Annotated in this window: 50 protein-coding genes and 1 other RNA gene (1 of these 51 only partly in view); 15 read left to right on the top strand and 36 right to left on the bottom strand. The window is 65.8% G+C overall.

What is annotated here, in order from left to right:
- On the top strand, positions 1-629 hold the 3' portion of the coding sequence (rsgA, locus tag KYC_RS15855; protein ID WP_008164091.1) for a ribosome small subunit-dependent GTPase A. The gene continues 274 nt to the left of window position 1, outside the view; the window shows 629 of its 903 coding nt (coding positions 275-903); its start codon lies off the left edge, out of view; the stop codon is at positions 627-629.
- Between the two features lie 97 nt (positions 630-726).
- Here the strand turns inward: rsgA and KYC_RS15850 are convergent, their stop codons facing one another.
- Together KYC_RS15850 and rplS are read right to left on the bottom strand one after the other, a co-directional pair.
- Entirely contained in the window at positions 727-1,458 is a 732-nt protein-coding gene (locus KYC_RS15850) for a CoA pyrophosphatase (RefSeq protein WP_050814891.1), read from the bottom strand.
- Positions 1,459-1,581: 123 nt separating this feature from the next.
- Positions 1,582-1,962: a 50S ribosomal protein L19 gene (rplS, locus tag KYC_RS15845; RefSeq protein WP_008164086.1), complete on the bottom strand. Its 381-nt coding sequence runs from the start codon at positions 1,960-1,962 to the stop codon at positions 1,582-1,584.
- A 309-nt stretch (positions 1,963-2,271) separates the two neighbouring features.
- Between rplS and KYC_RS15840 the strand changes: the two genes are divergently transcribed.
- Positions 2,272-3,144 carry a DMT family transporter gene (locus KYC_RS15840; RefSeq protein WP_008164084.1) on the top strand — a complete coding sequence of 291 codons (873 nt, stop codon included), beginning with the start codon at positions 2,272-2,274 and terminating at the stop codon, positions 3,142-3,144.
- A gap of 39 nt (positions 3,145-3,183) precedes the next feature.
- Here KYC_RS15840 and KYC_RS15835 read toward each other — a convergent pair whose 3' ends face one another.
- The 16 genes from KYC_RS15835 to KYC_RS15760 form a co-directional block, all read right to left on the bottom strand.
- Entirely contained in the window at positions 3,184-3,645 is a 462-nt protein-coding gene (locus tag KYC_RS15835) for a hypothetical protein (protein ID WP_008164082.1), read from the bottom strand.
- A gap of 72 nt (positions 3,646-3,717) precedes the next feature.
- On the bottom strand, positions 3,718-5,124 hold the full coding sequence (locus tag KYC_RS15830; RefSeq protein WP_043518638.1) for a PA0069 family radical SAM protein: 1,407 nt from the start codon (positions 5,122-5,124) through the stop codon (positions 3,718-3,720).
- A gap of 211 nt (positions 5,125-5,335) precedes the next feature.
- Entirely contained in the window at positions 5,336-6,634 is a 1,299-nt protein-coding gene (locus tag KYC_RS15825) for a sulfate adenylyltransferase subunit 1 (protein ID WP_008164078.1), read from the bottom strand.
- A 41-nt stretch (positions 6,635-6,675) separates the two neighbouring features.
- Entirely contained in the window at positions 6,676-7,584 is a 909-nt protein-coding gene (cysD, locus tag KYC_RS15820) for a sulfate adenylyltransferase subunit CysD (protein WP_008164076.1), read from the bottom strand.
- A 41-nt stretch (positions 7,585-7,625) separates the two neighbouring features.
- Positions 7,626-8,369, bottom strand: a complete 744-nt coding sequence (locus tag KYC_RS15815) for a phosphoadenylyl-sulfate reductase (protein WP_008164074.1) — start codon at positions 8,367-8,369, stop codon at positions 7,626-7,628.
- Positions 8,366-9,430 carry a sulfate/molybdate ABC transporter ATP-binding protein gene (locus KYC_RS15810; RefSeq protein WP_008164072.1) on the bottom strand — a complete coding sequence of 355 codons (1,065 nt, stop codon included), beginning with the start codon at positions 9,428-9,430 and terminating at the stop codon, positions 8,366-8,368. The genes KYC_RS15815 and KYC_RS15810 overlap by 4 nt, the downstream gene beginning before the upstream one ends.
- A 27-nt stretch (positions 9,431-9,457) precedes the next feature.
- On the bottom strand, positions 9,458-10,357 hold the full coding sequence (gene cysW, locus KYC_RS15805) for a sulfate ABC transporter permease subunit CysW (protein ID WP_008164070.1): 900 nt from the start codon (positions 10,355-10,357) through the stop codon (positions 9,458-9,460).
- The gene (gene cysT / locus KYC_RS15800) at positions 10,354-11,244 is read right to left on the bottom strand and encodes a sulfate ABC transporter permease subunit CysT (RefSeq protein ID WP_008164069.1); all 891 of its coding nucleotides are present in this window, start codon (positions 11,242-11,244) and stop codon (positions 10,354-10,356) included. Before cysT ends, cysW begins: the two co-directional genes overlap by 4 nt.
- A 24-nt stretch (positions 11,245-11,268) precedes the next feature.
- Positions 11,269-12,297 (bottom strand): sulfate ABC transporter substrate-binding protein, encoded by a 1,029-nt coding sequence (locus KYC_RS15795; protein ID WP_043518635.1) that lies wholly within the window; start codon positions 12,295-12,297, stop codon positions 11,269-11,271.
- A 213-nt stretch (positions 12,298-12,510) separates the two neighbouring features.
- Positions 12,511-13,152, bottom strand: coding sequence for a peroxiredoxin (locus tag KYC_RS15790; protein WP_008164064.1), 642 nt, complete (start codon positions 13,150-13,152; stop codon positions 12,511-12,513).
- A 202-nt stretch (positions 13,153-13,354) separates the two neighbouring features.
- A complete protein-coding gene (aspT, locus tag KYC_RS15785) occupies positions 13,355-15,055 on the bottom strand; it encodes an aspartate-alanine antiporter (RefSeq protein WP_008164062.1) in 1,701 nt (566 codons plus the stop codon).
- A 24-nt stretch (positions 15,056-15,079) separates the two neighbouring features.
- Positions 15,080-16,900, bottom strand: coding sequence for a bifunctional aspartate transaminase/aspartate 4-decarboxylase (locus tag KYC_RS15780; RefSeq protein ID WP_008164059.1), 1,821 nt, complete (start codon positions 16,898-16,900; stop codon positions 15,080-15,082).
- A gap of 109 nt (positions 16,901-17,009) precedes the next feature.
- The gene (aspT, locus tag KYC_RS15775; protein WP_008164057.1) at positions 17,010-18,701 is read right to left on the bottom strand and encodes an aspartate-alanine antiporter; all 1,692 of its coding nucleotides are present in this window, start codon (positions 18,699-18,701) and stop codon (positions 17,010-17,012) included.
- Between the two features lie 178 nt (positions 18,702-18,879).
- Positions 18,880-19,809 carry an electron transfer flavoprotein subunit alpha/FixB family protein gene (locus KYC_RS15770; RefSeq protein WP_008164054.1) on the bottom strand — a complete coding sequence of 310 codons (930 nt, stop codon included), beginning with the start codon at positions 19,807-19,809 and terminating at the stop codon, positions 18,880-18,882.
- Between the two features lie 2 nt (positions 19,810-19,811).
- Positions 19,812-20,561 carry an electron transfer flavoprotein subunit beta/FixA family protein gene (locus tag KYC_RS15765; RefSeq protein ID WP_008164052.1) on the bottom strand — a complete coding sequence of 250 codons (750 nt, stop codon included), beginning with the start codon at positions 20,559-20,561 and terminating at the stop codon, positions 19,812-19,814.
- 71 nt (positions 20,562-20,632) lie between these two features.
- Positions 20,633-21,556: a histone deacetylase family protein gene (locus KYC_RS15760; RefSeq protein WP_081478051.1), complete on the bottom strand. Its 924-nt coding sequence runs from the start codon at positions 21,554-21,556 to the stop codon at positions 20,633-20,635.
- A 10-nt stretch (positions 21,557-21,566) separates the two neighbouring features.
- On the opposite strand from KYC_RS15760, the gene mltB reads away from it, so the two are divergent.
- Positions 21,567-22,724: a lytic murein transglycosylase B gene (gene mltB / locus KYC_RS15755; protein WP_043518633.1), complete on the top strand. Its 1,158-nt coding sequence runs from the start codon at positions 21,567-21,569 to the stop codon at positions 22,722-22,724.
- 135 nt (positions 22,725-22,859) lie between these two features.
- Here mltB and cysM read toward each other — a convergent pair whose 3' ends face one another.
- From cysM to gyrA, 15 genes are all read right to left on the bottom strand, one after another.
- Positions 22,860-23,771: a cysteine synthase CysM gene (gene cysM, locus KYC_RS15750; protein WP_008164046.1), complete on the bottom strand. Its 912-nt coding sequence runs from the start codon at positions 23,769-23,771 to the stop codon at positions 22,860-22,862.
- 82 nt (positions 23,772-23,853) lie between these two features.
- Positions 23,854-24,351: a ComEA family DNA-binding protein gene (locus KYC_RS15745; protein ID WP_008164044.1), complete on the bottom strand. Its 498-nt coding sequence runs from the start codon at positions 24,349-24,351 to the stop codon at positions 23,854-23,856.
- A 166-nt stretch (positions 24,352-24,517) separates the two neighbouring features.
- On the bottom strand, positions 24,518-25,507 hold the full coding sequence (gene rfaD / locus KYC_RS15740) for an ADP-glyceromanno-heptose 6-epimerase (protein WP_008164042.1): 990 nt from the start codon (positions 25,505-25,507) through the stop codon (positions 24,518-24,520).
- On the bottom strand, positions 25,504-26,445 hold the full coding sequence (gene rfaE1 / locus KYC_RS15735) for a D-glycero-beta-D-manno-heptose-7-phosphate kinase (protein WP_008164039.1): 942 nt from the start codon (positions 26,443-26,445) through the stop codon (positions 25,504-25,506). The genes rfaD and rfaE1 overlap by 4 nt, the downstream gene beginning before the upstream one ends.
- Positions 26,442-27,656 carry a lipopolysaccharide assembly protein LapB gene (gene lapB / locus KYC_RS15730; RefSeq protein ID WP_008164037.1) on the bottom strand — a complete coding sequence of 405 codons (1,215 nt, stop codon included), beginning with the start codon at positions 27,654-27,656 and terminating at the stop codon, positions 26,442-26,444. Before lapB ends, rfaE1 begins: the two co-directional genes overlap by 4 nt.
- 49 nt (positions 27,657-27,705) lie before the next feature.
- Positions 27,706-28,020 (bottom strand): LapA family protein, encoded by a 315-nt coding sequence (locus KYC_RS15725; RefSeq protein ID WP_008164034.1) that lies wholly within the window; start codon positions 28,018-28,020, stop codon positions 27,706-27,708.
- Positions 28,021-28,228: 208 nt separating this feature from the next.
- Positions 28,229-28,591: an integration host factor subunit beta gene (locus tag KYC_RS15720; protein WP_008164033.1), complete on the bottom strand. Its 363-nt coding sequence runs from the start codon at positions 28,589-28,591 to the stop codon at positions 28,229-28,231.
- 3 nt (positions 28,592-28,594) lie between these two features.
- On the bottom strand, positions 28,595-30,307 hold the full coding sequence (gene rpsA / locus KYC_RS15715) for a 30S ribosomal protein S1 (RefSeq protein ID WP_008164031.1): 1,713 nt from the start codon (positions 30,305-30,307) through the stop codon (positions 28,595-28,597).
- A gap of 206 nt (positions 30,308-30,513) precedes the next feature.
- The gene (gene cmk / locus KYC_RS15710; RefSeq protein WP_008164028.1) at positions 30,514-31,203 is read right to left on the bottom strand and encodes a (d)CMP kinase; all 690 of its coding nucleotides are present in this window, start codon (positions 31,201-31,203) and stop codon (positions 30,514-30,516) included.
- 15 nt (positions 31,204-31,218) lie between these two features.
- Entirely contained in the window at positions 31,219-32,541 is a 1,323-nt protein-coding gene (gene aroA, locus KYC_RS15705) for a 3-phosphoshikimate 1-carboxyvinyltransferase (protein WP_008164026.1), read from the bottom strand.
- A 5-nt stretch (positions 32,542-32,546) separates the two neighbouring features.
- Complete coding sequence (locus KYC_RS15700) at positions 32,547-33,449, bottom strand: prephenate dehydrogenase (protein WP_043518632.1); 903 nt, start codon at positions 33,447-33,449, stop codon at positions 32,547-32,549.
- Positions 33,446-34,567, bottom strand: a complete 1,122-nt coding sequence (gene hisC, locus KYC_RS15695; protein ID WP_008164022.1) for a histidinol-phosphate transaminase — start codon at positions 34,565-34,567, stop codon at positions 33,446-33,448. The genes KYC_RS15700 and hisC overlap by 4 nt, the downstream gene beginning before the upstream one ends.
- 13 nt (positions 34,568-34,580) lie before the next feature.
- On the bottom strand, positions 34,581-35,666 hold the full coding sequence (gene pheA, locus KYC_RS15690; RefSeq protein WP_008164019.1) for a prephenate dehydratase: 1,086 nt from the start codon (positions 35,664-35,666) through the stop codon (positions 34,581-34,583).
- Complete coding sequence (gene serC, locus KYC_RS15685; RefSeq protein WP_008164017.1) at positions 35,659-36,789, bottom strand: 3-phosphoserine/phosphohydroxythreonine transaminase; 1,131 nt, start codon at positions 36,787-36,789, stop codon at positions 35,659-35,661. The genes pheA and serC overlap by 8 nt, the downstream gene beginning before the upstream one ends.
- Positions 36,789-39,449: a DNA gyrase subunit A gene (gyrA, locus tag KYC_RS15680; RefSeq protein WP_008164016.1), complete on the bottom strand. Its 2,661-nt coding sequence runs from the start codon at positions 39,447-39,449 to the stop codon at positions 36,789-36,791. Before gyrA ends, serC begins: the two co-directional genes overlap by 1 nt.
- 412 nt (positions 39,450-39,861) lie before the next feature.
- Here gyrA and ompA point away from each other — a divergent pair, with 412 nt between their 5' ends.
- From ompA to ssrA, 5 genes are all read left to right on the top strand, one after another.
- The gene (gene ompA / locus KYC_RS15675) at positions 39,862-40,443 is read left to right on the top strand and encodes an outer membrane protein OmpA (RefSeq protein WP_008164014.1); all 582 of its coding nucleotides are present in this window, start codon (positions 39,862-39,864) and stop codon (positions 40,441-40,443) included.
- Positions 40,444-40,590: 147 nt separating this feature from the next.
- On the top strand, positions 40,591-41,319 hold the full coding sequence (gene ubiG / locus KYC_RS15670; protein ID WP_008164012.1) for a bifunctional 2-polyprenyl-6-hydroxyphenol methylase/3-demethylubiquinol 3-O-methyltransferase UbiG: 729 nt from the start codon (positions 40,591-40,593) through the stop codon (positions 41,317-41,319).
- The gene (locus KYC_RS15665; protein WP_008164009.1) at positions 41,316-41,990 is read left to right on the top strand and encodes an HAD-IA family hydrolase; all 675 of its coding nucleotides are present in this window, start codon (positions 41,316-41,318) and stop codon (positions 41,988-41,990) included. Before ubiG ends, KYC_RS15665 begins: the two co-directional genes overlap by 4 nt.
- A 347-nt stretch (positions 41,991-42,337) precedes the next feature.
- Entirely contained in the window at positions 42,338-43,516 is a 1,179-nt protein-coding gene (locus tag KYC_RS15660; protein WP_008164006.1) for an MFS transporter, read from the top strand.
- 90 nt (positions 43,517-43,606) lie between these two features.
- Positions 43,607-43,995: a transfer-messenger RNA gene (gene ssrA, locus KYC_RS28845) on the top strand.
- Positions 43,996-44,116: 121 nt separating this feature from the next.
- On the opposite strand, the gene KYC_RS15655 is transcribed toward ssrA, so the two are convergent.
- Positions 44,117-44,530, bottom strand: a complete 414-nt coding sequence (locus KYC_RS15655; protein WP_202946590.1) for a g-type lysozyme inhibitor — start codon at positions 44,528-44,530, stop codon at positions 44,117-44,119.
- A 68-nt stretch (positions 44,531-44,598) separates the two neighbouring features.
- Complete coding sequence (locus KYC_RS15650; RefSeq protein WP_008164002.1) at positions 44,599-45,510, bottom strand: LysR family transcriptional regulator; 912 nt, start codon at positions 45,508-45,510, stop codon at positions 44,599-44,601.
- A gap of 146 nt (positions 45,511-45,656) precedes the next feature.
- Here KYC_RS15650 and KYC_RS15645 point away from each other — a divergent pair, with 146 nt between their 5' ends.
- Positions 45,657-46,856, top strand: a complete 1,200-nt coding sequence (locus KYC_RS15645; RefSeq protein ID WP_008164000.1) for an MFS transporter — start codon at positions 45,657-45,659, stop codon at positions 46,854-46,856.
- 54 nt (positions 46,857-46,910) lie between these two features.
- On the opposite strand, the gene KYC_RS15640 is transcribed toward KYC_RS15645, so the two are convergent.
- Positions 46,911-47,162: a hypothetical protein gene (locus KYC_RS15640; protein WP_043518725.1), complete on the bottom strand. Its 252-nt coding sequence runs from the start codon at positions 47,160-47,162 to the stop codon at positions 46,911-46,913.
- A gap of 375 nt (positions 47,163-47,537) precedes the next feature.
- On the opposite strand from KYC_RS15640, the gene wecB reads away from it, so the two are divergent.
- From wecB to KYC_RS15610, 6 genes are all read left to right on the top strand, one after another.
- Positions 47,538-48,695, top strand: a complete 1,158-nt coding sequence (wecB, locus tag KYC_RS15635; RefSeq protein ID WP_008163996.1) for a non-hydrolyzing UDP-N-acetylglucosamine 2-epimerase — start codon at positions 47,538-47,540, stop codon at positions 48,693-48,695.
- 35 nt (positions 48,696-48,730) lie between these two features.
- Positions 48,731-50,944, top strand: a complete 2,214-nt coding sequence (locus KYC_RS15630; RefSeq protein ID WP_050814890.1) for a cellulose biosynthesis cyclic di-GMP-binding regulatory protein BcsB — start codon at positions 48,731-48,733, stop codon at positions 50,942-50,944.
- 18 nt (positions 50,945-50,962) lie between these two features.
- Positions 50,963-52,660, top strand: coding sequence for a glycosyl transferase family protein (locus tag KYC_RS15625; protein WP_008163994.1), 1,698 nt, complete (start codon positions 50,963-50,965; stop codon positions 52,658-52,660).
- The gene (locus KYC_RS15620; protein ID WP_008163993.1) at positions 52,657-55,389 is read left to right on the top strand and encodes an NfrA family protein; all 2,733 of its coding nucleotides are present in this window, start codon (positions 52,657-52,659) and stop codon (positions 55,387-55,389) included. The genes KYC_RS15625 and KYC_RS15620 overlap by 4 nt, the downstream gene beginning before the upstream one ends.
- A gap of 35 nt (positions 55,390-55,424) precedes the next feature.
- Entirely contained in the window at positions 55,425-56,429 is a 1,005-nt protein-coding gene (locus KYC_RS15615) for an alginate O-acetyltransferase AlgX-related protein (protein WP_008163992.1), read from the top strand.
- 4 nt (positions 56,430-56,433) lie between these two features.
- On the top strand, positions 56,434-57,324 hold an 891-nt coding region (locus KYC_RS15610; RefSeq protein WP_043518722.1), incomplete at its 3' end, for an alginate O-acetyltransferase AlgX-related protein.

Here is a 57,324-nt window from a genome sequence, read left to right as displayed (position 1 = left end):
CGACGTTTTCCGACGACCTGACGGGCCGCGCGCTCGCGGGCGCCTGGAGCGCGGGCATTTCGCCACTGATCATCCTGAACAAGACCGACCTGACCGACGAATTGCCCGCCGCGCGGGCGCGGCTTGCTCCCATCGCCGCGCTGGGCGTGGACGTGATCGAACTGAGCGCGCTTGAACCTGAAAGAGTCCATACGCTGCTCGCGCCCCGCCTCGCCGGCCGCACCAGCCTGCTGCTGGGGCAAAGCGGCATGGGCAAGTCCACGCTGCTCAATGCCCTGGTGCCCGACGCCGCGGCCGCCACGCGCGAACACTCCACCGCGCTCGACATGGGCAAGCACACCACGACCAGCACGCGGCTCTACCACCTGCCGGCGCCCGGCGGCGACCTGATTGATTCTCCTGGATTCCAGGCCTTCGGCCTGCAGCACCTGACCCGCGAAGACATCATCCGCGGGTTTCCGGAGTTCACGCAGCCCATCGAGGAATGCCGCTTCTACAACTGCTCGCATCGGCACGAGCCGGGCTGCGGCGTGGTGGCGGCGCTGCAGGCCGGCAAGATCGACCCGGCGCGCTACGCCCTGTACGAACGCATCCTGGAAGAAAACCTGGCGGGCCAGCAGCGGTATTGATTCTGCCGGCGCGCCGTTGTGCGGCTTGCTGGCGCAATAGAAATCGGCCCCTCGCGGGGCCGTCTTCTATTGGGGCGACATGTGCGCGCCGCGAAGATCAGCGCGGCGTGAAGCCGTGGCGCAGCAGATGATACAGATTGCGCAGCATGCCCGCCGTGGCGCCCCAGATGAAGTGTTTGCCATAGGGCATACCGTAATACTGGCGCACTCGGCCGTCGTCGAGCCTGGCTTCATAGAGGCGATGGTTGGCCGGATCCATCAGGAACGACAGCGGCACCTCGAAGACCTCGGCAACCTCGAACGCGTCGGGCGCCAACTGAAAGCCCGGGCGCACCAGCGACACGACCGGAATGATGGAAAACCCCGTGGCCGTCAGATAGGGCGGCATGCTGCCCAGCACTTCCACGTGGTTCGAGGGCAAGCCCGTTTCTTCCTGCGCTTCGCGCAGCGCCGCCGCCACGGGCGTGGAATCGCTGGTCTCGATGCGCCCGCCGGGAAAACTGATCTGGCCCGCGTGGTCATGCAGGTGCGCGGCGCGCTGCGTCAGCATGATGTGCACGCCGTTGTCCCGCGTCACCAGCGGAATCAGCACGGCGGCGGGCACCGGCGCGCCTTCGCGGCCGGGGTAGCGCAGATCGTTGTCGCGCGACAACTCCAGCGTCCAGGTGGACGGCTGGCTGAGCGTACCCCGCAGGGAGTCCGGAGTGAGCAGGCTGGTGGGCACGGGCGGCAAGGAATCGTTAGCCACCACCCACGGTTGCGTCGCCGGGTCAAAACCCGGACGCGCCAGCGGCCGACGGGGCCGCGCGGAAGACGAGGAATCAGACATTCGGCTCAGAAAATAGAAAAAGGCACCCTCGCAGGTGCCTTTTTAACCCGGAAACCCGTGCCGGACGGAAACGCGGATTGGCGTGAACGTCCGACACTGGCGGGGCCGTGTACCGATAAGCGATCAAGCCGCGGAGGCTTGCTTGCTGACCAGCTTTTCCTTGATGCGAGCCGACTTGCCCGAGCGCGAGCGCAGGTAGTACAGCTTGGCGCGGCGCACGTCGCCGCGGCGCTTGACTTCGATGCCGGCGATTTGCGGCGAGTACAGCTGGAACGTACGTTCCACGGCTTCACCCGACGAAATCTTGCGCACGGTGAACGCGGAGTTCAGGCCGCGGTTGCGCTTGGCGATGACGACGCCTTCGAAAGCCTGCACGCGCTTGCGGGTGCCTTCAACGACGTTCACGCTCACGATGACGGTGTCACCAGGAGCAAATTCAGGCTTGGCTTGACCGCCGGTCAGGCGGGCAATTTCTTCCTGTTCCAGGATAGCGATGAGGTTCATTAGAACTCCTAGATCATCATGCGTTTGCGGGCTAAGACTTTTGCCGTTCGATGTTGTTCACGCCTGGCGTTCATGTGGCTGCAAAAAACCAGCCACATCCGGCCAGTTGCGTGTGCATTGCATTCGGCTCGCCGGATATTCCGGTGGGCTGATCGCGATGCTCGTGCCGCAACGAGAGGATGAGATTTGGCAAACCAATGATTCTACACCAAAAAATGCCCGAGGCCTCGGGTAACATGTGCGCCTTGCACTCGCTTTGCGGTACCCTTCACCCTTCTGTAACAAACACGTCATCTGGCGCTGTTTCCCATGTCGTACACGTCCCTGTTATTGGTTGTCCTGGCGGCAATGGCCCACGCGACGTGGAATCTGCTCGCCAAGCGTGCGGCCATGGTGGGCGCGCCTTTTGTCTTCGCTTACGGCCTGTGCGCCTCGGTGCTCTACGCCCCGTGGGTGATCTGGGTGCTGATGCATGACGGCATGACCTGGACCTGGCCCGTAGTGGGAGCCATCCTCACGTCCAGCCTGTTGCATCTGGGCTACAGCCTGTGCCTGCAGCGCGGCTATCAAGTGGCTGACCTGTCGGTGGTGTATCCGATTGCCCGCGGCACGGGCCCCCTGCTTTCCACCACCGGCGCCTTCCTGCTGCTTGGCGAACCCGCCACCAGCACCGGCATCGCCGGCATGCTGTGCGTGGTGATCGGCGTCCTGCTGATCGCCACCCAGGGACGGCTGGCGATCTTCAAGCATGCGCAGGCCTGGGTGGGCGTGCGCTGGGGCGTGGTGATCGGCCTGTTCATTGCCGCCTATACGGTGGTGGACGCCTATGGCGTGAAGGTGCTGCTGATCAGTCCGGTGCTATTCGACTGGTTCACCTGCGTCACACGCACCGCCATGATGACGCCGCACATGCTGCGCCGTCCCGCCCAGGCCTGGGAATCCATGCGCGGCTACTGGCATCTGGCGCTGGCGGTGGGCTTTCTGTCGCCTTTGGGCTACATCCTGGTGCTGTACGCGCTGCGCAACGGCGCTCCACTGAGCCTGGTGGCGCCCGCCCGGGAAATGTCGATGATGCTGGGCACGCTGGCTGGCATGTTCCTGCTGCGCGAAAAGGTCGGGCCTGGCCGTCTGGCCGGCTGCCTGTCCATCCTGGCTGGCGTGATCCTGCTGGGCTCAAGCTGAGCCTCCCAGGGATACCGGAATGGCCTGGCGGCCTGCCGGTCAGAAACCGCCCGCCACGCCCAGCCACATCAGGCCGGGGATCATGGCGCCCCAGGCAAGCACCAGCACCACGTCGATAATCATGGCCTTCAGGGTGACCTGATTCGCTGCCGCGCCGGCCTTGGCGTCGCCAAGGCATTGATCGCGGACTGCCGGCGCGGCGGCCGGGGCAACAGGCGCCGCGGGCGCGGCAGTGGGAACGCCCGCCGCGGGAATGCCCGCCACCGGAACGCCCGCCAAATCATCCGCCGGAGCGGGCGATGGCGGGAACGGCCAGCGGGCCGGCATGTTGCGGGACCGCACGCGCTGGCCGGAAGCGCCGCCTGCGGCGGATGCGCTCCAGGGCATGGCCAGGCCTGTCAGCCTGACGCACAGGTCGCGAGCCCGGTTGGCGCCGCGGCGCAACGGATTCAGGGAGACAACAAGCTCATCCGGCAGGACAGACAAATCAGCGGTGTTCATGGGAACTCCTTGGATAAACGTTCCAGAGCCGGGGCTAAGCGCCCTGGCGTCCGCGGCAACAGCAGCCGGCGGTCAATCGAACAAAGACAACTGCCCGGCCGCCATTGCGCGCAACTGCCGCGCGCCGCGCCCGTAAGCGCCGCCGACCGCGGGCAAGCCGCCGGGAAAAGGGACCCCTGAAGACGCTTGCGCGCCAACCGGGGATAGGAAATCGGTGGAAGCGGACGCCGGGCCGCAGGCCGACGCCTGCTGCACACCCGCCGCGACAGGGTCGAACAGCGGCGACGAGGCTCCGGGCAGGGCCGGCGGCTGGAAACGGCTGCAATCGAGCGCCAACCGGGTGCGGTTCAGGCCCAGCTTGCGCGTGGCCACCGAAAACCGCTGGCGCAGCAGGTCGGCCCAAATGCCGGTGCCGCGCATGCGGGAACCGAAATTGGGGTCATTGCGGCGGCCGTTGCGCAGGTCTTCGATGCGATGCAGCACGCGCTGGGCACGGTCCGGGTAATGGGCGTTGAGCCAATCCTGAAAGAGCGTCTTGACCTCCCAGGGCAACCGCAAGACGGTGTAGCTGGCGTAATGCGCGCCGGCCCCCTTGGCTTCCTGCAGGATGTGCTCCATGGAGTCGTCGTTGATGAACGGAATGACGGGCGCCACCAGCACGCCCACCGGCACGCCGGCGTCAGTCAGGCTGCGTACGGCTTCGAGGCGGCGCCAGGGCGCGGCCGCGCGCGGTTCCAGCGTGCGCGCCACGCCCGCATCCAGCGTCGTGATGCTGATGTAGACGACCGCCAGGTTCTGTTCGGCCAGCGCCGCCAGCAGGTCCAGGTCGCGGGCGACCAGCGCGTTCTTCGTGACGATGGTGACGGGATGCCGGGTTTCCAGCATGAGTTCGAGCATGCCCCGGGTAAGGCGCCAGTCGCGCTCGATGGGCTGATAGGCGTCCGTGGCAGAACCGATGTTGATGGGCGACGGCTTGTAGCCGGGCCGGGAGAGTTCGGCACGCAGGGCCTCTACGGCGTTGGCCTTGGCGACCAGGCGGGTTTCGAAGTCCAGGCCGGGCGAATAGCCCAGATAGGAGTGCGTGGGCCGGGCATAGCAGTACACGCAGCCGTGTTCGCACCCGCGGTAGGGATTGACGGCGACGTCAAAGGGAATATCCGGGGAATCGTTGCGCGACAGCATCTTGCGCGCCTCTTCCGCCGTGACCGTGGTTTTGGGAGCGGGCGGGACCGAGCGCGTGTCGGGCAGGATGGGGATGACCCGCGAACCAGAAGAACCGGCCAGCGGAGAATTATCGGGGACGGAATCAATGAAGTCGGCGGGCAAACCGGACGCGGACCAGCCGTCGTCGATCTGCACGCGGTCATCGCTTTGAAAGCGATGCCGAACATTAGTAACCGCACCCCGACCGCGCAAGGCGGCGGGGGCGGCAGCCGGGGACCCAGAACCGGCGGGAAAAGAATGATCGGTGCGTGCCATGAAAACTACTGTACAAAAACACAGTGGTTTTGACAAGCACCAAAAGCCTTTCCGTAAGACAGTCCAACTTTACCGCAAGACGCAGGCAACGGCGGAACAAATCGTTTTCACCAGGCGATATGCCCCGGAAAGCCGCGCCAGCATTGGATTTGGACGAAAAACAACAACGCCGCCGAGGCGCCGGCGGCGTTGTTTTCATGCTGCTGTAAACCTAGCGCAACATACCCGCCGCCGCGGTCTGGTGCGTCGCCTCGTCGATCAGGATGAAAGCGCCCGTGGCGGCGACATCGTCGTAGCGGTCGACCGCCAAAGCCTCGCGCGTCGTGAGCGTGACGCGCCCGATGTCGTTCATGCGCAAAGTGCCTTCCGTATTCTCGACTTCCTGCAGTTCATGAATGTCCCGGTGCGACAGCACCGCGCGCACCTTCGCCGACGTCAGACGCGTGCCGGACTTGAGCAGGTACTTGCGCGCGGGATTCAAGGCTTGCGCATCCAGCCAGCAGAGCTCGGCCTCGAACTCGCGCGACACCTGCGCTGGCGCCGCCGTGTGCACGATCACGTCGCCGCGCGACACGTCGACATCGCGGTCCAGCACCAGCGTGATCGAATCGCCTGCCACCGCCTCGTCGAGCGCGCGGTCGAAAGCCCGCAGCTCTTGCACCCGCGCGGCCACGCCGGATGGCTGCACCGTCACCTCGTCGCCCGGGCGCAGCACGCCGCTTGCGACGCGGCCCGCGTAGCCGCGGAAATCGTCCGTGCGATCGCCGCCATGGCGCGCCACCCATTGCACCGGGAAGCGCAGCGGCAGGGCCCGGCCGTCGGCCGACAGGTCCAGTGATTCGAGCAGCGCCAACAGGGGCTGCCCCTCGTACCAAGGCGTCTTGGGCGACAGCGTGACGACGTTGTCGCCGCTGAGCGCCGACAGGGGCAGCGCGTCGAAATGCGCGATGCCCAGCTTGGCCGCAAGATCCGCATAAGCGTCGCGGATGCGTTCGAACACCGCGCGGTCCCAGTCCACCAGGTCCATCTTGTTCACCGCGACCACGATGTGGCGTATGCCCAGCAGGCGCGCGATCGTGCTGTGCCGCTTGGTCTGCGGCAGCAGCTTGCCGTCGGCGGCGCGGGTCGCGTCGATCAGGATGACGGCGACGTCGGCCGTCGAGGCGCCGGTCACCATGTTGCGGGTGTATTGCTCGTGGCCCGGCGCGTCGGCAATGATGAACTTGCGCGTGGGCGTGGAAAAGTAGCGGTATGCGACGTCGATGGTGATGCCCTGCTCGCGCTCGGCTTCCAGGCCGTCCGTCAGCAGCGAAAAGTCGATGCCGTCGCCGGCCACGCGCTTGTGCTTGGCGCGCGAGATCGCATCGAGCTGATCGGCGAAGACGCCCTTGCTGTCGTACAGCAGGCGGCCGATCAGTGTGGATTTACCGTCGTCGACGGAGCCCGCCGTGATCAAGCGCAACACGCCCGTGTCGGCGCCGGAAAGAAAGGAATCGTTCAGTGCGTTCATGTGGTTCCCCAGGCGCCGGCCTGCGCCGGCGCGTCATGCATTCAGAAATAGCCTTCCTTCTTGCGGCGCTCCATTGAGGCCTCGGAAGTCTGGTCGTCCATGCGCGTGGCGCCGCGCTCGGTGATGTCCGTCACCGCGGTCTCGGCGATGATGGCCATGGTGTCGCCGGCGTCGGAAGCGACCGGGCAGGTGCAGGAAATGTCGCCCACCGTGCGGAATCGCACGGACAGGCGCTCGACCTGTTCGCCGTCCGCCGGCGGCGTCAGCCTTGTGACCGGCACCAGCAGGCCCTTGCGGCGCACCACCTCGCGCTCGTGCGCATAATAGATAGACGGCAGCGCCAGCTGCTCTCGCTGGATGTACTGCCAGACGTCCAGCTCGGTCCAGTTCGAGATCGGGAAGACGCGCATGTTCTCGCCGCGGTGCACGCGGGTGTTGAACAGGCTCCACAGCTCCGGCCGCTGGGCCTTGGGGTCCCACTGGCCGAATTCGTCGCGGAATGAAAAGATGCGTTCCTTGGCGCGCGCCTTTTCCTCGTCGCGGCGGGCGCCGCCGATGCAGGCGTCGAAACCGAATTCCTCGATCGCCTCAAGCAGCGTCACGGCCTGCGCCGCGTTGCGCGAATCGGTTTCGCGGCGCAGCACGACACTGCCGCGCTTGATGGAGTCTTCGACGCTGCGCACGATCAGGGTTTCGCCCAGCTCGGCCGCGCGCGCGTCGCGGAAGGCGATGACTTCATCGAAGTTGTGGTCCGTGTCGATGTGCATCAACGGGAACGGAAAGCGGCCCGGCCTGAACGCCTTTTCGGCCAAGCGCAGCAGCACCACGGAGTCCTTGCCGCCCGAGAACAGCAGCACGGGCTTTTCGCATTCGGCGGCGACCTCGCGCAAGATGAATATTGCTTCGGATTCCAGCCAATCCAGGTGGCTGCGTTGGATCACAGCAGACATAGGTATTCCCCTAAAACAGATTTCGAATTGAGTGGGCCGCGTCAATCGCCGCGCGCCGCGATACTGATTACCCGGTTGCCCGCATGCAGGCCGCATTCCTTGGAATCCGACGATTCCCACCACCAGCGCCCTGCCCTCAGGTCCTCGCCGGGACGGATCGCCCGCGTACAGGGTTCGCAACCGATAGACGGATAGCCTTGGTCGTGCAGCGGGTTGTAGGGAATGCCGAGCGCGCGGATGGCGGACCACACGTCTTCCTCGCTCCAGTCGGCCAGCGGGTTGAACTTGTAGAGGCCGAAGGTCTTGTCGTCTTCTTCCAGCGCAAGCTCACCGCGCGTCGTGGACTGCGCGCGCCGCTGCCCGGTGATCCAGGCGCCGCGGCCCGCAAGCGCGCGCTTGAGCGGCTCGACTTTGCGGATCTGGCAACAGGCCTTGCGCAGTTCCACGCTTTCGTAGAACGCAAAGGCGCCATGCGCGGCCACATGCTCGTCGACCGCCGCCGCAATCGGCCGGTACACGGTGACCTCGCGCCCATAGCGCTCGCGCACGGCGTCCAGCACGCCCAGCGTCTCGGCGTGCAGCCGGCCGGTGTCCAGTGTGAACACTTCCAGATCCAGGCCAGAGTCGTAGATGGCGTGGGTCAGCACCATGTCCTCGGCCGCCAGCGACGACGCCAGCGCAGCGTCCGGATAGCGCCGCCGGATATCGGCCAGGCGCGCCGTCAGGTCGCGCCAGCGAGCCGCCAGGCCCGCGTCCAGTTCAACGGAAACATCGGTAGTCGTCATGGCTGCACCGCGAAGATGCGCGCCCGGCGGGGCCGCGCGAGAAGAATTTCGCCGTCCCGCAGGTTCAGCTCCTGGTACAGCGACTCGGGAACCTCGGCCTCGATGATGGCGTCGGTGTCCTGGCGGGCCAGTTCCAGGTAGGCGCTGGGTCCGGCCAGATAGGCGTGCGACAGCCGCACTGGAATGCCTCCGGCGTCGGCGCGATAGCGCTCGATCTCGAACTCATGCGGCCGCACATAGGCGATGGCGCGCTGGGCATCGGCCTGGCCCAGATCGGGCGCCGGCAGCGACAGGCCCGCGCCTTCCCACACGCCGCGCGCGGCGCTGCCCTGCAATTGGTTCACGTCGCCCAGGAAGCCATAAACGAACGGCGTGGCCGGGCCTTCCCAGACTTCACGGGGCGTGCCGACCTGTTCGATGCGGCCGGCGTTCATCAGCACCACCCGGTCCGACACTTCCAGCGCCTCTTCCTGGTCGTGCGTAACGAACACGCTGGCGACGTGCAGTTCGTCGTGCAGCCGGCGCAGCCAGCGGCGCAGTTCCTTGCGCACCTTGGCGTCCAGCGCGCCGAAGGGCTCGTCCAGCAGCAGCACCCGCGGCTCGACCGCCAGCGCGCGCGCCAGCGCGATACGCTGGCGCTGGCCGCCGGACAGCTGCGCCGGATAGCGGTCGGCCAGCCAATCCAGCTGCACCAGACCCAGCAAGTCATGCACCTTGCGCTTGATCTGGTCTTCCGGCGGGCGCTGCGAACGATGCTTGACGCGCAGGCCGAAGGCCACGTTCTCGAACACCGTCATGTGCTTAAACAGGGCGTAGTGCTGGAACACGAATCCGACCTGGCGCTGGCGCACGTCCACCGCGGTCGCGTCCTCGCCCGCGAACAGCACGCTGCCGGAATCCGCCGACTCCAGGCCCGCAATGATGCGCAGCAGCGTGGTCTTGCCGCAGCCCGACGGGCCCAGCAGCGCCACCAGCTCGCCGGTCTCGATGTGCAGCGACACATCGTTCAGCGCGCGGAACTGGCCGAAACGCTTGGATAGATTGCGTACTTCGATACTCATGCCTGTCTCCTTGGCCGGCGCGTCGCGTCAGGCGACCGCCGGCTTGATGGCCACCGCGGGCCCGGGATACTCCACCGGCTGGCCCGCGCCCTGCAAAAGGCGCGCGTTGCGCCACTCGATCACGTTCTTAGCCACCAGCGTCACCAGCGCCAGCAGGGCAAGCAGCGAGGCGACGGCGAACGCCGCGGAATACTGGTATTCGTTGTAGAGAATCTCTACGTGCAGCGTCATGGTGTTGGTCAGCCCGCGGATCTGGCCGGACACCACCGACACCGCGCCGAACTCGCCCATGGCCCGCGCGTTGCACAGGATGGCGCCGTACAGCAGGCCCCACTTGATGTTGGGCAGCGTCACGCGCCAGAAGATCTGCCAGCCGCTGGCGCCCAGGGTCAGCGCGGCCTGCTCTTCTTCGCTGCCCTGCGCCTGCATCAGCGGAATGAGTTCGCGCGCTACGAAGGGAAAGGTGACGAACAGCGTCGCCAGGATGATCCCGGGCACGGCGTAGACGATCTTGATGTCGTGGGCCTGCAGCCATTCGCCGAACCAGCCCTGCGTGCCGAACAGCAGCACGAAAACCAGGCCGGCCACCACGGGCGACACCGAGAACGGCAGGTCGATCAGCGTGATCAGGAACTGCTTGCCGCGGAACTGGAACTTGGTGATGGCCCAGGCCGCGGCCACGCCAAATACCAGGTTCACCGGCAGCGCGATCGCGGCGACCAGCAGCGTCAGGCGGATGGCCGCCCAGGCGTCGGGCTCGACGATGGCATCCAGGTACAGCTGCCAGCCTTTGCGGAACGCCTCGGCGAACACCGCCGCCAGCGGCACCAGCAGAAAGAGCGCCAGGAACCCAAGCGCGATGAACAGCAGAACGCCGCGCACCCAGCGCGGTTCGGTCAGGTGAGCGGGACGATCCGAAGCGCTCATGACAGCCTCCCCAGGCCGCGGCGCGCCTGCCAGCCCTGCAACAGGTTGATGATGAGGAGCAGGACAAACGACAGCACCAGCATCACGGTCGCGATGGCGGCCGCGCCGGCGTAGTCGAACTGCTCCAGCTTGGAAATGATCAGCAGCGGCGTGATCTCGGACACCATGGGCATGTTGCCGGCGATGAACACCACCGATCCGTACTCGCCGACCGCGCGGGCGAACGCCAGCGCAAAGCCCGTCATCAAGGCCGGCATGATGGTCGGCAGCAGCACGCGGCGGAACGTCTGCCAGCGGTCGGCGCCCAGGCTGGCAGCGGCCTCTTCGATTTCGCGTTCCACGTCTTCCAGCACCGGCTGTACGGTGCGCACCACGAAGGGCACGCCGATGAAGATGAGCGCGATCACGATGCCCAGCGGCGTGAACGCCACTTTCAGGCCGAACCATTCGGACAGCGGGCCGCCCAGCCAGCCCTTCTGCGAGTAGAGCGCGGTCAGGGCGATGCCCGCCACCGCCGTGGGCAGCGCGAACGGCAGGTCGACCAGGGCGTCCAGGATCTTCTTGCCCGGAAAGCGATACCGCACAAGAACCCACGCGACGACGGTGCCGAACACCAGGTTGACCAGCGCCGCGATGAACGACGCGCCAAATGTCAGCTTGTAGGACGCCAGCACCCGCGGCGCGGTGACCGCATCCCAGAACCCCTGCCATCCCAGCCCGGCGCTCTTGATCGGCAGGGCGGCCAGGGGAATCAGCACGAGCACGCTGAGATACAGCACTGCGTATCCCATGGAAATGCCGAAACCGGGCAGCACGCCCGGGCTGTTGCGCCGAACGGCAAAAGGCGCTTGCGCGCCGTTTGCCGTCGGGTTCGAGGCAGTAGTCATGGCCGTCGTCCGATGGTGTTCCGATTACTTCTTCTGCGGCTGGTAGATCTGGTCGAAGGTCCCGCCGTCGCTGAAGTGGTCCTTCTGCGCCTTGCGCCAGCCGCCGAAGATCTTGTCGTCGATGGTGACGAGCTTGACCTTGGGAAACTTGCTTTCGTACTTGGCGGCAACCGTCTTGTCCAAGGGCCGGTAGTAGTTCTTGGCGATGATTTCCTGCGCGGCCGGGGTGTACAGGAACTCGAGGTAGGCCTGCGCCGCGGCGCGGGTGCCCTTCTTGTCGACGACCTTGTCCACGATGGCCACCGGCGGCTCGGCCAGGATAGACAGCGAAGGCACCACGATGTCGAACTTGTCCGGACCCAGCTCTTCCAGGGCCAGGAAGGCCTCGTTCTCCCAGGCCAGCAGCACGTCGCCCACGCCGCGTTCCACGAAGGTCGTGGTGGCGCCGCGCGCCCCGGTGTCCAGCACCGGCACGTGCTTGAGCAGGTCGCCGACGAAGGCGCGCGCCTTGTCTTCGCTGCCGCCGTTCTTTTCCAGCGCATAGGCCCAGGCGGCCAGGTAGTTCCAGCGGGCGCCGCCCGAGGTCTTGGGATTCGGCGTGATGACCTGCACGCCGTCCTTGACGAGGTCGTCCCAGTCCTTGATCTGCTTGGGGTTGCCCTTGCGCACGAGGAACACGATGGTGGACGTGTAGGGCGAGCTGTTCTGCGGCAGGCGGGCCTGCCAGTTTTCGGGCAGCAAGCCGCGATCGGCGATGGCGTCGATGTCGTAGGCGAGCGCCAGCGTCACGACGTCAGCCTCCAGCCCGTCGATGACCGAACGCGCCTGGCGGCCGGAACCGCCGTGCGACTGACGGATCGTCAGGTCGACGTTCGCCTTGTCCTTGTATTGCTTGACGAACGCGTCATCAATGGCGCGGTACAGCTCCCGCGTCGGGTCGTAGGATACGTTGAGCAGCGTCTGCTTCTGCTGCGCTTGCGCCGGCGCCATCGCGGCAAGCGACACCGTCACCGCGGCCAAGGCGGCCAACCAACCGGCTTTCCTGAAAGACATCCCTTGCTCCCTGTGTTTGGCAATGTGGAGGCAAGTGTGCGGGGTGGCCGATCTGAACGGAACGAATCATTTTTTGATTGCTCATCGCTCTCAGGCATATAGGACGGACGTCCCAACAACGAAAAACCGCCGCAATCCTCTATGAAGATTGCGGCGGTTCGGGCGGCGCAAAGCCGCTTTAACGATTGGGGGAGAACCCCCCATTTTTCGAATTTACTTATTCGGCTGAGGCGTAATGCGCAGGTAGGGACGCACCGCCTTGTAGCCCTTGGGGAACTTTTCCTTGATCACCGCTTCGTCCTGCAGGGACGGAACGATGATCACATCGTCGCCGTCTTCCCAGTTGACCGGCGTGGCAACGCTGTGGCTGTCGGTCAGCTGCAGCGAATCAATGACGCGCAGGATTTCGTTGAAGTTGCGCCCGGTGCTGGCCGGATACGTGATGGTCAGGCGCACCTTTTTGTTCGGGTCGATGATGAACACGGAGCGCACGGTCGCCGTGGCGCTGGCATTCGGGTGGATCATGTCGTAGAGCTCGGAAACCTTGCGGTCCTTGTCGGCGATGATCGGAAAGTTGACCGTCGTCGATTGCGTATCGTTGATGTCCTCGATCCACTTGGCGTGGGAATCGGCGCCATCCACCGACAAGGCAAGGACCTTCACGTTGCGCTTGGCGAATTCATCGGCCAGCTTGGCGGTGTAGCCCAGCTCGGTCGTGCAGACGGGCGTGAAATCGGCCGGATGCGAGAACAGCACACCCCAGCTGTTACCCAGATACTCGTGGAAGCGGATCGGGCCAGCCGAGGATTCCTGTTCGAAATCGGGGGCGATATCGCCCAGGCGTAGTTGACTCATGGTGTCTCCAGTGTGCGGATTCAGTTGAAGGGGCTGACTGCCTGACCATCCTGGAAAGGCAGCGCTGCGGGCGCTTCGTCGCGAAGATTACCGCGTGTAAAACGATTCTTCCATCAAACCTTTAGCCGAGGAAATACGCAAGTCATATAACCTTATGCAATATCCGCAGCAGCATCGAAACGCCCTCGCCTACCCTGTTCGGCTAGCTCAGATGGTAGGCCAGAGACACAATGATCGGCCCCAACACCGGCAGCAGCACATTGGCGATGGCGTAGGTCACCGTATAGCCCAGCAGCGGCACGGAACTGCCGCTGGCCGTCAGGATGGCGCTGATGGCCGGTGTGCTGACATGCTGTCCGGCAATGGCCCCCACCAGCAGCGGCCCCTCGATCTTCAGGAGCTTGTGGCCTACCCATAGCGACAGGCAGGCGGGTCCCAGCGACACCAGCAGGCCGATCAGCGGCAGCACCGCGCCATGATCACGGATCAGAGACAGCGCATCCGGACCCGCCGACAGGCCCACGCAGGCGACGAAAATCGCCAGCCCCAGGTCCTTCAGCAACTGCACCGCGTGCGCGGGCATGTGGCCGATAGACGGCCGTTTGGCGTTGATCCAGCCGCAGACCAGGCCGCTGACAAGCGCCCCGCCCCCGCTGCCCAGCGACACCGGAATGCCCCACACCCGCGCGCCCAGGCTGCCCACCATCAGGCCGACGAGAATGCCGAAAGCCAGGAACACCAGATCCGTCACGCCGCTACGGCGCAATTCGTTGCCCAGCACCGTGCCGGCTTCAGACAATTCGGGTTCGGCACCCACCAGGGTCACCAGATCGCCGTACTGGAGCACCGTCGCCGGGGTAATTGGCAACGCATGACCGGACCGGACGATGGACTGCAGGAATACCCCGCGCGCGCGCTGGGCGCCGGGCTGCTTGGCCAGCTCTCCCAGCGTGCGGCCGTTGATGGACTTCTTGTTGACGATGATCTGCAGTTCGGTCAAATGGAGATCTTCGGCATGCGCCTCCGGCAGCTGGATCTCCGGACCGATCACCGAGCCGGCGCGCAGCGCGAAGCGGCGCACGCCCAGCACCACGACAATGTCGCCGGTCGCAAGCCGGTCTTCGGGCGTGGCGTCGACGACCTCGCCATTGCGCAGGATGCGGTTGACAACGGTGCGGCCGCCCAATTGCGCCTCGATCTCGGCCACGCTTTTGCCGTCTGCATCCTTGACGACGTGGGCGCGTCCGACCAGCCGGGGCAACGACGGAAGGCTTTGTTCTTCGCCCTCGCCCGGCGTCACGCCCAGCTTTTCCTCAAGCGCCTTGGAAGCCTCGCGCAAGTTGATGCGCAGGAGCGCAGGCGCCACCTGACTGGTGAAGAAGACGATGCTTATCAGGCCCACCAGATAGGTCAGCGTGTATGCCGTGGCGATGTTGGCTTCCATGCGCTGCACTTCCGCGTCGGGCAGCCCCAGGTGCTTGAGCGCCTCGGCCGCCGTGCCGACCACGGCCGATTCCGTCGCCGCCCCTGCCGCCAGGCCCGCGGCCGTGCCGGCGTCCAGGCCGAACATTGGCACCGCCATCAGCACGATTCCCAGCACCAGCACGGCCTCGATGATCGGCAGCAGGATATAGCGCAGACTGGACCGGTTGAGGTTGGCGAAGAACTGCGGGCCGCCCGAGTAGCCCATGGCGAAAATGAACAGGGCGAACGCGACCTCCTTCAGGTCGCCCTGAATCTGGCAGCCCGTCTGACCGATCAGCAAGGCGACGATGAGCGTTCCGCACACCCCGCCCAGCTGGATCGGACCGACTTTCAGCTTACCAATCAGATATCCCAATCCCACCGTGACAAACAACACCGCGATGGGGACGCTATTGAAAAATCCGACGGAGCATGTCATGAGGTCGTGTCGCCCTTAGGCGTCCTATTTAGAGGATGCCGCCTTCTTTGCGGACTTGGCTGCCGTATCCGCCTTCTTGACCGCCTTCTTCACGGCCTTCTTGGCCGCCGTCTTGCCGCTGGCGGCGCGCTTGGCCTTCGAGGCCTTGACCGTCTGGCCCTTGCCCGCGGTCGGGCCGGAACGCACCAGTTCGGACGCCTTCCACGCCTCAACGTATTCGGTCGCGGATTCGACCATGTGCTTGCCGATCTTGGCGTAGTCCCCGTCGTCCAGGTTGGCCAGCGAGATGCGGATCGACCACGGCGGACCACCGAAACCGCCGCCGTCCATCAGCACCACACCCGACTTCTCAGCCAGCCGGAACAGAAAGTCCACCGGCTCGTAGTTCGTGGTCATGTACTTGCAGAAGGCGTCTCCGTACATGATCTTGGCCCAGACCATGAAGTCCAGTTCGACGTAGTACCAGCCGCGCATCGGGTCTTCCGGCGGCATGGGTATGCCCAGGCCCTGCCACAGCGCGTCGCGGCGGCTGCGCACGATCTCCATGGTCAGGTGCTTGTAGGCGTCCTTCAAATCCAGCAGGTGCGACAGCGCGAAAAATCCCATCTGCACCTGTTGCGGCAAGGACAGGCCAGCCGTGTGGTTCAGCGCCACCTCACGGCTGTCGGCGACCAGGCGGTCGATGAATTTGAGCTTCTCGGGTTCCATCGTCATGGCGCCGTAGCGCTTGTCCAGGCGCTTCTTCCATGACGCCGGCAACGCGGCGATGCGCCGGTCCATCGTGTTGGTCTCGTGGGTCGCGATGACGCCCAGACGCCATCCCGTGCAACCGAAGTTCTTCGAGAATGAATACACGCAGATCGTGTTGTGCGGCACTTCCGCCATCAGCGAGCGGAAATTCGGCACGAAGGTGCCGTACACATCGTCCGTCACCAACACCAGGTCGGGATTCTTGCGGATCAGGCGCACGATCTGCTTCATCTCGACCGGGCTGAACGCCACCGAAGGCGGATTGCTGGGGTTTACGGTCACGGCCAGCTTGATCTTGGGATCTTCCAGCTTGGCGATTTCCGATGCCGGATAGTGCCAGTCATGCGTGCCGTCGGCGCGCATGCTGTTGGCGTTGATGGCGACGATCTTGAACTGGAAACGCTCCAGATGGGCGATCTCGATGTACGGCGTGAACGTCGGCAGGAATAGCGCAATGGTGTCGCCCTGCTTCAGCAGCCCGTTCGTCATCAGCGAGTCGAAGATGTAGCACATGGCCGCCGTGCCCCCTTCCACCGGAAAGAGGTCGAACTTGCCCTTGGGCGGGCGCCCGTCGCACATTTCCTTGATCAGATAGTCATGGACGATCTGCTCGGTATGCACCAGCGCGCGCGGCGGCACCGGGTAGTGGTCGCCGATGATGCTGTCGGTGAGTTCGTGGATCCATTCGTCGGGATCGAAGCTCTTGATCTTTACGCCATACTCCAGCACACCCATCAGGAAGTCGTAGCCGTCTTCGCTCTTGTGCTTGGCGAGGAACTTGCGCAGCCGATCGGCGCAGCCCTTCTTGGCGGGCATGCCGGCCAGGATGCCGTCGTCGCGGACGCGCCGCGCCTCTTTCATCGCGAACCTGCCCAGCAGGAAGAACGCATCCCGCGGCTCGGTGGCGATCCAGTTCGGATTGCCGCGGCCCGCGTTCAGCATGGTCGCGGTCGACGTCTGCTGGCTGTCCTTGGCCAGGGTGATCAGATAGTCTTTCAATTCGAACGGAGAAAGCTGTTCCAGGTCGCGCTGGTGCGAACGGGAGGTCTTCAAGGCCGAAGCCAGGCTGACGGTGATAGGCGTGGTGGAAGCCATTTTCAGTACTCCTGGAGTGCGTTATGACAGGCGCCTTGAAGGCGGGCGCCATTTCGGTTGCCGCGCTTGCCGTGCGGCCCGCAAGCCTTGTGACTTGCGGGCGGTCCTGCTAGGCCATGAGCATGACGATGACAATCCCCCAGATGATGAGCAGGGTATTGCCGATGGCGTAGGGCACCGTGTAGCCAAGCGCAGGCACCTGGCTCTTCGCCGTTTCGGTGATCTGGCCGATGGCGGCGGTGGTGGTCCGGGCGCCCGCGCAGACGCCGAGCGCGATGGCGGGATGGAACTTGAAGACATACCGTGCGATGAACACGCCCAAGATCATCGGTATGCTGGTGGCGATGACGCCGGCGATGAATAGCTTCGCGCCCAGTTGCTGGAACCCCTGGACAAAGCCCGGCCCGGACACGATGCCCACCACCGCCACGAAGGCGGTCAACCCGACGGATGTCAGGAACCAGTGCACCGGTTCCGGCACCCGCCCGAAAGTCGGATGCACGGACCGCAGGTAGCCGAAGACCAGCCCCGCAATCAGCGAGCCGCCCGACGTCGACAGCGTTATCGGGATGCCGCCCACGGTCAGCACCAGGGTGCCGAACAGGCCGCCCAGCAGGATGCCGAAGCCCACGAACACCATGTCGGTCTGGTTGGTGGCGCGGTCCACATACCCCAGCCGGCCCACGATCCGCTCCACATCGCGCTTGGCGCCCAGGATGAAGAGGCGGTCGCCCCGGTCCAGCTTCAAGCCCCAATTGACCGGCATCTCGTGGCCGCCGCGCACGACCTTGCGCAGGAACACGCCGCGGCCCAGTTCGCGCACGGTCTCGCTGTCCGCAAGCTCCTTGAGCGTCTTGCCGGCCATGTTCTTGTTGGTCAGCACGACCTCGAGGATCTCGGCCGGCAGGTTAATCACGTCCCGGTCCTCGACTTCGGCGCCGATGATGCCCGCGGCCTGCAGGACCAGGGCGTCGTGGCGTCCGGTGACGCCCAGCACGTCCCCGGCCTGCAATACCGTAGTGCCGTCGTTGTCGATGATCTGATCGCCGCGGCGGATGCGCTCGACGAAGACCCGGGCTTCGACGAACTTCGATTCAAGCTCGCGCACCGTCTTGCCCGCAAGTTCCGCGTTGTCCAGCCGGTAGGCCCGAGCCGTGAATTTGCGGTAGCCCGACAGTTCCATGGAATCCGCGCCGCCCGACATCTTGGCCTCGTATTCCTTGCATTCCTTCACGATGTCCACGCGCATCAGCTTGGGACCCAGGGATGCAAGCAGCCAGGCGCTGCCCACGGTGCCGAAGATGTAGCAAACCGCGTAAGCCACGGGAATGCTGTCGATCCATTTTTTCTTGGTCTCGGCGTCGATGGAAAGGCCGTTGATGGTGTCTGTCGCCACCCCCATGACCGCGGAAATGGTCTGCGCGCCGGACAGCAGCCCCGCGCCGGTGCCCGCGTCAAAGCCGAACGCGACGGCAGTCCCCCATGTGACCAGAAGGCAGATGACGCAAATGATGACCGCGAAAATGACCTGGGGAAGGCCATCGCTTTTCATGCCGCGGAAGAATTGCGGTCCGACGCCGTAGCCCAGACCGAAGAGGAACAGCAGGAAGAACACCTGCTTGACGATGGGAGCGATCGTGATGTTGAGCTGGCCGACCAGCACCCCCACCAACAACGTCCCGGTCACGGCCCCCAGATTGAAGCCGAAGATTTTTTTGGCCCCGATCCAGTAGCCTAGGCCCAGGGTCAAAAAAATCGCCAGCTCTGGGTACTTTCTTAGCGTGTCAAAGAACCATTCCATCACGAATCTCCTTCGTTCTGTAAAGGTCAAGCACAAGCACAAGCAAAATAAGTCAGCAGCGCGCGGAATACATTAGCAGAGTCTTTGCGGAAATCAAAAGATTTCGATTCTCCTAAGCGCAAAAAAAAACCGCAGGCACATGGCCTGCGGTTTTTAGCGAATATCGCGCGTTGGCGATTTACAGCGCGTTGGTCAGTTCAGGCACGACCTGGAACAGGTCGCCAACCAGGCCGTAATCCGCCACGCCGAAAATCGGCGCTTCGGGGTCCTTGTTGATGGCGACGATGACCTTCGAGTCCTTCATGCCAGCCAGGTGCTGGATGGCGCCCGAGATGCCGACGGCCACGTAGAGCTGCGGCGCGACGATCTTGCCGGTCTGGCCAACCTGCCAGTCGTTCGGCGCGTAGCCGGCGTCGACTGCGGCGCGCGAGGCGCCCAGCGCGGCGCCCAGCTTGTCGGCCAGCGGATCCAGGATCTTGAAGTTTTCGGCGCTGCCCAGACCGCGGCCGCCCGACACCACGACGCGCGCGCCGGCCAGTTCGGGACGGTCGCTCTTGGCGACTTCGCGGCCCACGAACGTGGACAGGCCCGAATCGGCGACAGCGGCGACGTCTTCGACCGAAGCGGAACCGCCCTGCGCGGCAACGGCGTCAAAGCCGGTGGTGCGCACGGTGATGACCTTGACGGCATCGGCCGACTGCACGGTGGCGATGGCGTTGCCGGCGTAGATCGGGCGTTGGAAAGTATCGGCCGATTCCACGCCGATGATGTCGGAGATCTGGGCCACGTCCAGCTTGGCCGCGACGCGCGGCGCCACGTTCTTGCCCGACGCGGTGGCCGGGAACAGGATGTGGCTGTAGCTCGAAGCCACTGCCAGCACCTGGGCCGCGACGTTCTCGGCCAGGCCATCGGCCAGTTGCGGCGCGTCGGCCAGGAGGACCTTGGCCACGCCAGCCGCCTGGGCGGCCTGGTCGGCCACGGCGCGCGCATTGGCGCCGGCGACCAGCACGTGCACGTCGCCTCCGATCTTGGCGGCGGCGGCGACGGCGTTCAGGGTTGCGCCCTTGAGCTGGGCGTTATCGTGTTCGGCAATAACCAGCGTCGTCATGATCAGACCACCTTCGCTTCGTTCTTGAGTTTGTCCACCAGGGCCGCGACATCGGCCACCTTGATGCCGGCCTTGCGGGCGGGCGGCTCGCTGACCTTCAGCGTCTTCAGGCGCGGCGCGGGATCAACGCCCAGGTCTTGCGGCGTGACGGTGTCCAACTGCTTCTTCTTGGCCTTCATGATGTTCGGCAGCGTGACGTAGCGCGGCTCGTTCAGGCGCAGGTCGGTGGTGACGATGGCCGGCAGCTTCAGGGTCAGCGTTTCCAGGCCGCCGTCCACTTCGCGCGTCACGGTGACCTTGCCGTCGGCAAGTTCAACCTTGCTGGCGAACGTGGCTTGCGGCCAGTCCAGCAGCGCGGCGAGCATCTGGCCGGTCTGGTTGGCATCGTCGTCGATGGCCTGCTTGCCCAGAATCACGAGCTGCGGCTGTTCCTTGTCGACCAGGGCCTTGAGCAGCTTGGCAACGGCCAGCGGCTGCAGTTCGGCGTCGGTCTGGACCAGCACGCCGCGATCGGCGCCGATGGCCATGGCGGTGCGCAGAGTCTCCTGGCATTGCGCAACGCCGCAAGAAACCGCCACGACTTCGGCGACTGCGCCCTTTTCCTTCAGGCGGGTCGCTTCTTCGACGGCGATTTCGTCAAAGGGGTTCATGGACATCTTCACATTGGCGATATCCACGCCGGTCTGATCAGACTTGACGCGCACCTTGACGTTGTAGTCAACGACGCGCTTGACAGGTACCAACACCTTCATCCCGCTGCCTCCAAATGGAAATTAATGACCCGGCATGCGCCGGGATCGCATTGCACAATTTTTTCCTGATTCTACAGCTTCGCCAGCGCCCGTATGTGGGCGACCACGCTGCGGCCCAAAGCGGACAAGTTGTAACCGCCTTCGAGCGTGCTGACGATGCGGCCCTGGCAATGGCGTTCGGCCGCGTCCACAAGCTGCTCCGTGATCCAGGCGTAGTCCGCTTCGACCAGGCCCATCTGCCCCATGTCGTCCTCGCGATGCGCGTCGAATCCCGCCGACACGAGGATGAGTTCGGGACGATGCGCCTCCAGCCGCGGCAGCCAGGTATCGGTCACGATCTCCCTGACCGCGGCGCCCGCCGTATAGGCGGGCACGGGCACGTTCAGCATATTGCCTGCGGGATGATCCGCGCCGCTGTTGGGAAAGAACGGGTGCTGGAAGAAGCTGCACATCAGCACGCGCTCGTCGCCCGCGAAGACGTCTTCCGTGCCATTGCCGTGGTGCACGTCGAAATCGACGATCGCCACCCGGGTCAGGCCATGGACATCCATCGCATGCTGCGCCGCAATGGCGACGTTGTTCAAAAAGCAGAAGCCCATGGATTGCGAGCGGCATGCATGATGCCCCGGCGGACGCACGGCGCAGAAGGCCGTGCGCGCCGCGCCGCCCATCACCGCGTCCACGGCAGCCACGCCCGCGCCGGCCGCATGCAGGGCCGCTTCGTAGGTGTGCGGGTTCATCAGCGTATCCGGATCTATAGGGTAATACCCTGATTCCGGCACATGTTTCTGCAAACTGTCCAGATACTGGACAGTGTGCACGCGCAACAGGTCGTCGCGGGACGCCTGAGGCGCCTGCCGGTCGTCCAGGTAAGGCATCAGGCCGCTGGCGAGCAACTGGTCGGAGATGGCATCCAGCCTCTGAGGGCTTTCCGGATGCCAACTGCCCATTTCATGCAAGCGGCATGCCGGGTGAGTAAGATACATGGTCTCCATAAGGAAGATTATGTTCATCTGTCGGCGAATACTGCAACTCGGAACGCTTTCCGCCCTGCTGGCGGGGTGCTCCACCACCGCTCCAACCGCACCATCCCCCGCCCCCGCCTCCCAGGCGTCCCAGGCTTCCGGCCCCGCCCCTATCCGTATCGGACCCAGTACGCCGACGCTCGGCTCCGAACTGCCGGATGACGCTCCCGCCGCCCTGACCGCCAATGGCGCACTGCGCCCGGAAGTCCGCTCGTTCGTGGAAGACCTGGCCGCCGAACGCCAGCTGCCGCTCGCGCCGATGGTCTCGGCGCTGGAAGGCTCGCGCTACAACGCCACGGTGGCGCGGCTGATCGCGCCGTCCCCGCCCGGAAAAAAAGTCTGGCGCAGCTGGCTGACCTACCGGTCGCGCTTCGTGGAACCCAAACGCATTGGCTGGGGCGTGGATTTCTATAACGAAAACCGTGACCTGCTGAATCAGGCGGCCCAGCGCTTTGGCGTCCCGGCGCCCATCATTGCATCCATCATCGGCGTCGAAACCCTGTACGGCCGCAATATGGGCAACTTCCGCGTGCTGGACGCCCTGGCCACCCTGGCCTTCGACTACCCCGATCCCAACAAGCCTGAACGCGCCACAATGTTCCGCGGCCAGTTGGCCGACTTTCTGACGCTGGTCATGAAGGACAAGCTGGAGCTCGAAACGCGGGGTTCTTACGCCGGGGCCATCGGCATGCCCCAGTTCATGCCCACCAGCGTCATGCACTACGCGGTGGACGGGGACGCCAATGGCCATATCGACCTCACCAACAACACCCAGGACGCCATCATGTCCGTGGGCAGCTTCCTGGCCCAGCACGGCTGGCAGCGGGGCCTGCCGGTGTTCGCGCCGGTGGCGCTGCCCGCCGACCCCACCGCGCTGGTCGACGGCGGACTGGAACCCAAGCAAAGCTGGAGTACGCTGTCGGCGGCCGGCGCGCGCCTGCAGCCCGGCGCGTCCAGCGATGGCTGGAGCAGCCAGCCCATGGGCGTGGTGGATCTGGTGGAAGAAGCGCGCGGCACTGCGCAGTACCGCGTCGGAACGCCCAACTTCTTCGCCCTGACCAAGTACAACCGCAGCTACTTCTACGCGACATCGGTGGCCGACCTTGCCGCGGAAATCGAAGCCCGCGTGACGCGCTGAGCCGGTTCGGCAAGGCAACGCTCCCAAGCGCGTTTTTACTGGCGCGGGGGGGTAAAAAACAAGGCGCCCTGGAGATTCCAGGGCGCCTTTTGCATGGTGGACTGACGGCCCGCGGCGCTTGGCCTGCCGACGACGCTATCCGTTGAAGACGCCGGTGGACAGGTAGCGGTCGCCGCGGTCGCACACGATGAAGACGATCGTCGCGTCGTTCACGCGTTCGGCCACGCGCAGCGCCGCGACCAGCGCCCCAGCCGAGGAAATCCCGCCGAAGATGCCCTCTTCGGCGGCCAGCCGCCGCGCCATGGATTCGGCTTCATACTGCTGGATGGATTCGTAGGCGTCCACCCGGCTGCGGTCGAAGATCTTGGGCATGTAGGCCTCGGGCCACTTGCGGATGCCCGGGATCTGCGAGCCTTCGGCGGGCTGGGCGCCCACAACCTGGACTGCGGGGTTGCGCGACTTCAGGTAGGTGGACACGCCCATGATGGTGCCCGTGGTGCCCATGGCGCTGACGAAGTGCGTGATGCGTCCGTCAGTCTGATTCCACAGTTCAGGGCCCGTGGTTTCGATGTGGGCGCGGGGATTGTCGGGGTTGGCGAATTGGTCCAGCACCAGCCCCCGGCCATCCGCCTGCATTTCGGTGGCCAGGTCGCGGGCGTATTCCATGCCGCCCTTGTCGGCCGGCGTCAGGATGAGTTCAGCCCCATAGGCCGCCATCGCGGCGCGGCGCTCCACGGAGAGGTTGTCCGGCATGATCAGGATCATGCGGTAGCCCTTCATGGCGGCGGCCATGGCGAGCGCGATGCCCGTGTTGCCGCTGGTGGCCTCAATAAGGGTGTCGCCCGGCTTGATGTCGCCGCGCTCTTCCGCGTGCTTGATCATGGACAGCGCCGGGCGGTCTTTGACGGAACCCGCCGGGTTATTGCCTTCCAGCTTGGCCAGGATGACATTGCCGCGCGCCTCGCCCGCCGCGCCGGGAATGCGCTGCAGGCGCACCAGGGGCGTATTGCCGACGGTCTGTTCGATAGTGGGGTAGGTAGTAGTCATGCGGACGATCATAACTCCGCCTGGCGGCGGACGGCGCCAAAAGCCGCGCCCGCGCCAGGGACTCCACAAGATGGCCTGGCGCTCAGGGCTTGGCGGGGGCCGATGCCGCCGGCCTGGCGGGCGCCGGCTTGCCTTGCGCGGGTTTGGCCTGCGCCGGCCGGGCCGCGGCCGGCGCAGAACTGCTGGAATCACCCGCGGCGGCGGCCTTGGCGCCTACCGTCAGGCCGGCCGCCTGCAGCGCCTGAGCCTTTTTCTGGCCGATGCCGCGCACGCGCTCGGTCAGGTCTTCCAGGGATTCGAATTCGCCACCGCGTTCGCGTTCGCGCACGATGACTTCGGCCGTGCGTGGCCCGATTCCGCGTACGCTTTCCAGTTCGGCGGCGCTGGCCTTGTTGAGGTCCACCGCCTGCGCGGGCGGCGCCGCCACGCCCAGGCCGACGGACAGCAGCAGGACGCTGAATGCCCGCCTCAGGGCGCGCTGCCCGGCACGCGGGCACGCCCTTACAGGCTCCCTGCGCGGCCGGCGCCATTGCGGCAGCGGCGAGCCGCAAGCTACGGTGGGTTGGACGAACGGATTCATGAGGATCTCCAGTAGACCGGGCGCAACGGTTGTCGTGCCACGTCCCCATCATCGCGGCGGGCCATCGCGCGCGGCCGCGCAGTGAACCGAAGGATCCACCCCGGCATTCACCCGGGCGAAAAAAAGCCACCGGATTCGGTGGCTTCATCGGACACTGCCCGGCAGCTTACTTGCGGGCGCGCCAATAGCGCACGTATTCCGCCACGCCGGTCTGCACATCGCGCATGGGCGCGGTGAAGCCCGCCGCCCGAAGCTGGGAGACGTCCGCCTGCGTGTAGCTCTGGTAACGGCCCTTCAGATCGTCCGGGAACGGGATGTAGCGGATGAGATCCAGCTCGGTCAGTTGAGCCAGGGTCAGCTCGGCCTCGCCGCGCTCGGCGCGCAGGGTATTGACCACCGCAGCCGCGACGTCGTTGAAGGGCTGCGCCCTGCCCGTGCCGCAGTTGAAAATGCCCGACGTTTCCGGGTGATCCAGGAAATGCAGATTGACTGCGACCACGTCCTCGACCGAGATGAAGTCGCGGCTCTGGCCGCCGTCCACATAGCCGTCCCAGCCCGCGAACAGGCGCACATGCCCGTGCTCAAGGAACTGGTTCATGTTGTGGAACGCCACCGAGGCCATGCGGCCCTTGTGCTGTTCGTGCTGGCCATAGACATTGAAATAGCGCAGGCCCACCACCTGCGCCGTCAGGCTGTCCATGCGCTTGCGCAGCACCTGGTCGAACAGCAGCTTGGAGTAGCCGTAGACGTTCAGGGGGCCTTCGTTGTCGGGGTGCTCGGCGTAGATCGACGAGCCGCCGTACACCGCCGCGGAGGACGCATACAGGAACGGAATGCGGCGCGCCTGGCAGAACTCGAACAGCTCCAGCGTGACCCGGTAATTGTTGTCGAGCATGTAGCGGCCGTTGCGCTCGGTGGTGTCCGAACACGCGCCCTGGTGCAGCACGGCGCGCACTTCGGGCAGGCTGCCGTCGGCGACGCGCCGGCGGAAGTCGTCCTTGTCCATGTAGTCGGCGATCTTGCAGTCGACCAGATTTACGAACTTATCGCCTTCGGTCAGGTCATCGACCGCGATGATGTCCTCGATGCCGCGGCGGTTGAGTCCGCGCACCAGGTTGCTGCCTATGAAGCCCGCGGCTCCGGTAACGACGATCATGAGGATTCTCCTGCCAATTCCGCTGCGGTGACGACGGACGTGCCCAGCTTGCCCACGGCGATGCCGCCGGCCTTGTTGGCCCATCCCATGGCTTCGGCCCACGGCAAGCCAATGGCGCGTCCGACCGCCAGCGTGGCCAGCACGGTGTCGCCGGCGCCAGACACGTCGAACACCTCGTGCGCCTGGGCGTCGGTATGGTCGCGCCCCGCGTCGGTAAACAAAGTCATGCCCTGCTCGGAACGCGTCACGAGCAAGGCCTCGAGGTCCAGATCGGCGCGCAGGCGCTGCGCCCGATCGGTCAATTCCGCTTCTGAATTCCAGCGGCCGACCGCCTCCTGCATTTCGGAGCGGTTGGGCGTGACCAGGGTCGCGCCGCGGTAGCGGGAATAATTGTCGCCCTTGGGGTCCACCAGCACCGGGATGCCGGCGCCGCGTGCCAGGGCAATGAGCGACTCCACGCGGGTCAGCACGCCCTTGGCGTAGTCCGACAGGACGACGATGTCGTGGTTCGCCAGATGGCGGGCCAGCGCGGCGTCCACGCCGTCCAGGGAAACCTGCGACGGATGCTGCTCGAAGTCGACCCGCAGCAGCTGTTGCTGGCGGCCGAGCACGCGCATCTTCAGGGTGGTGTGCAGCGTGTCGTCGGCGATCAGTTCGCCCTGGATGCCGGCTTCGGCGGCCAGGCGCCTGACGCTGTCGCCAGCCTCGTCTTCGCCCAGCACGCCCACGAGCGTAACGTGGCCGCCCAGGGCAGCCACGTTGCGCGCCACGTTGGCGGCGCCGCCCAGGCGGTCTTCGCGGCGCGCGACGCGCACGACTGGCACCGGCGCCTCGGGCGAGATGCGCTCGACTTCGCCGAACCAGTAACGGTCCAGCATCACGTCGCCAACCACGAGCACGCGGCTACGCGAAATGGCTTCGGCGGGAAAAGAGTTCATTCAATTTCTTCCAGACGGCGCGGCGCATAGGTCTCCCAGCCGTTGCAGCCGGGACATTGCCAGTAAAAGCGACGCGCTTGAAAACCGCAACTGCGGCAGGCGTAGCGATCGAGCCGTTGCGTATGCTTGTGGATCAGGCTGCGCAGCAGGGTCAGGTCGGCGCCGGGCACCGGGCCGTGGTCCGAATCGCCTTCGCCGTTGGCCAATTCGGCCTCGAGCAGCCTGTCCAGACCCAGCAGCGAAGGATGGCTGCGCAACGCGCCGCGGGCAAAAGCCCAGGCGGTCGCGGCGCCCTGCTGCACCCGCAGCTCCCGGAACACCACGTTGAAGAGGTCCAGCGAAGCATGGCGGGCGTATTGCTTCTGCAGGAACTCAAGCCCCGCCGGGGCCTGGTTGGACCCGCGATAGTTGGCCAGCAGTTGTTCCGCCACCAGACCGGCGAATTCCGGGACATCGGTCATGACCGATTCCAGATATAGCCTTTCGCGCTTGGGATCCTGTTCGATCAGGGCCAGGCGCGCACGCAACATCGCGGTGCGCACCTTCGCGCCCTTGCTGGAAGCGGCGTCGGTGGTCGCCAAGGCGTGGTCCGCGGCGTCCAGCGCCTTATGCGCGGCCTCGACATCGGCGGGCTTGGCCGTCAGGGCGGACTGCGCCTGTTCGCAGTAGTAGTGCACGATCTGCGGAACGGGTTCGTCGACCAGACCCTGCAGGGTCTTTACGGCCTCGATGGCGCGCGGCCAGTCGTGCTCGGATTCATAGATGCGGATCAGGGAGCGCAGCGCGGGCAAGGCGTAGCGCGTGTCCTTGAGCTGCTCGAAGCCGCTTTCCGCGCGGTCCAGCATCCCGGCTTTCAGGAAGTCCTGCGCCAGCTCGTGCTGCGCATGCTCGCGTTCGGCGGCGGGAAGGTCGGAGCGGTTCAGCAGGCTTTGGTGCACGCGGATGGCGCGCTCCATTTCACCGCGGCGGCGGAACAGGCTGCCCAGCGCGAAGTGCAGCTCGGTGGTTTCGGGATCCAGCTTGGCGACTTCGACGAAGGCGTCGATGGCGCGGTCCGGTTCCTCGTTGAGCAGGAAATTCAGCCCGCGGAAATAGGAGTCCGGCAGCGTGCGGGTTTCCCGCAGCATTTGCCGGATATCGAAGCGCGCGGCCAGCCAGCCCAGCGCGAACAGCACCGGTACGAAAATCAACCACCAAGGTTCAAAATCCACTATTCGGACTCATGCGGTAATTCGGTGCAAAAAAAGCGGCTCGACGATGTCACAGCGGCGACATGGGAGCGACGGCTTCCGGCGGCACGACCGGCTGGTTCCCGCTGACTGCAGCCTGGATACGGTCCAGCTCGCGGCGCAGACGGATCGCTTCACGGCGGCGGCGCAGGGCTGCGGGGACGGTAAGCAGCAGGCCGAACAAGGCGCCCAGCACGAACACGACCAGCATGACGACAATCAGCGGGACGTCCTGGACGACGTAATCGGCGTAGAACTTCACCGCGACGGGATCGGTGTTCTTCAAGGCGAACATCAAAACCGCAACAAACACGAGCAATCGCAGGGCCCAGACTAGATAGCGCATGGCGCATGCTCCATATGATTCGAGACTGTCAATTGTAAGCGACGTCTCAGCCGGCTGAGAAAAAAATGCCCGTGCCCGGCGCTCGCGGCAGGCGTCCGCCGTTTCTGGCCCCGCCAAAGACAAGCTGAAAAAACAAAGCCCCTTGATTTCTCAAGGGGCTTTGTCCGCGGTCCGATCTGCCCGAAGGCAGCTCTGCCTGGCCGACGCGTCAATGCATGGCGTGCAAACCTGCCATGGATGACGGCATCGACTCGCTCGATCCGGAGGATTGAGCGTCCTCGTCATTGCCGCCGACCAAGTCCACCCGTTCGCGCAATTCCTTGCCCGCCTTGAAGTGCGGCACCTGTTTACCAGGGACCAGCACCTGTTCGCCGGATTTGGGATTGCGCCCGACACGGGGAGACCGCTGTGACAGCGAGAAGCTGCCAAAACCGCGGATCTCGATGCGCTGACCCGAGGCCAGGGCCTGGGTCATTGCATCAAGCACGGTCTTGACCGCGTAATCGGTGTCGCGGGCGGCCAGCTGAGGATAGCGGGCCGCCAAGGCGGCGATCAGCTCCGACTTGGTCACGAATTAACCGTCGTTGCGCTGTTGGTCCAGCTTGGCCTTCAGCAGCGCGCCGAGGTTGGTGGTGCCGGACGAAGCGCTGGCGTCGGACATGCGCTGGATCGTATCGGCGGTTTCGGCGTTGTCGCGGGCCTTGATCGACAGCTGGATCGAACGCGTCTTGCGGTCGATGTTGACGATCATGGCTTCGATGTTCTCGCCGGCGGTCAGAACGGTGGTGGCATCTTCAACGCGGCCCGAGGAGATCTCGGAAGCGCGCAGGTAGCCTTCAACGTCCACGGACAGCGTGACAACAGCGCCCTTGGCTTCGACGGACTTGATGGTGCCCGGAACAACCGCGCCCTTGTCAAACGTGGCGACGAAGTTGTTGAAGGGGTCGCCTTCCAGCTGCTTGATGCCCAGCGAGATGCGTTCCTTGTCGGTATCAATGCCCAGAACCACGGCTTCGATCTCGTCGCCCTTCTTGAAGTTGCGCACGGCTTCTTCGCCAGCTTCCGTCCACGACAGGTCGGACAGGTGAACCAGGCCGTCGATGCCGCCGGGCAGACCGACGAACACGCCGAAGTCGGTGATCGACTTGATGGCGCCGCGGACCTTGTCACCGCGCTTGAAGTTCGTGGCGAACTCTTCCCACGGGTTCTGGCGGCACTGCTTCATGCCCAGCGAGATGCGACGACGGTCTTCGTCGATTTCCAGGACCATGACTTCGACTTCTTCGCCCAGGGTAACAACCTTGCGCGGGTCGACGTTCTTGTTGGTCCAGTCCATTTCGGACACGTGGACCAGGCCTTCGATGCCGGCTTCGACTTCAACGAACGCGCCGTAGTCGGTCAGGTTCGTGACCTTGCCGAACAGGCGGGTGCCTTGCGGGTAGCGGCGAGCCAGGCCCACCCACGGATCTTCGCCCAGTTGCTTGACGCCCAGGGAGACGCGGCTCTTTTCCTGGTCGAACTTGAGCACCTTGGCTTCGACTTCCTGACCCACTTGCAGGACTTCGGAGGGGTGACGCACACGGCGCCAGGCCATGTCGGTGATGTGCAGCAGGCCGTCGATACCGCCCAGGTCAACGAACGCGCCGTAGTCGGTGATGTTCTTGACCACGCCCTTGACCACAGCACCTTCGTGCAGGGTTTCGAGCAGCTTCTGACGCTCTTCGCCCATGCTGGCTTCCAGCACCTGGCGACGCGACAGCACAACGTTGTTGCGCTTGCGGTCGAGCTTGATGACCTTGAATTCGAGGGTCTTGCCTTCGTACGGGGTGGTGTCCTTGACCGGACGCAGGTCGACCAGCGAACCCGGCAGGAACGCGCGGATGCCGTTGGTCATGACGGTCAGGCCGCCCTTCACCTTGCCGGTGATGGTGCCGGTAACCAGTTCGCCGTTCTCCAGGGCCTTTTCCAGCTGCAGCCAGGCCGACAGGCGCTTGGCGCGGTCACGCGACAGTATGGTGTCGCCGTAGCCGTTTTCCAGGGAATCGATGGCCACCGAGACGAAATCGCCGGGTTGCACTTCGAGCTCGCCCTGGTCGTTCAGGAACTCTTCCAGGGGGATCAGCGCTTCGGACTTCAGGCCGGCGTTGACGACGACGAAATTGTGGTCGACGCGCACGACTTCGGCGCTGATGACCTCGCCGGACTTCATGTCCTGGCTCTTGAGGCTTTGTGCGAAAAGGTCGGCGAAGCTTTCGCCGCCGGTGGCGGTAGTGGAAACGGAAGACATGGGGTTGAAATCCATTGGGCCGAAATGGCCGTTAAGAACACACCGCAGCGGATTGCCCGCCACAGTGGAGTCAAAATACCTGCTTGCCGGTTTACCCTTGCGGGGTGGCCCGTGGGGGTGTCGCCTGGCTTGAGCAGGGCCTAATCAAAAAAAAGTCGGTCCGAAGCTGCGCTTCGGGGGATGCCGGCAGAAGCCAAGGCCCGGGATCAAGCCCCAGCGTTGGCCTTTTGCCAGAAATCCAGTATTGCCTGCACCGTCTCTGCAATCGTCAGATTCGAAGAATCCAGCACGTGTGCGTCTGCTGCGGGAGCCAGCGGCGCGGTGGCGCGGCCGGTATCGCGGGCGTCTCGCTCGCGCATATCTCGCAGGAGGTCATCAAGATTAGCAGAAATTCCCTTTTCGATCAACTGCTTACGGCGCCTCTCCGCCCGCGCGACCACGTCGGCCACCAGGAAGACTTTCAGCGACGCGTCGGGGAACACCACGGTGCCCATATCGCGCCCGTCCGCCACCAGGCCCGGAGGCAGGCGGAAAGCGCGCTGGCGCTCGAGCAGCGCCTGACGCACGCCCGGAAAAGCGGCCACCCGGGATGCGAAATTGCCGACTTCCTCGCGGCGGATGTCATGGCCGACGTCGGCCCCTTCCAGATAGACGTGCGGCCCCTCGAAACTGACATCGAGCGCCTCGGCGACACGGGCGACGCCAGGCTCGTCGTCAGGGGCCACGCCCCGACGGAGGGCCGCCAGGGCGGTCAGGCGGTACAGCGCGCCGCTGTCGAGCACCGCCCAGCCCAGCGCCTTGGCCACGCGATGGGCCACCGTGCCCTTGCCGGACGCGGTGGGACCGTCGATCGTGATGACCGGAGCCTGGGAAGAAGTCGTTGCAGTTTGAGTCATGGAAAAAATGCAGCACTAGGCCGACACGAGGCCGGCATAGACATCAAAGTAACCCGGGAACGTCTTGCTGACGCAACCGGGATCAAGAATGCGGACCGCTGCGGGCCCGAAGGCCGCGAGCGAAAAGCACATCGCCATCCGGTGGTCGTCCCAGGTGCCTATCTGGGCGTCGCGCCACTGCCCCGGGGCGGGCGGCGTCACGCGCAGCCAATCCGGCCCCGATTCCACCTGCGCGCCCAGTTCTTCAAGTTCGGTCTGCATCGCATGGATGCGGTCGGTTTCCTTGACGCGCCAGCTACCGATATTACGCAGCCGGCAGGGGCCGTCGGCGTACAGGGCGAGCGCGGCGGCCGTCATGGCCGCGTCGGGGATCAGGTTGAAATCCGTGTCGAAGGCCTTCAGGCGTGCGCCGTCAGCCACCTGCACGCCCGACACTTCGATCCAGTCGGGACCATAGGTAACCTTGGCGCCCATATCGGCCAGCGTGCCGGCGAACGCGACATCGCCCTGGATGCTGTCGGCGCCCACGCCGGTCACCCGCAATGGGCCGCCGCCGATCGCGCCCAGCGCCAGGAAGTATGAGGCCGTCGAGGCGTCTCCTTCCACCGCGATCTGGCCGGGGCTGCGATAGGCCGCGCCCGCATCGACCACGAATCGGCTCCAGCCGTCGCGCCGCACCTGCACGCCAAAGCGCGCCATCAGGTTCAGCGTGATCTCGATGTACGGTTTGGAAATCAGCTCGCCCACCACCTCAATGGTCACCGGCTTGCCGCTACGCCCCGCCTGCAGCGGCGCGGCCAGCAGCAAGGCGGTCAGGAACTGGCTGGACACCGAACCCTGGACGCGCGTGACCGCATCCTCGGCGATTTCACCGCGGCCGATGTGCAGCGGCGGATAGCCCGGCTGGCCCAGGTAGTCGATGCGCGCGCCCAGGGCGTTCAGCGCGTCGACCAGGTCGCCGATGGGGCGTTCGTGCATGCGCGGCACGCCGGACAGGCGGTAGTCTCCGCCCATCAGCGCCAGCGCGGCGGTCAGCGGACGGATCGCGGTGCCGGCATTGCCCATGAACAGGTCGGCGCTTTCCACCGGAAAGCGGCGCACGCCTTGCACCGTGACCCGGCCCGCATCCAATTCGGACACCTGCACGCCCAGTTGACGCAAGGCGCCCAGCATGACGCGCGTGTCGTCGGAATCGAGCAGGCCGGTGATGGCCGTGCTGCCTTCGGCGATCGCCGCCAGCAGCAATACGCGGTTGGAAATGCTCTTGGAGCCCGGCAGGGCCATCACGCCCTGCGCACGCCGCACACGCGGCAGATCGAGGTAAGGCAAAGCGCCCATGTCAGCTACTCCTTGCGCCAGTCGCGGCGCGCGCGCGCCGCCGTGTCCAGCAGCGTCAGCAAAGCGTCGCTGTCGCCATCGGCGATGGCGCGCTCGGCACGGTCCAGCACGCCGCGCACGTCGGCCAGTTCGGCCAGCATCGCCTCGCGGTTGGACAAAAAGATATCGCGCCACATCTCCGGCGAACCGGCGGCGATCCGGGTGAAATCACGAAAGCCGGTGCCGGCGAGATCCAGGCGCGTCCGGGCATCGGCAGCCGTAGCCACCTGCTCCATATAGACCGCGGAAAGCAGGTGCGGCAGGTGGCTTACCGACGCCAGCACGCGATCATGCGCAGCGGCATCCATGTCAATGACGTCGGCGCCGCAGCCCTGCCAGGCGCGGCGGACCAAGTCCGTGAATGCGGCACTGTTTTCAGGCAGGGGCGTAAGAATGACCATCCGCTTGCGGTACAAGCCGGCATCGGCGGCTTCGGGGCCGGTGCGCTCCGCGCCGGCAATGGGATGACCGGGCACGAACTGGCCAACGCGATTCCCCAGCGCGGCGCGCGCGGCCTCGACCACTTCGGCTTTCGTGCTGCCTGCGTCGGTCAGCACCACGCCATCGGTCAGGTGCGGCAGCATGCGCGACAGCACATCCTTCAGCCCGCCGACCGGCGTGGCCAGCAGGATCAGAGCCGAGCGGGCGGCAGCCTCTTCGGCCGTCACGGCCTCGTCGATCAGGCCCAGATCGACGGCGCGCGCCAGCGACTGCGCATTGCGCCCCACGCCGAGCACCCGCCCAACCTGCCCCGCCTGGCGCAAGGCCGCGGCAAACGAACCGCCGATCAAACCGACGCCAACAACCGCCAATACAGGAATCAGGGGGCCAGCGGCCCCCTGTTCGGAAGAAGGTGACGCGTCGTTCATTCGGACAGGATGGAGGTCAGGGCGTCGATGAACCGGTCGTTCTCTTGCGGCAGGCCGATGGACACGCGCAGCCACTCAGGCAGGCCGTCGCCGGCCACGGGACGCACAATGACGCCGCGCTTGAGCAATTCGAGGTTGATGCGCGGCGCGTCGCCCACGTGCACCAGCACGAAGTTGCCGTAGCTGGGCACGTAGCGCAGCTTCAGGCGGTCGAACGCGGCGCAAAGCTGCGCCTTGCCCGCCTTGTTGGATGCGTACGCTTCCTCGAGGTAGGCGGCGTCGCCCAGGGCGGCGATGGCGGCGGCCTGGGCCAGCGTATTGACGTTGAACGGCTGGCGAACGCGGTTGAGCAGATCGGTCAGGCCCGGCTGAGCCACCGAGAAGCCCACGCGCAGGCCGGCCAGGCCGTAGGCCTTGGAGAACGTGCGCGAGACGATCAGGTTCGGATAACGGCGCGCCAGCGCAGTGCTGTCGAAACGGAATTCGGGATCGAGGTACTCGTTGTAGGCCTCGTCCAGCACGACCGTGACGCGGTCGCCGTGCGCGGCGTGCACGCGTTCCAGGAACGCGGCAACCTTGTCGCCCGGCACGAAAGTACCGGTCGGGTTGTTCGGGTTGGCGATGAATACGAGGCGCGTGTCGTCCGCAATTGCGTCGAACATCGCATCCAGGTCGTGGCCGTAGTCGACCGCCGGCACCACGATGTGGCGCGCGCCGCGCGCCTGGGTGGCCAGACGATAGACCGCGAACGAGTGCTGCGCGTAGACGGCCGACGCACCGGGTTCCAGCAACGCGAGCGCCGCGATTTCCAGAATGTCGTTGGAACCGTTGCCCAGCGTGATCCAGCTCATGGGCACGCCGTAGCGTTCGGCCAGCGCCGCCTTCAGGTCGAAGCCGTTGGGATCGGGATAGCGCGCCAGCGACTCGGCCGCGGCCAGCATGGCCGCACGCGCCGACTTGGGCATGCCCAGCGGATTTTCATTCGAGGCCAGCTTGACGATGGTGGCCGGATCCAGCCCGAATTCGCGGGCCAGTTCTTCGATCGGCTTGCCCGCCTGGTAAGGCGCGATGGCGCTGACGTGCGCCGGAGCAACGAGGGGCTTGGATGCGTTGGTCATGGTGTGGAAGATGTCACTGCGCCGGGTACGAACCCAGCACTTTCAGGTAGGCAACCTGCGCCTGCAAGGCGGCCAAGGCGCTATCGACGTTCGGATCGTTGCGGTGACCCAGGACATCGACGTAGAAATAGTATTCCCACTGGCCAGTGCGGGCGGGCCGCGATTCGAAGCGCGTCATCGACACGCCGTTGGCGGCCAGCGGCGCCAGCATTTCATAGACGGCGCCGGCGCGGTTCGGGACCGCCAGGATCAGGCTGGTCTTGTCCTTGCCGCTGACCAGCGGCTCGATATTGCCGATGGCCAGAAAGCGCGTGCGGTTGTGCGGGTCGTCCTGGATTCCCGCGGCAACGATCTGCAGGTTCCAGGCGGGCGCCGCGACGTCGCCGGCGATGGCCGCGATGCTCGGATCGCCCGCGGCGGCGCGAGCAGCCTCGGAATTGCTGGACGCAGCCACGCGTTCGATGTCGGGATAGTTGCGCGTCAGCCAGCCCTGGCACTGGGCCAGCGCTTGCGGATGCGCGGAGATGGTCTTGACGCCATCCATGCCGCCCGACTGCGACATCAGGCAATGGCGGATGACCAGCGACCGCTCGCCCAGGATCTTCAGCGGCGTATTGAGCAGGAGGTCCAGGCTGCGGTTGACGGCGCCTTCGGTGGAGTTCTCCACGGGCACCATCCCCACGTCGGCCTGGCCGGCCTCGACGGCGCGGAAGACCTCATCGAACGACGCGCAAGGCAGCTTCTGCACTGCGTGGCCGAAGTGTTCCAGCGCGGCCTGTTCCGAGAAAGAGCCCTGCGGCCCCAGGAACGCGACCGTCATGCCGCGCTCGAGGCCACGGCAGGCCGAGATGATCTCAGTCCAGACCGACGCCACGCCCGCATTCGGGAACGGCCCCGGATTCAACTGCTGCAGGCGGCGAATCACTTCGGCTTCGCGCTCGGGGCGCAGCACCGGGCCGTCGGCATGGGCGGCGTGCTTGGCCTCGCCCACTTCCAATGCGGCGCGGGCGCGCTGCGACAGGAGGTCGAGGATCTGCGCATCCAGGTCGTCGATGCGCTTACGCAGGGGGAGCAGCTTGCGCTGCAGCTCGTCATCCATGGCTGCGCTCGAATTCCTTCAGGTATTCGACCAGCGCCGCCACCCCTTCCAGGGGCACGGCGTTGTAGATGGACGCGCGCATGCCGCCCACGCTCTTGTGGCCCTTCAACTGGGTCAGGCCGGCGGCCTCGGCGCCCTTCAGGAAGGCGTCGTTGAGCGATTCGTCGCGCAGCACGAACGGCACGTTCATGCGGGAGCGCACGGGCGCGTGAATGGGATTGCGATAGAAACCCGAGCTGTCCAGATAGCCGTACAGCAGGTCGGCCTTGGCCTTGTTGGCCGCTTCCATGCCTGCCACGCCGCCATGGGCCTTCACCCACTTGAACACGAGTCCGGCGATGTAGATCGCGAAGGTGGGCGGCGTGTTGTAGCGCGAATGGTCTGCGGCGACATTGGCGTAGTCGAAGGCCGACGGGCAGATCGGCAATGCCTGGCCGATCAGGTCGCGGCGCGCGATGACCATGGTCACGCCGGCGGGGCCGGCGTTCTTTTGAGCGCCCGCGTACATCATGCCGCAGCGCGTCACATCCATCGGGCGCGACAGGAAATGCGAGGACGCATCGACGACCAGCGGCACGTCGGGCGCGCCCAGCGCGGCAGTGTCGGGCCAGTCCATGAACTCGACGCCGCCGATGGTTTCATTGCTGCACAGGTGCAGGTAGGCCGATTCCTTGCGCACCTGCCAGGTTTCAACCGGCGGCACCCAGGTCAGCGGCGCCTGTTCGCGCCCGTCGATCACAGCGGACTGCTCGCTGCTTGCGGCCACATGCGTGCTGCCGTAGCGGCCCGCTTCCTTGTACGAACGCTTGGACCAGTGGCCCGTCACGACGAAGTCCGCGGCCGGCGCGCCGCGGCGCCCCATGAGATTCATGGGAACGATGGCGTTTTCCCCGGAACCGCCGCCCTGCATGAACATGACGGCGTAGTCCGCCGACAGGCCCAGCAGTTCGCGCAGATCGGATTCCGCTTCATCGCAGATCTGCACGAAATGCTTGCCGCGATGGCTCATTTCCATCACGGACATGCCGCTGCCGTGCCAGTCCAACATTTCTGCAGCGGCTTGCTGCAGCACCACCTCGGGCAAGGCCGAGGGGCCTGCCGAGAAGTTCCAGGGGCGGGCCATTATTGCTCCGTAGGTTCCGTCGAATCCGCTGCGTCGTTGCTATCGTCGCCGTCGGCTTGCTGGCCGTCTTCGTCCAGTTCGCCGTCATCATCCGCATCGCTTTCGACGACGCGGCGCACGCCGGACAGCGAACTGCCGTCGTCGACGTTGATGAGCGTGACGCCCTGCGTCGCGCGGCCCATTTCGCGGATTTCCGCGACACGGGTGCGCACCAGGACGCCGCCGGTGGTGATCAGCATGATCTCGTCAGAAGGCATGACCAGCACCGCGCCCACCACCTTGCCATTGCGCGACGAGGTCTGGATGGCGATCATGCCCTTCGTGCCACGGCCGTGGCGCGTGTACTCGCCGATCGGCGTGCGCTTGCCGTAGCCGTTTTCGGTGGCGGTCAGGACAGTCTGGGTTTCGTCGCCGGCGACCAGCAGCGCGATGACCGTCTGCGTGTCTTCGAGCATCATGCCGCGCACGCCGCGGGCATTGCGGCCCATGGGGCGAACGTCGTTTTCGTCGAAACGCACCGCCTTGCCCGCGTCCGAGAACAGCATGACGTCGTGCTTGCCGTCGGTCAGGTCGGCGCCGATCAGGTAGTCGCCATCGTCGAGGTCCACGGCGATGATGCCGGCCTTGCGCGGGTTGGAGAAGTCGGACAGCGGGGTCTTCTTGACCGTGCCGCGCGACGTCGCCATGAAGACGTAGTGGTCTTCGCTGAATTCCTTGACCGGCAGCACCACCGTGATCTTCTCGCCGTCAGCCAGCGGGAACATGTTCACGATCGGCTTGCCGCGCGAGTTGCGCGTGCCTTGCGGCACTTCCCAGACCTTCAGCCAATACACGCGGCCGCGGTTCGAGAAGCACAGCAGGAAGTCGTGCGTATTGGCGATGAACAGCTGGTCGATCCAGTCGTTTTCCTTCATCGCCGTGGCCTGCTTGCCCCGGCCGCCGCGCTTTTGCGAGCGGTACTCGGACAGGGGCTGGCTCTTGATGTAGCCGCCGTGCGACAGGGTGACGACCATGTCGGTGGGCGTGATCAGGTCTTCGGTGTCGAGCTCGGTGGCGTTCAGTTCGATTTCCGAGCGGCGCGTATCCTTGGCGCCGGTCGAGAATTCGGCCTTGATGGCCTGCAGTTCGTCGCCGATGATGGCGGTGATGCGCTCGGGGCGGGCCAGGATGTCGAGCAGGTCGGCGATCGTGGACATGATGTCCTTGTATTCGCCGACGATCTTGTCCTGCTCCAGCCCGGTCAGGCGCTGCAGGCGCATGTTCAGGATTTCCTGGGCCTGGGTATCGCTCAGGCGGTACAGGCCGTCGCCCTGCAGGCCGAATTCGGCGCCCAGATCGTCCGGGCGGAAGGCCGCGCGGCCTCCCGGCGTATCGCCGTCGGCGCGCGACAGCATTTCGCGCACCAGCGACGAGTCCCAGGACTTCGCCATCAGTTCCTGGCGGGCCACCGGAGGCGTCGGCGCCGCCTTGATGATTGCGATGAAATCATCAATGTTGGCCAGCGCCACCGCCAGGCCTTCCAGCACGTGGCCGCGTTCGCGGGCCTTGCGCAGCTGGAACACCGTGCGGCGCGTAACCACTTCCCGGCGATGCTGCAGGAAGTAGTCGATCATCTGCTTCAGATTGAGCAGGCGGGGCTGGCCGTCGACCAGCGCCACCAGGTTCATCCCGAAGGTGTCCTGCAGCTGCGTGTTCTTGTAGAGATTGTTCAGGACAACCTCGGGAACCTCGCCGCGCTTGAGCTCGATGACCAGGCGCATGCCGTCCTTGTCGGACTCGTCCCGGATATCCGAGATGCCTTCGATCTTCTTGTCGTTGACCAGCTCGGCAATGCGTTCCTGCAGCGTCTTCTTGTTGACCTGGTAGGGAATCGCGTCGATCACGATCGCCTGGCGATTGCCCTTCTCCATGTCTTCGAAGTGGGTCTTGGCGCGCATGATGACGCGGCCGCGACCGGTGCGGTAGCCTTCGCGCACGCCGGACATGCCGTAGATGATGCCGCCCGTGGGGAAATCGGGTGCCGGGATGATCTCGATCAGCTCATCGACCGTGCACGCTGGATTACGCAGGCAGTACAGGCAGCCGTCGACCACTTCCTGGAGGTTGTGCGGCGGAATGTTGGTGGCCATGCCCACCGCGATGCCGGAGCTGCCGTTGACCAGCAGGTTGGGCAGGCGCGACGGCAACAGCAGCGGTTCTTGTTCGCTGCCGTCGTAGTTGGGGCCGAAGTCCACCGTTTCCTGGTCGATGTCGGCCAGAAGCTCATGGGCGATCTTGGCCAGGCGGATTTCGGTGTAACGCATCGCCGCGGCGTTGTCGCCGTCGATGGAGCCGAAGTTGCCCTGGCCGTCGACCAGCATGTAGCGCATGGAGAAATCCTGCGCCATGCGGACGATGGTGTCGTAGACGGACTGGTCGCCGTGGGGGTGGTACTTACCGATGACGTCCCCGACGATACGCGCGGACTTCTTATAGGCGCGGTTCCAGTCGTTGTTCAGTTCGTGCATCGCGTAGAGCACGCGCCGGTGGACGGGCTTGAGGCCGTCCCGCACATCCGGTAGCGCCCGCCCGACGATCACGCTCATCGCGTAATCGAGGTAACTGCGGCGCATCTCTTCTTCCAGCGATACCGGAAGCGTCTCCTTGGCAAAGGAATCCATATATATAACGACAGAATCGTGTAAGGAGGAACCCGGGCCGGGTAAACAGGAAATTCTATCATTCGATTGGGAGGCCGGCCCGACCGGACGCGGGAAGAGGTTCGACGACGGCCCAAACCGGCCGAACCGGAATGCCGGCTTGCCGCGCCCATCCGCGCCCCACGGGCCTGTTGTCAAAAACCAACATGGAAAACGGAAGGAGCGCCGAAAACGTCATATCCAGCATTAATGCGCCTGTCCAGGGAAGCCAAAGACCCCCAAATGCCTTAAGATTGTTTCCAGCACGCAGGAAACCCAGTAGCTATTCCTTTGAACCAGCTCTTGGCGTTGCTATACTGGCCCCGTTTTCCTGATATGCGGCGGGGGTTCGCTGCGAGTCACTTATCCAGCTTCAAGCTCAACGAGGAGAAACATGAACAAACCCTCCAAATTCGCTCTGGCGCTCGCCTTCGCCGCCGTCACGGCCTCTGGTGCAGCTTCCGCGCAAACCGTGGACAACTGGCGCAACCCGTTCGGTGACGTTTGGAAGAACGGCACGAACGAACTGTGCTGGCGCGATGCCTTCTGGACCCCGGCAACCGGCATCCCCGGCTGCGACGGCGTTCCGGTTGCACAGCAGAAGGCGAAGCCGGCCCCGATGGCGGCAAAGGTCGTGTTCAACGCTGACACGTTCTTCGACTTCGACAAGTCGGTCCTGAAGCCCGAAGGTCGTCAGCTGCTGCAGCAAGTCGCTCAGCAAGCTCGCGGCATCGATCTGGAAACCATCATCGCCGTCGGCCACACCGACTCGATCGGTACCGAACAGTACAACCAGAAGCTGTCCGAGCGCCGTGCCGCTTCGGTTAAGGCTTACCTGGTCAGCCTGGGTATCGACCCCAACCGTATCTACACGGAAGGCAAGGGCGAACTGCAGCCGATCGCTTCCAACAAGACGAAGGAAGGCCGCGCCCAGAACCGTCGCGTTGAGATCGAAATCGTGGGTAGCCGCAAGTAATTGCCGGACTAGCTACAATAAGGGGCCTCGCATAGCGAGGCCCTTTTTTTCGCCTGCCGCGCACCCATCTGGTGCACGACGGAGCCCTCTCCTCGCCTCGTGCGCTGGCCCTCTCTATATATAGAGCTGCTTTACGCTGGATTGCCCATGAACACGCAAACTCACGATACCGCGCAAGCATCCGTCAACGCCGACCAGGCCGAAATCGACAAGTTCAGCGCCCTGGCCAGCCGCTGGTGGGATCCTGAAAGCGAGTTCAAGCCGCTGCACGCGATCAATCCGCTCCGGCTCGAATGGATCCAGGAATGCGCGGGCAGCCTGGCCGGCAAGAAGGTGCTGGACGTCGGCTGCGGCGGCGGCATCCTGTCCGAAGCCATGGCCCGCAGCGGCGCCGAAGTCACCGGGATCGACCTGGCCGACAAATCCCTGAAGATCGCGCGCCTGCATGGCCTAGAATCGGGCATCAAAGTGGAATACCGCAAGGTGCCCGTGGAAGAGCTGGCTGCGGAACAGCCCGGCCAGTACGACGTGGTGACCTGCATGGAAATGCTGGAGCACGTTCCGGATCCGGCCTCGATCGTGCGCGCCTGCTCCACCCTGGTCAAACCGGGCGGCTGGGTGTTCTTTTCGACGCTGAACCGCAACGCCAAGTCCTTCCTGTTCGCGATCGTCGGCGCGGAGTATGTACTGCGCCTGCTGCCCCGCGGCACTCACACCTATGACCAGTTCATCAAGCCCAGCGAGCTGTCCGCGGCGGCGCGCGGCGCCGGCCTGGAGCCCGTGAGCATGCGCGGCATGGAATACAACCCGATCACCCAGATCTACACGCTGTCGGCCGACACCTCGGTCAACTACCTGATGGCTACCCGCAAATGAGCGCCCTGATCCTGTTCGATTTCGACGGCACGCTAGCCGACACCGCCCCCGACCTGGCCGCCGCGGCCAATCGCCAACGCACCCGCCGCGGCCTGGATCCGCTGCCCTACGAGGCGCTGCGCCCCGTCGCTTCGCAAGGCGCCCGCGGCCTCTTGCGCGTCGCGCTTGGCTTGCAGCCCGGCGATGCGGACTACGAACCGACGCGCCTGCAGTTCCTGGAAGACTATGCAGCCGGATCGACGGTCCACAGCAAGCTGTTTCCCGGCATCGAGGATCTGCTGGCCGACATCCGCAGCCGCGGCTTGTCCTGGGGCATCGTCACCAATAAGGTCACCTATCTGACGCTGCCCATCGTCGAGTTCCTGGACCTGACGCGCGACAGCGCCGTGCTGGTCTGCGGCGACACCACCGCCCACGCCAAGCCGCACCCGCTGCCCCTGCAGCATGCCGCGCGCGAAGCGGGCTTCGCCACCGACCGCTGCGTCTATGTCGGCGACGACCTCCGCGACATCCAGGCCGCGCACGCGGCAGGCATGCCCGCCGTCGCGGCGGCCTACGGCTATGTGGGCGAAGACGACGACGTCATCGCCTGGCAAGCGGAAACCTGCGCCCGCACCCCGGCGGAACTCTGGTCCGCCATCCAGCCGCTGCTGCCCAGCGACCTGCGTTAAGGTCAATCGCGGGGTCGCCGCCCGACGACCCCGCGCCTGGCGATGTTTCGGCCCTATTAGTGGTTTTGGCCGAACAATCTTTCCGTACCCGAGGGCTTTATCCCACGGGTCAACTCCCCTAAAGTGTGAACCGTGCACGGCACCCGGGGTTTCCCCGATTGCCCGCCTAGTGCTCCATGCCGGCGCCGCGGCTCCTGCCATCCGCGGCGACAGATCTTCACGCTGACGGCCTAGCGCCCTCTCGCACCGTGCCCGCTACCCTGCTGCGGCGCACATCCGACCTTTATTACTTCGCCACCACCGCCTGACCGCGCGACGCCCCTGGGCATCGCGCCAGAGGAATGCCTATGCTTTTGCCCATTCTGCTTCTATCCGCCGCCGGCTTCACGATTCTCACCACCGAATTCCTGATCGTGGGGCTGCTTCCCGGCCTGGCTCGCGACCTGGACGTCACGGTATCCCAGGCCGGCCTGCTCGTGACCCTGTTCGCTTTCACTGTTGCCGCGACCGGGCCCCTGCTGACCGCCCTGATGGCCAACATGGAGCGCAAGCGCCTGTTCGTCGGCGTGCTGGCGTTGTTCGGCCTGTCCAATGCGCTGGCGGCCATTGCGCCGAACATCTGGATCATGGCGATCGCCCGATTCGTGCCGGCGCTGGCCCTGCCGGTGTTCTGGTCCCTGGCCAGCGCCACCGCAGTCGAAATAGTCGGCCCCGCGCGCGCCGGGCGGGCCATTTCGACGGTGGCTTTCGGCATCGTGGCCGCCACCGTGTTCGGCATCCCCATCGGCGTATTGATCTCGGATGCGTTTGGCTGGCGCGCGGCCTTCTGGGTCTTGTCCGCCGTGGCGTTCGCCAAGGCTCTGCTGCTGCTGTTCACCTTCCCCAGCACCCGCATCCGCGCGGACAGCGTGCACCTGGTGACCCAATTGCGCATCCTGCGCGACCCCATGGTGGTAAGTCACGTGCTGCTGTCGCTGCTGGTGTTCACGGGCATGTTCACCGCCTACACCTATTTGGCGGACATGCTCGAACGCCTGGCCGGATTCGACGGAAAAATCGTCGGCTGGACCATGATGGCGTTCGGCGCCGTGGGCCTGCTTGGAAACACCCTGGGCGGCCGGCTGGTGGACCGCAGCCCGCTGGGCGCCACCGCCCTGTTCGCTTCGCTGATGGCCGTAGGCCTGGCGTTCGTGGCGCCCGTCATGCAGTCGCACGGCCTGCTTGCCGTGGCGCTGGGCGTCTGGGGTATCGCGCAGGCGGCGCTGTTCATCGTGTGCCACGTGCGCCTGATGAAATCCGCGCCGCAAGCGCCGGCATTTGCCGCTTCCCTGAACATCTCCGGCGCCAACATCGGCATCGGCCTGGGCGCCGTGGTGGGCGGCCACGTGATCGACACCTACGGACTGGCGTCTCTGGGGTGGGCGGCAGCCGTCATCGTGGCGATTTCCGTGGCCCTGGCTGGGGCGATGAAGATGGCGTCGCGCGCCGGCCGGCAGTCCAAGGCCGCCTGCGCGAACGCCGCCTGAACGCCGCTTGTGTCTGCCGCGCCACGCCCCGGCCGGCAGGCGCCGGCGCCACAGCAGGCTATTGCATTTACCAGTACAATAGAAGTTCTTGGGGCCGATCCGGATTCGACGTGGGTCGCGAAACAACTCAGGGCATGCCGAGCACCAGTACGCTCGTTAAACCACTGGAACACTACAAACGCCAACGACGAGCGTTTCGCTCTCGCCGCTTAAGCGGTGAGCCGCTGCACTGATCTGTCCTTGGGTCAGGCGGAGGAAGGCAACTTCCTAGGGGGGCAACCCTCGAACCGCAGCAGCGACATTCACAAGGAATCGGTCTGCGCTGGGGTCACACGGCTCAGATTTAAATTACGTGAATCGCTTTGGTCCGGCCTGTCGGTTGGCTAAGTCCAAAGTTAAAACCAAATAAATCGACTACGCATGTAGAACTGGTTGCGGAGGGCTTGCGGACGGGGGTTCAATTCCCCCCGGCTCCACCAAACACTCAGCATGAACCGCTGACAAAAAGCCGCTTGGCATCACGCCAAGCGGCTTTTTCTTTTGCCGGGCAGGTCGTGCCAGGGCAGCAGCCTGCTGCCCCAACCTGATCCTTCGCGCGCCTCATTTGATCTCGAATGAAATCGTGTACGGCACTTTTTCGCCGCGCCTTGCGGACGCGCGCATTTGAAACACCTGCACGATGTATTTGCCGGTTTCGGGTAGCGCGCCGTTCCAGGCGGAACCTACGCTGCCGTTGGCCAATGCCGTACCGGAGCCAGGCGAGACGCCGGGCGGGAAGATATTGAAGTTGGCGTTGCTGCTACCGGTGATATTCACGGTCATTTGCTGGCCTTGCCTGGCGGAAAGCGTGTACTGCACGCTGTCATAGCCGGAGAAATTTCCCTTTAGCGTGGCGTTGCTGGCCCCTGCCTTGAACTGAACCGGGACGACGGTCACCTTGTCTGCGGCATGCGCCGGAATCGCGGCGCATGCGAACAACAACGCCATTACGACATATCGTCTTTTTTCTTCCATTGCGTGCTCCTGCCGAGCGGTGATCGAACTCGATTCGAGGGAATGCCCGGTTGAACAGCACGTTAGCCCTAACGCCTGCCCTGCGCCAGGAGTTTTCCTTCAAGAAACGCGTCGACCATGAAGTCGATGAAGACACGCAATTTAGGCGCTCGCTTCTTGCTGCACGGCCATAGCAGCCTGAACGTTCCTTCGTGCTCGATGTGGGCGTCCAGCAGGGACACCAATTCACCTCGCCCGATGGCCTGACGCACCATGAAATCGGGCAGGCACGCGATGCCCAGGCCAGCCAGGGCGACGTCCATCAGCGCGGCGGAGGTGTTGCACACCATCGAGGCCGGCAGCGGGTCTGCCGGCGCATTGTCGGGGCGGCGGATCGGCCAGGGTTCCAGCCTGCCGGTGCTGGGGAACTTGTGCTGCAGGCAGGCATGGTTACGCAGATCCGCCGGCGTTTCGGGCGTTCCGCGGCAGGCCAGATAGCCGGGTGAGGCAACGAGTTGCAGCCGATAGCTGCCGAGCGGGCGCGACATGAGGCGCGAGTCGATGGGGTCGCCCGTGCGCATCACGACATCGAAGCCTTCCTCGACCACGTCGACGAGCCGGTCCGTGAAATCCACGTCCAGTTCGATGGCTGGGTAGCGGCGCATGAAGGCGGTGAGCGCGGGCATGACCAGCATGCCTACCAGCGGCAGGCTGATGCGCAGCCGGCCTCGCGGCGCTTCGAGGGTTTCGGACAGTTCGAGTTCGGCCGCTTCCACCTCGCACAGGATGCGGCGGCAGCGTTCCAGGAACAGCGCGCCTTCGGCGGTGAGCGTGATGCTGCGCGTGCTGCGGTGAAAAAGGCGCACGCCCAGGCGCTCTTCCAGGCGGGACACGCCTTTGCCCACGGCCGACGAAGACACGCCAAGGCTGCGCCCGGCCTGCGAGAAGCTTCTGGTTTCCGCTGCCTGCACGAAGAACGCAATGCCGTTGAGCGATTCCATGACGTCCTTATTAAGGAAATTTTGTCCGATATCTTTGGAACATTAGCATTATTGTCTTGCATAGTAAGTCCGCTCACCATGGCTGTCCCCAATCTGTGCCGATTCCGCGCGACTGCGCTGTCCCCGGCACTCGACAAGGCAGACTCATGACAAGCACGACCACTACGGCGCCTGGCTTCGGCGTCCAAGCTCCTCCCCTTCCCCTCGCGGCGCTGCTGGCCCTGGCACTGGCGGGATTCGTGACGATCCTGACGGAAGCCCTGCCAGCCGGCCTGCTGCCGCAGATCAGCGCGGGCCTCGGTGTCTCGGAGGCGATGGCCGGGCAACTCGTCACGGTCTATGCCGCCGGATCGTTGGCGGCGGCGATTCCGCTGACGGCCGCAACACAGGGCATGCGGCGGCGCCCGCTGCTGCAGGCGGCCATTGCGGGGTTCGTTGTCGCGAACACGCTGACGGCGCTTTCCGGCAGCTATGCGCTGACCATGGCTGCGCGCTTTCTGGCGGGCGTGTCCGCTGGCCTGCTGTGGGCGCTGGTGGCGGGCTATGCCGCACGCATGGTGCCCCCGAGCCAGAAAGGCCGGGCGATCGCCATTGCGATGCTGGGCGCCCCGCTGGCCCTATCGCTCGGCGTCCCGGCGGGCACCTTCCTGGGCAACCTGATGGGATGGCGGATGGGCTTTGGCGTCATGAGTGGATTGGCGTTGGCGCTAATGGCCTGGGTGCGGATCAAGGTGCCCGATTTTGCCGGGCAGGCCACGGGCAAGCGCCTGCCGCTGCGGCGCGTGTTCACCATGGCCGGCGTGCGGCCGGTGCTGTTTGCGGTGCTGGCCTTCGTGCTGGCGCACAACATCCTGTACACCTACATTGCGCCTTTCCTGGCGGCGGCGGGCCTGGCCGAGCGGACGGACCTGGCGCTGCTGCTGTTCGGCGCCGCGTCGCTGCTAGGCATCTGGATCATCGGCGTGCTGGTCGATCGCCGATTGCGCACACTGACGCTGGCCTGCACGGCCCTGTTCGGCCTGGCCGCGCTGGCGCTGGCTGCGGCGAGTGACATGCCGGCCGTGGCGTATGCGGCGATCGCCGCGTGGGGCCTGGCCTTCGGCGGCGCGCCCACGCTGTTCCAGACTGCCCTGGCCAAGACGGCCGGAGACGCGGCCGACGTCGCGCAGTCGATGCTGGTGACGTCATGGAACGTGGCGATCGCGGGCGGCGGCATCGTCGGCGGCATTCTGCTGGACTGGCAGGGCGTGGCCGCGTTCCCGCCCGCGCTGCTGGCGCTGCTGGCGGCGACCCTGGCGGTGGTGTGGGCCGACCGGCATCATGGCTTTGCCGCATCGCGCGATTGAAGCCCGGCGCGTGTTGGCCGAGGCGCCGGCCGCGCAGACTGCGCTGTCAGGCGCTCAGTTGCTGTTGATCCAGTCCTGCGTGCCCTGGATGAACCATGGAAGGTTCAGCCTCTCCCCTTCTCCCGACTGGATGGTCAGGCGCTGGCCCGGCGCGTTCGAATCGCGGCCGGCGTCCGGCGACACGGCGGAAGGCCGGGTCCGATAGCCCATGTCGGTTTGCCGAGGGGGCGTGTCCGCGCAAGCGGCGATCGTCGCGCCCGCGGCGCCGACGAGCAGCAGCCGCAGCGCTGTGCGTAGGGTCATCATGGTGTCCAGGTTCCTGCTGGCGGCGCGGGCCGAAGCGCCGGTCAATCTAGGCCTCAACCGTTACCTTACTCGCATTGCGGCCTTCGGGAGGGGCCGCGCCCCAGATCCGCGGTGCCGCTTGGCCGGGACCGGCGACCGCTCAACTGAAATAGTTTGTTTCACGACTTTCGGCGTGGCCGTCACGTGATGCAGCTGATTCGGCCCCATATTTTCTGCCGAACCGCAGACGCTATTGCGCTTTGGCGGCGAAAGCATCGTACTCGCCATGCGCCAGCCAGCCGGAATGGCTCGACATAGACGGACACATATTACGAATGCTCTCAATACATAATAAACGCAAGAAAATGCCACCAACTATGGGGGTCCTATCTGGCCATGAAAGTCCTTTCCATATTCGGGACGCGCCCCGAAGCCATCAAGATGGCGCCCTTGGTCGCCGCGCTGCAAAACGAGCCGCAAATCAACAGTGTGGTCTGCGTGACCGGGCAGCATCGCGAAATGCTGGACCAGGTGCTTGCGCTATTCGACCTGCAGGCGCAGCATGACCTGGACATCATGGTGCCCAACCAGACGCTCAACGGCCTGTACGCCCGCCTGATCAGCCGCGTGGATGGCGTGCTGGAAGCCGAGCAGCCGGATTGCGTTCTGGTGCATGGAGATACAAGCACCGCCTCCGCCTGCGCGCTGGCGTCGTTTCACCGGCGCGTGCGCATCGGGCACGTGGAAGCCGGCCTGCGCACCGGCAATCTGGCGATGCCCTTCCCCGAGGAAATGAACCGGCGCGTGGTCGACGCCGTGGGCGACATGCTGTTCGCGCCCACCGCTGAATCACGCGACAACCTGCTGCGCGAGAACCTGGCGGGCCGCATCACCGTGACCGGCAATACGGTGATTGACGCGCTGGCCATGACCAGCGCCAAGCTCGCCCCCGGCGGGCCGCTTGCCCTCAAGCTGCAGGGCCGCTACGACTGGCTCGACCCGAACCGCAGGCTGCTGCTGGTGACGGGCCACCGGCGTGAGAGCTTTGGCGACGGCTTCCGGAACATCTGCGCAGCGCTGGCCGAACTGGCGCGGCGGCCCGACCTGCAGATCGTCTACCCGGTACACCTGAACCCGCAGGTGCGCGGCGTGGTCATGAGCGAGCTGTCCGGCCTGGCCAATGTGCACCTGATTGATCCTCTGGACTACCTGGATTTCGTCTGGTTCATGCAGCGTTCCCACTTGATTCTGACCGACTCCGGCGGCGTCCAGGAAGAAGCGCCCTATCTGGGCAAGCCGGTGCTGGTGATGCGCGACGTGACCGAGCGGCCGGAAGCGGTGCGCGCCGGCACGGTCGCGCTGGTGGGCACAGACGCCGGGCGCATCGTCTCGGAAGTCAGCCGCCTTCTCGACGACCCCCAGCTTCACGACTCATTCTCGCGGCGGATCAATCCCTACGGAGACGGCAAGGCCAGCCAGCGCATCGTCGATGCGCTGTGCGGCCGCGCCGTGTCGGAATTCGATCCTTATTCGGCCGCCCCCTCCCCTGTCTGACACCTGCCGCGATGCCCTCTTTGCACGGAGCTTTCATGCCTCTCTCCCTTCATGCAACCGATGTCCGCACGTTGTGCCGCGCCCTGATTGCGGCCGGGCTGCTTGCGCCCCTGGGAGCGCTTGCCAGCCCCGCCGGCGACGCATTGCGCCAGCTGCAGAGCGACGCCATGGTGTCGCGCACGACCACGCTCGAGGACCTGGGCATCACCGAACCGGTGGTGCTGAGCAACAGCGATGCGCGCCAGGAGTTTTACCTGCCGGTGCCGCGCGGCGTGCCGGTCTCCGACGCCCGGCTGGATTTCGATGCCCGCTACACCAAGGGCGAACCGGGACGCACGAGCATGGTGCTGTGGCTCGATGGCGTGCCGCAGGTCGCGCAGCGGGTCGCCGACGGCGAGGGCTCCGCCAGCCGCGAGCTGAACGTGGAACGCCGCAACCGCGAATCGGGCTTCCTGCGCGTGGGCGTGGACTGGCAATCCGAGATTGCGCTGCGCCACTGCGAAAGCAACCGCGCAACCGCCAACGCGCTGACGATTTCTCCGCAGACCAGGCTGAGCTACCGCTACGACGCCTCGGCCATCGGCAGCCTGGACGACGCGTGGGGCACGCTGCCGGGCCGGCCCGTGCTTATGGTCGCCAGCCGCAAACTGGACCAGCAGGCGTTCGATAGCGCCTGGCGCATGGGCGTGGCGCTCGAGCGCAGCGGCAAGCGCGTCGCCGTCAGGGCCTTCCCGTCGGTGGGCGATGAGGTCGACGCGCGCGGCCTGCGGATCCCCGCCGGGCTGGAGCAGGTTCCCGCATTCGCCGGGCTGGCCGGCAAGGAAAGGCACAAGCTGGCCAATCCGGCCGAGATCGGCGCCCTGCTGGTGATGGGCGCGCCGGCCGTGGCGGGCGACGTGGTCATTTCCGACGACGCGCTGCGCGCCAGGTACGCAGAAGCCCTGGACGCCCTGCAAGCCCAGCTCGCGTCGGATACGGACGCCGCGGCCGCGTTCAAGGCATGGCGCCAGCAGCGCATGCCGCTCGCCGGCGCGGCGCTCCAATCCAAGGAAATCCGCCTGCTGCCCGTGGGCCGGCAGGCCGTCATCGCAGTGGCGTCCGACGCGGGCGCGCAAGGCGCAGGCGCATTCGACACGGCGTGGCGCCGCCTGCTGGTGACCCGCCAGGTGCAAGTGCAGACCGCCACCCCGCCGCAAACGATCCAGGACGGCGGCCTGCGGCTGACGACCCTGGGCGGATCGTCAACAAGCTTCGATGTGGTGGCGCGCGGCGACTGGAACACCAGCTTTCCGCTGGCGGCCGTGTCCGCCGACGGCAGCATGCCGGACGAACTGGTCATGGACCTGGCCGCCGCGCCTGGCGCGTCCTCGACGCGCCCCGTCGCGTCGGTCTTCTGGAACGGAATCCTGCTGGCCGCACGGCAGATGGACGCCAACGGCAAGCCGGAGCGCCTCACGGCCCGCGTGCCGGGCTACGCGCTGGGCGTGACCAACGCCGTGCGCGTGACCTTCCAGCGTCAGCCGGTGTCCGTCGACTGCAATGAGATTCCGCAGGGATTCCCCGTCAATGTGCTGCCGACCAGCTACGTGAAGCCGGGCAAGGCGCAGCCGGACGGCACCTTCGTGGGTCTCCTGCCGCTGATGGCTGGATCACCGCAGGTGCTGATTCCAGACACCTACCTGGCCGATGCGCCCGACAACATCAAGCGCGTGATCGGCATCGCCTCGGCCAGCGGCGTCTCGGCCACGCGCGCGGAACTGTCGGTTTCCCCGGCCGGGCAGGCGGTCAAGCCGGCGCGCCCGTTCCTGGCGATGGAACTGGCGCTGGAAGGCGCCCAGCCCACAGTCCGGGTCACGGACCGCAAGCAATTGCAGGTGGCAGGCCGGAATGCGACCTGGCTGGACATCTCCGGCCTGGACCGCCTGAGCACGGCGGAGGTCGTCAGCGCCGGCGGCCAGGCCGGAGTGCTGTGGCACACGCTGGGCCAACAGCCCGGCATGACGGACGCGCCCTTCGTACTCAACCGCGGCAACGTCGCGATCATCGGCGCGGCCGGCCCGCTGGCCTGGATCGACAGCGGCAACCCGGACGCCAGCCATCCCCCCGGCGCGGGCGAAAGCGCCTTCTTCGAGTGGCGCCGCTACATTTCCTGGAGCGTGCCGGCCATCAGCATCAGCCTGCTGGTGCTGCTGCTGATCCTGATCCTCGCCCTTCGCGTCAGCCGCAGGAAAAACAAGGATCCCAAGTAACCCGGAGGCCCCGGCGCCATGTCCTCGCTTTACTGGCCCTACCTCATCGCGGACTATTACCGCGGCCTGGAGGTCGTGACCGCCGTCGTGGGCGTGATCATCCTGCTATCCAGCCTGGATGATCTGTTCATCGACGGCTGGTACTGGCTGCGCGAACTGCGGCGGTCGCTGACCGTCAAGCGGCGCTACGCGCCCCTGACCGCCGAGCAGTTGCGCGCGAAGGAAGAACAGCCGCTGGCGATCATGGTGCCGGCCTGGCTGGAGTACGACGTGATCGCGTCGATGCTCGAAACCATGGTGTCGACGCTCGAATACAAGAACTACATGATCTTCGCCGGCACTTACCAGAACGACGAGCGAACGATCAAGGAAGTGGAGCGGATGCGGCGGCGCTACCGCCAGCTGGTGCGCGTGGAGGTGCCGCACGACGGCCCTACCTGCAAGGCGGATTGCCTGAACTGGATCGTGCAGGCGATTTTCGCGCAGGATGCGAAGCAGCCCGTGCCCTTCGCGGGCGTGATCCTGCATGACAGCGAAGACGTGCTGCACCCGCTGGAGCTCAAGTACTACAACTACCTGCTGCCGCGCATTGATTTCATCCAGCTGCCCGTGACTTCGCTGGAGCGGCACTGGTACGAACTGGTCGCGGGCACTTACATGGATGAGTTCGCCGAGTGGCACACCAAGGACCTGGTGGTGCGCGAAAGCCTGTCCAAGATGGTGCCGTCCGCCGGCGTGGGCACTTGCTTTTCGCGCCATGCCCTGGTGGAGCTGGCGGCGGAAACGAACAACCAGCCGTTCAACACGGACACGCTCACAGAGGACTACGACATCGGCGCGCGGCTGGCCCAGCGCGGCATGCGCCAGATCTTCGGCAAGTTCCGCGTGGAATACGTGACGCGCCGGCAATCGTGGTTCGGGATGGGCAAAGAGAAAGTCTCGACCATCCGCATGCCGCTGGGCGTGCGCGAGTACTTCCCCAACACCTTCCGCACCGCCTACCGCCAGAAGGCGCGCTGGACGCTGGGCATCGGGCTGCAGGGCTGGCAGCAGGTGGGGTGGACGGGATCGCTGGCCACCAAGTATCTGCTGTTCCGCGACCGCAAGGGCCTGGTGACGTCGTTCATCGCCATCCTGGCCTATATCCTGCTGGCCAATTTCTTCCTGTTCTATCTGGCCGACATGTTCGGCTGGTGGACCGTCTATTACCCCTCGTATTTCCGGCCGGGCGGCTGGCTGGTGACGCTGATGTGGGCGAACGCGGTCGCGCTGCTGCTGCGGGTCGTGCAGCGCGCGTATTTCGTCGGCCGGATGTATGGCTGGGAACACGCCCTGCTTTCGATCCCCCGGATGATCGTGGGCAACTTTATCAACGCCATGGCGGCGGCCCGCGCGTGGCGGCTGTTCATCGGCCATCTGATCACCGGCAAGCGCCTGGCCTGGGACAAGACCATGCACGACTTTCCGTCCACGGACCAGCTGGCGCAGCAGCGCCAGCGCCTGGGCGAGCTGCTGCTGTCCTGGCAGGCGATCGACCAGGCCTCGCTGGAGCGGGCCCTGGAAATCCAGGCTCGCGAGAAAAAGCCGCTGGGCCAGATCCTGACCGAGCAGGGCTGGCTGGACGAGGGCACGCTGAAAGAAGCCATCCATTTCCAACAGGCCGGGCAGGCCGATGCGCCCCCGCCCGCTACCGAGAACAAACCCGCCACCCCATGAAGTCCTTTCCACGATCGCTCGTTCTGTCCGCGGCGCTGGCGTGCGCCTGGGCCGCCACGCCCGTCTGCGCCCAGGCGCCGGCGCGCGCGGCCGAAGCGCCCCTGGAAGGCGCGGCCTACCAGTTCGCCGCCGAGGGCTTCAAAAACTACGACGCCGGCAACTACGCGCTCGCGCAGCAGCAGGCGGAGTCCGCGATCGTGCTGCGCCCGGATGTGGAACGCCTGCGCCTGCTGCTGATCTACGCGCTGCAAAAGCAAGGAAAAATCCAGGAGGCCGACAAGGCGGCGGCCGACGCCATTGCGAGCGGACTGGACACGCCGGGCCTGCGACAGGCGCGCGCCAACCTGCGCCCCGCGCAGGCGCAGCCGGCCGCACGCGCCCGCGCGCCGGCGACGTCCAGCGCCTACCAGCGCGGCTTCCCGATAGCCACCCGGGCCTATGCCGACTACAACCGCGCGGACTACCCCGCTGCCGAGCGCGGCGCGGAGCGCGCGTTCCGGATTGATCCCAAACAGGGCGCCTGGGCCATGCTGTGGCTGGACGCCCTGGAAGCGCAAAACAAGTACGCCGAAGCGGAGGCGGCCGCCGCCAAGGCGCTGGCCCTGGGGGCGCCCAACAAGGACGACCTGGCCGCGCGTCAGCAGACGCTAAAGCGCCGGATGGCGGTCAAACCCGCCGAAGAGGGCTACCAGGCCCTGATCGCCAACCGGCCGGGCGACGCGGTGCCGCTGGCGCGGCAGGCCGTCGCGCTGGCGCCCGAAAGCGCCAGCCACCGCCTGTTGCTCATTACCGCGCTCATGCTGGACAACCAGCTTGCCGCTGCCGAAGAGGCGGCCACGGACGCGATGCGTCAGGACGACGAGAACACCGTTGCGCTGCTGATGCGCGGCTATCTGCGCCAGCGCCAGGGCAAGACGGATCTGGCCGACGCCGACTTCGACGCGGCGCTCAAACAGGACTGGCTGGACGACGAGCAGCGCCGCAACGTGCGGCTGATCGCCGCCGACGCGGCGCTGGCCGCGGGCGAGAACGCGCGCGCGCTGGCGCTGGTGGAGCCGCTGGGCGGCAAGGACGAAGCCGCTTCGCAGCGCGTCAAGCGCGCGCGGTCCCGCCCTGCCGTTCCCGCCACGCTGACGCTGGCAAACTATCCCGCGCCGGTGCAGGACTGCCGCGACACGCCTTACGGCACGTCGTGCGAATTGCTGCCGTCCGACGCCGCGGGCAGCGGCGGTCCCGCGGGGTTGGCCTATGCCGCCTATGCGCGCGAGGACTACCAGGAAGCCATCACCCAGGCCCGCAAGGCGGTCGAGCAGGACCCCGCCAACAAGGAATACCAGCGGCTGCTGACCACCACGCTGGCGGCCGGAAACCCGGCTCAACTGGCCGAGGCCAATACGCGCATGAGCGAGGCCCTGGCCGCCCAGCCCGACGATCCCAACCTGCTGATGCAGCGCGGCTACCTGCATCAGCGCATGCGCGAGCCGAAGCTGGCGCTGCAGGACTTTCAGGCCGCCCGCGCCACGGGCAAGGCGCCGCCCACGGTGATCCTGGACGAGGGCTACGCCCTGGCCGGCGCGGGCGACAAGCGGGGTTCGGTCGAGCGCCTGAAAGAGGCCATCGACGAGAACGATGCGGGCAGGCTGGAATTGACACCGCAGCAGCGGTTCGACACGCGCAACGCGATCGGCGGCCTGTCGCGCGAATGGGGCGGCTATTTCTCCGCCGGCTACCGCGGCGCGCGGCCGGCTTCGTCGGGCCTGGGCGGCGCGGCCGTCACGGTGCCCGGCGACGCCGTGTTCAGCACGGCCGAAATCTTCTGGCGGCCGTCTGATTTCCTGAATTCGTCCACCCGCACCTTCGAACTGTACGCTCGCCTGTCCAACACGCTGTACGACAAGGGCGGCAAAACCACGAGCCAGACCGTGTCCGACCCCTGCGGCGGCTCCATTGATATCAACGAGTCGTCCAACCAGGGCATTTCCGGCATCCCCACGACCGTGGGATCCCTGGGCATGCGCTTCACGCCGTCCACCGAAGTGGGCCTGACCTTCGGCCTGGAGCGCCAGTTCAATCTGGGGACCGCCACCCGCCGGGGCACGTTCAGCCCCGACCCCGCCGCCCTGCGCTGCGCGCTCAACCGCGACAACCAGACCGCGCACTACAAGACGGACGCCGGCAGCGGCGGCTGGCTGGCGTACGTCACCTACGGCCTGTATGAGGGTACGACGCTGCGCATCGACCGGCCGGACTGGTTCACGATGGAAGGCTATCTGCAGGCGGGCTATTCCTGGCAGGACATGCCCGCCAAGTTCTGGCTGCGCGACAACGCCACGGGCGTGGACGGCGAGAAGTCGTCCGGCCGGCTCAAGCGCGACCAGGCCTTCGGCGCCGGCGAACTGCGCGTGGGCCGCAGCTACCGCGTGGATGCGATCAGCGAACGCCTGGTGTTTTTCCCGTACGCCGTGATCGGCGCGGACTGGCTGTGGAACAAGAACTCGGTGACCGGCTTTGACATCGACGGATCCGATTCCTACCGGCTGCTGGGCAACGGCTCCTCGTGGTCGATGGGGGCCGGCCCCGGCTTCAACCTGCGCTACTGGTTCCGCGAAGACCATTACAACGCGCCCAGGTCCTATCTGGACCTGACGACGCAGTACCGTTTCAACATCGGCGGCGGGCAGGCCGACCGGGCCAAAGGCCTGTTCATCAACCTGACCTTGTCGTACTGACGACACGCCGGTCCGCCATCACAGGAGTACCTTGCATGCAATCCGCCAACAGCCTCCCGCAGCGCACCGTCCGCGGCCTGACCCGCGCCCTTCTGTCGGCCGCCGTGCTGGCCACGGCCAGCGCCACGGCGCACGCCCAGCAAGCCTCGTCCATCGTGATCCAGGGTAAGGACAACTGGCTCTTCCCCGGCTGGGGCAGCCTGACGCAGGTCGACACCCGCGGCATCGACGCCGCGACCCAGCTCATCCGCGAAACGCGCGACGCGCTGGCGGCCAAGGGCATCCAGCTGGAAGTGCTGGTCCTGCCGGACAAGACCCTTTTCTATCAGGACAAACTGCCGGAAGGCAAGGCGCTGAGCGCCGACGTGAAGAAGCGCTACCAGACCATCCAGGACAAGCTCAAGCAGGCCGGCATTTCCACCATCGACGACGAAGCGGTGCTGCAGCGGGTCAAGAGCGGCGGCCAGGAGGTCTTCTACCGCACCGACCAGCACTGGACCCAGGCCGCGGCGGACGCCACGGCCGAGGCGCTGGCGCAGCGCATCAAGCAGAACGTCAAGACGCTGGCGGGCAAGCCGGGCACCGGCATGCCGCTGGGCAGCGTGGTCAATGAACGCCGCTATGGCGACCTGGCCGAACTATTCCTGACGCCGGACCAGCGCAAGCAGGCCGGACGCGAGACCTTCACGGTGCGGCGCCAGGCCGACAACCAGAGCCTGCTGGACGACACGCCGGCGCCGGTGCACGTGACCGGCCACAGCATGGTGCAGCCCTACTTCGGCTTTCCGCAGAAGCTGTCGAACGCGCTGGACCGGCCGGTGTCCGTCAACTGGAAGCCGGGCAACGTGGGCCACTGGGTCATGCTGCTGGAATACCTGGAGTCGCCGGCGTTCAAGCAGAACAAACCGCAGGTGCTGGTCTGGCAGATGTTCGAACCCACCTACTCCCAAGGGCCGGAAGCCAGGGGCCTGTGGGACAACGCGTCCATCCTGAGCGCCGACGCATGGCGCGGACGCATGAAAGCGGCGATCGGGAAGTAGGCGCGTGGCTCCGTTGGACAATGCGGACGCGCCCGGTCACCGGCTGACCGCCTGGGTGGTCGCCATCCTGCTGGCGATCGGCCTGGGTTGGGGCGGCTGGCGCCTGGCCCAGGCGCCGATCAGCGCGGAACAGGTCGCGCCGCCCGCCTGGCTGGACGGATCGGCGGGCGCCGTGCTGAACAAGGCGTTGACGCTGCCGCGCCAGGCCGACATCGACACCTGGAACGCCTCGCTGCGCTACCGGGTGCTGGGCGATCTGGGCGACCAGGTCGCCATGGGCTGCCCGCAGTGGCTGTTCTATCGCGACGGGCTGCGGCCGCCGCCGGGCGTACACGTCTTCGACGAACGACTGCGACTGATGCGGCATTGGGTGCGAGAGCTGCGGCAGAAGCAGGTCCAGGTGCTGGTGGTCGCGGTGCCCGACAAATCGCGCATCGAATCCGACCGGCTTTGCGGCCTGCCCGTTTCCTTGCCCATGCGCCAGACGCTCGATGCCTGGCAGCAGGCGCTGCGCGCAGACGGCGTGCCGTTCGTGGACCTGCGCGATGCGCTGCAGGCCGCGCCGGCGCCCCGGTTCTTCCGCACGGATGTGCACATGAACGCGCAGGGTGCGCAGGCCGCCGCCGCGCGCGTGGCCGAAGCCGCCCTGCCCCTGCTGCGCGGCCAGGGCGCCCAGGCCTTCAAGACCGATCCGCCTGCGCCGCCGCAACCGCGCATGGGCGACCTGATCGTGCTGGCGGGGCTGGAACACGCCCGGCCCGGCTGGCGCCCTGACCTGGAGGTGGTGTCGGAAGCGAAGATCGAGCCGGTGCGCAGCGGCGGCCTGCTGGACGAGCCGCCTCCGGTGGAAGTGCTGCTGGCCGGAACGTCGAACGGCCGCCGCAGCCAGTTCGCC

This window comes from Achromobacter arsenitoxydans SY8, assembly GCF_000236785.1.
Taxonomy (GTDB): Bacteria; Pseudomonadota; Gammaproteobacteria; order Burkholderiales; family Burkholderiaceae_B; genus Achromobacter; species Achromobacter arsenitoxydans.
Note: the sequence above shows the minus strand (reverse complement) of the source record. Positions and strands in the feature narration are given on the sequence as shown.

What these genes read in the sequence shown, in the direction of transcription:
- KYC_RS15850 (WP_050814891.1), bottom strand. Translation starts at nt 1,458, where the DNA reads ATGTCTGATTCCTCGTCTTCCGCGCGGCCCCGTCGGCCGCTGGCGCGT.
- rplS (WP_008164086.1), bottom strand. Translation starts at nt 1,962, where the DNA reads ATGAACCTCATCGCTATCCTGGAACAGGAAGAAATTGCCCGCCTGACC.
- KYC_RS15840 (WP_008164084.1), top strand. Translation starts at nt 2,272, where the DNA reads ATGTCGTACACGTCCCTGTTATTGGTTGTCCTGGCGGCAATGGCCCAC.
- KYC_RS15835 (WP_008164082.1), bottom strand. Translation starts at nt 3,645, where the DNA reads ATGAACACCGCTGATTTGTCTGTCCTGCCGGATGAGCTTGTTGTCTCC.
- KYC_RS15830 (WP_043518638.1), bottom strand. Translation starts at nt 5,124, where the DNA reads ATGGCACGCACCGATCATTCTTTTCCCGCCGGTTCTGGGTCCCCGGCT.
- KYC_RS15825 (WP_008164078.1), bottom strand. Translation starts at nt 6,634, where the DNA reads ATGAACGCACTGAACGATTCCTTTCTTTCCGGCGCCGACACGGGCGTG.
- cysD (WP_008164076.1), bottom strand. Translation starts at nt 7,584, where the DNA reads ATGTCTGCTGTGATCCAACGCAGCCACCTGGATTGGCTGGAATCCGAA.
- KYC_RS15815 (WP_008164074.1), bottom strand. Translation starts at nt 8,369, where the DNA reads ATGACGACTACCGATGTTTCCGTTGAACTGGACGCGGGCCTGGCGGCT.
- KYC_RS15810 (WP_008164072.1), bottom strand. Translation starts at nt 9,430, where the DNA reads ATGAGTATCGAAGTACGCAATCTATCCAAGCGTTTCGGCCAGTTCCGC.
- cysW (WP_008164070.1), bottom strand. Translation starts at nt 10,357, where the DNA reads ATGAGCGCTTCGGATCGTCCCGCTCACCTGACCGAACCGCGCTGGGTG.
- cysT (WP_008164069.1), bottom strand. Translation starts at nt 11,244, where the DNA reads ATGACTACTGCCTCGAACCCGACGGCAAACGGCGCGCAAGCGCCTTTT.
- KYC_RS15795 (WP_043518635.1), bottom strand. Translation starts at nt 12,297, where the DNA reads ATGTCTTTCAGGAAAGCCGGTTGGTTGGCCGCCTTGGCCGCGGTGACG.
- KYC_RS15790 (WP_008164064.1), bottom strand. Translation starts at nt 13,152, where the DNA reads ATGAGTCAACTACGCCTGGGCGATATCGCCCCCGATTTCGAACAGGAA.
- aspT (WP_008164062.1), bottom strand. Translation starts at nt 15,055, where the DNA reads ATGACATGCTCCGTCGGATTTTTCAATAGCGTCCCCATCGCGGTGTTG.
- KYC_RS15780 (WP_008164059.1), bottom strand. Translation starts at nt 16,900, where the DNA reads ATGGCTTCCACCACGCCTATCACCGTCAGCCTGGCTTCGGCCTTGAAG.
- aspT (WP_008164057.1), bottom strand. Translation starts at nt 18,701, where the DNA reads ATGGAATGGTTCTTTGACACGCTAAGAAAGTACCCAGAGCTGGCGATT.
- KYC_RS15770 (WP_008164054.1), bottom strand. Translation starts at nt 19,809, where the DNA reads ATGACGACGCTGGTTATTGCCGAACACGATAACGCCCAGCTCAAGGGC.
- KYC_RS15765 (WP_008164052.1), bottom strand. Translation starts at nt 20,561, where the DNA reads ATGAAGGTGTTGGTACCTGTCAAGCGCGTCGTTGACTACAACGTCAAG.
- KYC_RS15760 (WP_081478051.1), bottom strand. Translation starts at nt 21,556, where the DNA reads ATGGAGACCATGTATCTTACTCACCCGGCATGCCGCTTGCATGAAATG.
- mltB (WP_043518633.1), top strand. Translation starts at nt 21,567, where the DNA reads ATGTTCATCTGTCGGCGAATACTGCAACTCGGAACGCTTTCCGCCCTG.
- cysM (WP_008164046.1), bottom strand. Translation starts at nt 23,771, where the DNA reads ATGACTACTACCTACCCCACTATCGAACAGACCGTCGGCAATACGCCC.
- KYC_RS15745 (WP_008164044.1), bottom strand. Translation starts at nt 24,351, where the DNA reads ATGAATCCGTTCGTCCAACCCACCGTAGCTTGCGGCTCGCCGCTGCCG.
- rfaD (WP_008164042.1), bottom strand. Translation starts at nt 25,507, where the DNA reads ATGATCGTCGTTACCGGAGCCGCGGGCTTCATAGGCAGCAACCTGGTG.
- rfaE1 (WP_008164039.1), bottom strand. Translation starts at nt 26,445, where the DNA reads ATGAACTCTTTTCCCGCCGAAGCCATTTCGCGTAGCCGCGTGCTCGTG.
- KYC_RS15725 (WP_008164034.1), bottom strand. Translation starts at nt 28,020, where the DNA reads ATGCGCTATCTAGTCTGGGCCCTGCGATTGCTCGTGTTTGTTGCGGTT.
- rpsA (WP_008164031.1), bottom strand. Translation starts at nt 30,307, where the DNA reads ATGTCTTCCGTTTCCACTACCGCCACCGGCGGCGAAAGCTTCGCCGAC.
- cmk (WP_008164028.1), bottom strand. Translation starts at nt 31,203, where the DNA reads ATGACTCAAACTGCAACGACTTCTTCCCAGGCTCCGGTCATCACGATC.
- aroA (WP_008164026.1), bottom strand. Translation starts at nt 32,541, where the DNA reads ATGGGCGCTTTGCCTTACCTCGATCTGCCGCGTGTGCGGCGTGCGCAG.
- KYC_RS15700 (WP_043518632.1), bottom strand. Translation starts at nt 33,449, where the DNA reads ATGAACGACGCGTCACCTTCTTCCGAACAGGGGGCCGCTGGCCCCCTG.
- hisC (WP_008164022.1), bottom strand. Translation starts at nt 34,567, where the DNA reads ATGACCAACGCATCCAAGCCCCTCGTTGCTCCGGCGCACGTCAGCGCC.
- pheA (WP_008164019.1), bottom strand. Translation starts at nt 35,666, where the DNA reads ATGGATGACGAGCTGCAGCGCAAGCTGCTCCCCCTGCGTAAGCGCATC.
- serC (WP_008164017.1), bottom strand. Translation starts at nt 36,789, where the DNA reads ATGGCCCGCCCCTGGAACTTCTCGGCAGGCCCCTCGGCCTTGCCCGAG.
- gyrA (WP_008164016.1), bottom strand. Translation starts at nt 39,449, where the DNA reads ATGGATTCCTTTGCCAAGGAGACGCTTCCGGTATCGCTGGAAGAAGAG.
- ompA (WP_008164014.1), top strand. Translation starts at nt 39,862, where the DNA reads ATGAACAAACCCTCCAAATTCGCTCTGGCGCTCGCCTTCGCCGCCGTC.
- ubiG (WP_008164012.1), top strand. Translation starts at nt 40,591, where the DNA reads ATGAACACGCAAACTCACGATACCGCGCAAGCATCCGTCAACGCCGAC.
- KYC_RS15665 (WP_008164009.1), top strand. Translation starts at nt 41,316, where the DNA reads ATGAGCGCCCTGATCCTGTTCGATTTCGACGGCACGCTAGCCGACACC.
- KYC_RS15660 (WP_008164006.1), top strand. Translation starts at nt 42,338, where the DNA reads ATGCTTTTGCCCATTCTGCTTCTATCCGCCGCCGGCTTCACGATTCTC.
- KYC_RS15655 (WP_202946590.1), bottom strand. Translation starts at nt 44,530, where the DNA reads ATGGAAGAAAAAAGACGATATGTCGTAATGGCGTTGTTGTTCGCATGC.
- KYC_RS15650 (WP_008164002.1), bottom strand. Translation starts at nt 45,510, where the DNA reads ATGGAATCGCTCAACGGCATTGCGTTCTTCGTGCAGGCAGCGGAAACC.
- KYC_RS15645 (WP_008164000.1), top strand. Translation starts at nt 45,657, where the DNA reads ATGACAAGCACGACCACTACGGCGCCTGGCTTCGGCGTCCAAGCTCCT.
- KYC_RS15640 (WP_043518725.1), bottom strand. Translation starts at nt 47,162, where the DNA reads ATGATGACCCTACGCACAGCGCTGCGGCTGCTGCTCGTCGGCGCCGCG.
- wecB (WP_008163996.1), top strand. Translation starts at nt 47,538, where the DNA reads ATGAAAGTCCTTTCCATATTCGGGACGCGCCCCGAAGCCATCAAGATG.
- KYC_RS15630 (WP_050814890.1), top strand. Translation starts at nt 48,731, where the DNA reads ATGCCTCTCTCCCTTCATGCAACCGATGTCCGCACGTTGTGCCGCGCC.
- KYC_RS15625 (WP_008163994.1), top strand. Translation starts at nt 50,963, where the DNA reads ATGTCCTCGCTTTACTGGCCCTACCTCATCGCGGACTATTACCGCGGC.
- KYC_RS15620 (WP_008163993.1), top strand. Translation starts at nt 52,657, where the DNA reads ATGAAGTCCTTTCCACGATCGCTCGTTCTGTCCGCGGCGCTGGCGTGC.
- KYC_RS15615 (WP_008163992.1), top strand. Translation starts at nt 55,425, where the DNA reads ATGCAATCCGCCAACAGCCTCCCGCAGCGCACCGTCCGCGGCCTGACC.